The sequence below is a fragment of the Streptomyces barkulensis genome (genome assembly GCF_002843305.1).
In the GTDB taxonomy this organism is placed as follows: Bacteria; Actinomycetota; Actinomycetes; order Streptomycetales; family Streptomycetaceae; genus Streptomyces; species Streptomyces barkulensis.
The window spans coordinates 111,432-164,548 of the sequence record NZ_PGSG01000093.1; the positions used below are offsets into that span (position 1 = coordinate 111,432).

General features: G+C 72.8%; 47 protein-coding genes. 11 read left to right on the forward strand and 36 right to left on the reverse strand.

Going from position 1 to position 53,117, the window contains the following annotated elements; translation table 11 throughout:
• The first annotated feature begins 19 nt into the window (after positions 1-19).
• A complete protein-coding gene (locus tag CUT83_RS19750; RefSeq protein ID WP_101257188.1) occupies positions 20-241 on the forward strand; it encodes a DUF1918 domain-containing protein in 222 nt (73 codons plus the stop codon).
• Positions 242-301: 60 nt separating this feature from the next.
• Here CUT83_RS19750 and CUT83_RS19755 read toward each other — a convergent pair whose 3' ends face one another.
• A complete protein-coding gene (locus CUT83_RS19755) occupies positions 302-1,561 on the reverse strand; it encodes a glycoside hydrolase family 10-like protein (protein ID WP_101257189.1) in 1,260 nt (419 codons plus the stop codon).
• Positions 1,562-1,650: 89 nt separating this feature from the next.
• Here CUT83_RS19755 and CUT83_RS19760 point away from each other — a divergent pair, with 89 nt between their 5' ends.
• Together CUT83_RS19760 and CUT83_RS19765 are read left to right on the forward strand one after the other, a co-directional pair.
• A complete protein-coding gene (locus CUT83_RS19760; RefSeq protein WP_240957900.1) occupies positions 1,651-1,920 on the forward strand; it encodes a cellulose binding domain-containing protein in 270 nt (89 codons plus the stop codon).
• A 170-nt stretch (positions 1,921-2,090) separates the two neighbouring features.
• Positions 2,091-2,948, forward strand: coding sequence for a 3-hydroxybutyryl-CoA dehydrogenase (locus CUT83_RS19765; protein ID WP_101257191.1), 858 nt, complete (start codon positions 2,091-2,093; stop codon positions 2,946-2,948).
• 151 nt (positions 2,949-3,099) lie between these two features.
• Here the strand turns inward: CUT83_RS19765 and pheT are convergent, their stop codons facing one another.
• From pheT to infC, 7 genes are all read right to left on the reverse strand, one after another.
• Entirely contained in the window at positions 3,100-5,637 is a 2,538-nt protein-coding gene (gene pheT, locus CUT83_RS19770; RefSeq protein WP_101257192.1) for a phenylalanine--tRNA ligase subunit beta, read from the reverse strand.
• The gene (gene pheS, locus CUT83_RS19775) at positions 5,637-6,782 is read right to left on the reverse strand and encodes a phenylalanine--tRNA ligase subunit alpha (protein ID WP_101257193.1); all 1,146 of its coding nucleotides are present in this window, start codon (positions 6,780-6,782) and stop codon (positions 5,637-5,639) included. The genes pheT and pheS overlap by 1 nt, the downstream gene beginning before the upstream one ends.
• A 203-nt stretch (positions 6,783-6,985) precedes the next feature.
• Positions 6,986-8,146: a sensor histidine kinase gene (locus CUT83_RS19780; protein WP_420882412.1), complete on the reverse strand. Its 1,161-nt coding sequence runs from the start codon at positions 8,144-8,146 to the stop codon at positions 6,986-6,988.
• A gap of 39 nt (positions 8,147-8,185) precedes the next feature.
• Positions 8,186-9,043, reverse strand: a complete 858-nt coding sequence (locus CUT83_RS19785) for a TrmH family RNA methyltransferase (RefSeq protein ID WP_101257194.1) — start codon at positions 9,041-9,043, stop codon at positions 8,186-8,188.
• Between the two features lie 158 nt (positions 9,044-9,201).
• Complete coding sequence (rplT, locus tag CUT83_RS19790) at positions 9,202-9,585, reverse strand: 50S ribosomal protein L20 (protein WP_093850867.1); 384 nt, start codon at positions 9,583-9,585, stop codon at positions 9,202-9,204.
• Positions 9,586-9,722: 137 nt separating this feature from the next.
• Positions 9,723-9,917: a 50S ribosomal protein L35 gene (gene rpmI / locus CUT83_RS19795; RefSeq protein WP_093850868.1), complete on the reverse strand. Its 195-nt coding sequence runs from the start codon at positions 9,915-9,917 to the stop codon at positions 9,723-9,725.
• Positions 9,918-10,052: 135 nt separating this feature from the next.
• Positions 10,053-10,667 carry a translation initiation factor IF-3 gene (infC, locus tag CUT83_RS19800; RefSeq protein WP_093850869.1) on the reverse strand — a complete coding sequence of 205 codons (615 nt, stop codon included), beginning with the start codon at positions 10,665-10,667 and terminating at the stop codon, positions 10,053-10,055.
• A 422-nt stretch (positions 10,668-11,089) separates the two neighbouring features.
• On the opposite strand from infC, the gene CUT83_RS19805 reads away from it, so the two are divergent.
• Positions 11,090-11,485, forward strand: coding sequence for a DUF1844 domain-containing protein (locus tag CUT83_RS19805; protein WP_173915112.1), 396 nt, complete (start codon positions 11,090-11,092; stop codon positions 11,483-11,485).
• Between the two features lie 100 nt (positions 11,486-11,585).
• Here CUT83_RS19805 and CUT83_RS19810 read toward each other — a convergent pair whose 3' ends face one another.
• Genes CUT83_RS19810 through CUT83_RS19820 form a run of 3 tightly spaced genes read right to left on the reverse strand, consistent with a single transcriptional unit; the run spans position 11,586 to position 14,402 of the window.
• The gene (locus CUT83_RS19810) at positions 11,586-12,326 is read right to left on the reverse strand and encodes an SseB family protein (protein ID WP_101257195.1); all 741 of its coding nucleotides are present in this window, start codon (positions 12,324-12,326) and stop codon (positions 11,586-11,588) included.
• A 22-nt stretch (positions 12,327-12,348) separates the two neighbouring features.
• Positions 12,349-13,608 carry a type VII secretion-associated serine protease mycosin gene (gene mycP / locus CUT83_RS19815; RefSeq protein ID WP_101257196.1) on the reverse strand — a complete coding sequence of 420 codons (1,260 nt, stop codon included), beginning with the start codon at positions 13,606-13,608 and terminating at the stop codon, positions 12,349-12,351.
• A complete protein-coding gene (locus CUT83_RS19820; RefSeq protein WP_101257197.1) occupies positions 13,605-14,402 on the reverse strand; it encodes a hypothetical protein in 798 nt (265 codons plus the stop codon). Before CUT83_RS19820 ends, mycP begins: the two co-directional genes overlap by 4 nt.
• Before the next feature lie 388 nt (positions 14,403-14,790).
• On the opposite strand from CUT83_RS19820, the gene CUT83_RS19825 reads away from it, so the two are divergent.
• Positions 14,791-16,005 (forward strand): amino acid deaminase/aldolase, encoded by a 1,215-nt coding sequence (locus tag CUT83_RS19825; RefSeq protein ID WP_240957899.1) that lies wholly within the window; start codon positions 14,791-14,793, stop codon positions 16,003-16,005.
• Positions 16,006-16,078: 73 nt separating this feature from the next.
• Here the strand turns inward: CUT83_RS19825 and CUT83_RS19830 are convergent, their stop codons facing one another.
• Positions 16,079-17,050, reverse strand: a complete 972-nt coding sequence (locus CUT83_RS19830; RefSeq protein WP_240957906.1) for a DUF2510 domain-containing protein — start codon at positions 17,048-17,050, stop codon at positions 16,079-16,081.
• A 148-nt stretch (positions 17,051-17,198) separates the two neighbouring features.
• Positions 17,199-18,032 (reverse strand): helical backbone metal receptor, encoded by an 834-nt coding sequence (locus tag CUT83_RS19835; protein WP_101257200.1) that lies wholly within the window; start codon positions 18,030-18,032, stop codon positions 17,199-17,201.
• Positions 18,033-18,120: 88 nt separating this feature from the next.
• Between CUT83_RS19835 and CUT83_RS19840 the strand changes: the two genes are divergently transcribed.
• Both CUT83_RS19840 and CUT83_RS19845 read left to right on the forward strand, forming a co-directional pair.
• The gene (locus tag CUT83_RS19840) at positions 18,121-19,056 is read left to right on the forward strand and encodes a 5'-3' exonuclease (protein WP_101257201.1); all 936 of its coding nucleotides are present in this window, start codon (positions 18,121-18,123) and stop codon (positions 19,054-19,056) included.
• A gap of 83 nt (positions 19,057-19,139) precedes the next feature.
• Entirely contained in the window at positions 19,140-20,051 is a 912-nt protein-coding gene (locus tag CUT83_RS19845; protein WP_101257202.1) for a siderophore-interacting protein, read from the forward strand.
• Between the two features lie 43 nt (positions 20,052-20,094).
• Here CUT83_RS19845 and CUT83_RS19850 read toward each other — a convergent pair whose 3' ends face one another.
• The 11 genes from CUT83_RS19850 to CUT83_RS19900 form a co-directional block, all read right to left on the reverse strand.
• Positions 20,095-22,902, reverse strand: a complete 2,808-nt coding sequence (locus tag CUT83_RS19850; protein WP_101257203.1) for a DEAD/DEAH box helicase — start codon at positions 22,900-22,902, stop codon at positions 20,095-20,097.
• Between the two features lie 45 nt (positions 22,903-22,947).
• Positions 22,948-23,874, reverse strand: coding sequence for a diacylglycerol kinase (locus CUT83_RS19855; RefSeq protein WP_101257204.1), 927 nt, complete (start codon positions 23,872-23,874; stop codon positions 22,948-22,950).
• A 17-nt stretch (positions 23,875-23,891) separates the two neighbouring features.
• Positions 23,892-24,800 carry a twin-arginine translocase subunit TatC gene (gene tatC / locus CUT83_RS19860; RefSeq protein ID WP_240957898.1) on the reverse strand — a complete coding sequence of 303 codons (909 nt, stop codon included), beginning with the start codon at positions 24,798-24,800 and terminating at the stop codon, positions 23,892-23,894.
• 136 nt (positions 24,801-24,936) lie between these two features.
• Positions 24,937-25,230: a Sec-independent protein translocase subunit TatA gene (gene tatA, locus CUT83_RS19865; protein ID WP_101257206.1), complete on the reverse strand. Its 294-nt coding sequence runs from the start codon at positions 25,228-25,230 to the stop codon at positions 24,937-24,939.
• Positions 25,231-25,509: 279 nt separating this feature from the next.
• Positions 25,510-25,707, reverse strand: coding sequence for a hypothetical protein (locus CUT83_RS19870; RefSeq protein WP_093850880.1), 198 nt, complete (start codon positions 25,705-25,707; stop codon positions 25,510-25,512).
• Positions 25,708-25,765: 58 nt separating this feature from the next.
• A complete protein-coding gene (locus CUT83_RS19875; protein WP_101257207.1) occupies positions 25,766-26,728 on the reverse strand; it encodes a helix-turn-helix transcriptional regulator in 963 nt (320 codons plus the stop codon).
• Positions 26,729-26,819: 91 nt separating this feature from the next.
• Positions 26,820-27,803 carry a helix-turn-helix transcriptional regulator gene (locus tag CUT83_RS19880; RefSeq protein WP_101257208.1) on the reverse strand — a complete coding sequence of 328 codons (984 nt, stop codon included), beginning with the start codon at positions 27,801-27,803 and terminating at the stop codon, positions 26,820-26,822.
• Positions 27,804-27,917: 114 nt separating this feature from the next.
• The gene (locus CUT83_RS19885; RefSeq protein ID WP_101257209.1) at positions 27,918-28,289 is read right to left on the reverse strand and encodes an FKBP-type peptidyl-prolyl cis-trans isomerase; all 372 of its coding nucleotides are present in this window, start codon (positions 28,287-28,289) and stop codon (positions 27,918-27,920) included.
• Between the two features lie 79 nt (positions 28,290-28,368).
• Positions 28,369-29,379 (reverse strand): FKBP-type peptidyl-prolyl cis-trans isomerase, encoded by a 1,011-nt coding sequence (locus tag CUT83_RS19890; protein ID WP_101257210.1) that lies wholly within the window; start codon positions 29,377-29,379, stop codon positions 28,369-28,371.
• 191 nt (positions 29,380-29,570) lie between these two features.
• A complete protein-coding gene (pafA, locus tag CUT83_RS19895) occupies positions 29,571-30,932 on the reverse strand; it encodes a Pup--protein ligase (protein WP_093850885.1) in 1,362 nt (453 codons plus the stop codon).
• Positions 30,933-30,941: 9 nt separating this feature from the next.
• A complete protein-coding gene (locus CUT83_RS19900) occupies positions 30,942-32,225 on the reverse strand; it encodes an MFS transporter (RefSeq protein WP_101257211.1) in 1,284 nt (427 codons plus the stop codon).
• A gap of 157 nt (positions 32,226-32,382) precedes the next feature.
• On the opposite strand from CUT83_RS19900, the gene CUT83_RS19905 reads away from it, so the two are divergent.
• Positions 32,383-33,528 (forward strand): LacI family DNA-binding transcriptional regulator, encoded by a 1,146-nt coding sequence (locus CUT83_RS19905; RefSeq protein WP_240957897.1) that lies wholly within the window; start codon positions 32,383-32,385, stop codon positions 33,526-33,528.
• Between the two features lie 51 nt (positions 33,529-33,579).
• Here CUT83_RS19905 and prcA read toward each other — a convergent pair whose 3' ends face one another.
• The 5 genes from prcA to arc form a co-directional block, all read right to left on the reverse strand.
• Positions 33,580-34,374, reverse strand: coding sequence for a proteasome subunit alpha (gene prcA / locus CUT83_RS19910; RefSeq protein WP_101257213.1), 795 nt, complete (start codon positions 34,372-34,374; stop codon positions 33,580-33,582).
• Between the two features lie 22 nt (positions 34,375-34,396).
• Positions 34,397-35,242: a proteasome subunit beta gene (gene prcB / locus CUT83_RS19915; RefSeq protein WP_101257214.1), complete on the reverse strand. Its 846-nt coding sequence runs from the start codon at positions 35,240-35,242 to the stop codon at positions 34,397-34,399.
• Positions 35,243-35,367: 125 nt separating this feature from the next.
• Entirely contained in the window at positions 35,368-35,586 is a 219-nt protein-coding gene (locus CUT83_RS19920) for a ubiquitin-like protein Pup (protein ID WP_093850890.1), read from the reverse strand.
• Positions 35,587-35,778: 192 nt separating this feature from the next.
• Positions 35,779-37,290, reverse strand: coding sequence for a depupylase/deamidase Dop (gene dop / locus CUT83_RS19925; RefSeq protein ID WP_101257215.1), 1,512 nt, complete (start codon positions 37,288-37,290; stop codon positions 35,779-35,781).
• Between the two features lie 259 nt (positions 37,291-37,549).
• Positions 37,550-39,316, reverse strand: coding sequence for a proteasome ATPase (arc, locus tag CUT83_RS19930; protein WP_093850892.1), 1,767 nt, complete (start codon positions 39,314-39,316; stop codon positions 37,550-37,552).
• Positions 39,317-39,594: 278 nt separating this feature from the next.
• Between arc and CUT83_RS19935 the strand changes: the two genes are divergently transcribed.
• On the forward strand, positions 39,595-39,909 hold the full coding sequence (locus CUT83_RS19935) for a ferredoxin (protein ID WP_101257216.1): 315 nt from the start codon (positions 39,595-39,597) through the stop codon (positions 39,907-39,909).
• Positions 39,910-39,956: 47 nt separating this feature from the next.
• Here CUT83_RS19935 and CUT83_RS19940 read toward each other — a convergent pair whose 3' ends face one another.
• From CUT83_RS19940 to CUT83_RS19950, 3 genes are all read right to left on the reverse strand, one after another.
• Positions 39,957-40,643 carry a hypothetical protein gene (locus CUT83_RS19940; protein WP_338104159.1) on the reverse strand — a complete coding sequence of 229 codons (687 nt, stop codon included), beginning with the start codon at positions 40,641-40,643 and terminating at the stop codon, positions 39,957-39,959.
• A gap of 231 nt (positions 40,644-40,874) precedes the next feature.
• Positions 40,875-41,774, reverse strand: coding sequence for a tRNA (adenine-N1)-methyltransferase (locus CUT83_RS19945; protein ID WP_101257217.1), 900 nt, complete (start codon positions 41,772-41,774; stop codon positions 40,875-40,877).
• A gap of 121 nt (positions 41,775-41,895) precedes the next feature.
• Complete coding sequence (locus CUT83_RS19950) at positions 41,896-43,125, reverse strand: site-2 protease family protein (protein WP_240957896.1); 1,230 nt, start codon at positions 43,123-43,125, stop codon at positions 41,896-41,898.
• A 135-nt stretch (positions 43,126-43,260) separates the two neighbouring features.
• Here CUT83_RS19950 and CUT83_RS19955 point away from each other — a divergent pair, with 135 nt between their 5' ends.
• Positions 43,261-44,229 carry a RecB family exonuclease gene (locus tag CUT83_RS19955; protein ID WP_240957895.1) on the forward strand — a complete coding sequence of 323 codons (969 nt, stop codon included), beginning with the start codon at positions 43,261-43,263 and terminating at the stop codon, positions 44,227-44,229.
• 95 nt (positions 44,230-44,324) lie between these two features.
• Complete coding sequence (locus CUT83_RS19960; protein WP_101257219.1) at positions 44,325-44,996, forward strand: response regulator; 672 nt, start codon at positions 44,325-44,327, stop codon at positions 44,994-44,996.
• A gap of 82 nt (positions 44,997-45,078) precedes the next feature.
• On the opposite strand, the gene CUT83_RS19965 is transcribed toward CUT83_RS19960, so the two are convergent.
• From CUT83_RS19965 to metH, 4 genes are all read right to left on the reverse strand, one after another.
• A complete protein-coding gene (locus CUT83_RS19965; protein WP_101257220.1) occupies positions 45,079-46,671 on the reverse strand; it encodes an ABC transporter substrate-binding protein in 1,593 nt (530 codons plus the stop codon).
• 94 nt (positions 46,672-46,765) lie between these two features.
• Positions 46,766-48,364: an ABC transporter substrate-binding protein gene (locus CUT83_RS19970; protein WP_101257221.1), complete on the reverse strand. Its 1,599-nt coding sequence runs from the start codon at positions 48,362-48,364 to the stop codon at positions 46,766-46,768.
• A 387-nt stretch (positions 48,365-48,751) separates the two neighbouring features.
• On the reverse strand, positions 48,752-49,555 hold the full coding sequence (locus CUT83_RS19975; protein ID WP_101257222.1) for an HAD family hydrolase: 804 nt from the start codon (positions 49,553-49,555) through the stop codon (positions 48,752-48,754).
• A gap of 100 nt (positions 49,556-49,655) precedes the next feature.
• A partial coding sequence (gene metH / locus CUT83_RS19980) for a methionine synthase (RefSeq protein ID WP_241524813.1) occupies positions 49,656-53,117 on the reverse strand: 3,462 nt, incomplete at its 5' end.

The following is a 53,117-nucleotide window of genomic DNA, read 5'->3' on the forward strand; positions in this document are numbered from 1 at the left end:
TACGGACAGGAGACCGCCGATGCAGGCGAACGCGGGCGACCTGCTGCTGGTCCACGGCAGGTTCGTGGGGCAGCACGAGAGGGTCGCGGAGATCATCGAGGTACTCGGGACGAACGGCGAGCCGCCGTACCGGGTCCGCTTCGAGGACGGGCACGAGACCGTCATGTCACCGGGGCCCGACTCCGTGGTGCGGCACCACGGCGAGCCCCTGCTGGAGCACGGCGAACCCCGGCGCCGCTGACGCCGGGGCCGCGCACCGGACGAAAGGAACAAAAGGAGGCGGGGCCGCCGCGGGGACCGGCTAGCGGGGCGCCCGCACCGGTCGGTCGTAGTGGTCCTCCACCACCCGGCTCATCGCCCCGATCGGGTCCGCGGCGACGTGCTTCGCCGAGAAGTAGACGTTGCCGCGGACCTCGGGGTGACGGCCGCAGAGCGTCAGATGGCGGGAGAGCTCGGCCGGGTCGTGCCAGGCCGGCCCCTGGGCCGGATCGCCCGCCTTGTACAGCGCCTCGCCGATGTGGAGTTCGACGCCGGTGCCCCGCACCACATCGGCCCACCAGGGCACCAGCTTCGCGTAGTCGGCGGCGGCGAAACCGATGTTCCAGTACACCTGCGGCACGATGTGGTCGACCCAGCGCTCGCGCACCCACTTGCGGGTGTCGGCGTACAGGTCGTCGTAGGTCTCCACGCCCGCGCGGGTGTCGGAGCCCTCCGGGTCGGTGCCCGCGTTGCGCCACACGGCGAAGGGGCTGATCCCGAAGCGCACGCGCGGCTTGGTCCGCCTCAGGCGCAGCGCGGTCTCCCGCACCAGCCGGTCGATGTTGTCGCGCCGCCAGTCGGCCCGGTCGGCGAAGGCGCCGCCGTACCGCTCGTAGGCCTCGTCGTCGTCGAAGACCTCCCCCGCCACCGGGTACGGGTAGAAGTAGTCGTCCCAGTGCACACCGTCGATGTCGTAGCGCTCCACCGCGTCGAACATCGCGTCCTGGACGAAGGCGCGCACCTCGGGCAACCCGGGGTTGTAGTAGAGCTTGCCGCCGTAGGCCACCACCCACTCCGGGCGGCGGCGCGCGGGGTGGGAGTCGGCCAGCCGCCCGGGATCGTCGTGGTTGGCCACCCGGTAGGGGTTGAACCAGGCGTGCAGCTCCAGCCCGCGACGGTGCGCCTCGCACACGGCGAAACCCAGCGGGTCCCAGCCGGGGTCCTCGCCCTGGGTGCCGGTGAGGTACTGCGCCCAGGGCTCGTAGGGCGAGGGCCACAGGGCGTCCGCGGTGGGCCGCACCTGGAGGAACACCGTGTTGAGGCGGCGCTCGACCGCCGTGTCCAGATGCGCCAGCAGTTGTCCTCGCTGCTCGGCCGCGGCGAGCCCGGGCCTGGTCGGCCAGTCGATGTTGGCGACGGTGGCCACCCACATCCCGCGCAGCTGCGGGCGCCGCCGGTACCGGCCGTCCCCGCCGCCCGCCTCCGCGGCCGACGCCGTACCCGCCCCCGGGCCGGTCAGCAGCGAGCCGGAGAGCACCCCGACCGCCGCCGCACCGAAGGTTCTCCTGGAGAAAAGCCCCATGCTGCCTCCTCTGACGACGACTCACCCGATCATCCCGGCCGGGTAGCGACATGGCAACTGCGCGTGACGAAACGAGTGCGCGTCCGCTCGTGCCACGCCGCCCTCCCGGCACACCCGACACGGCCGCCGACGGCTGGGAGGCGGTCTGTTCCTTCGGACGGCCAGAGGGCCGGGCCGGCCAGGTGCGGAACGCCTCCCTCACCGAGAGTGGTGCCACGGTGACGGTCTCCTCGGTGGGCTGGAACGCGCGGCTGGAGCCGGGCGCCTCGGCGTCCTTCGGCTTCACCTGTTCCTGGTCGGGCGCCAACGGCCTTCCCGACTCCTTCGAGCTCAACGGGGCGGCCCGCACCACGAGCTGACCGCGCGGGCGGCCGCGCGGACCGCCGTACGGACGGCCGGTCGGCCGGGGCCGCGAAGCCCCGGCCGACCGTTTCCCCGGCGCGACGCGGTAACGTCGGTCGGCGAGGCGCTGCGGCCGGAACCGTACGGGGGCGGCGTCACGGACCAGTGGATCAGCGAAAGGCACGATGTGACCGACATCGAACGCGTCGGAGTGGTTGGCTGCGGCCAGATGGGCTCGGGTATCGCCGAGGTCTGCGCACGGGCCGGCCTGGACGTCATGGTCGCCGAGACCACCGGCGAAGCCCTGGAGATAGGCCGTACCCGGCTGGTGACCTCCCTGGACAAGGCCGCCGCACGAGGCAAGATCAGCGAGGCGGAGCGCGACGCCACCCTGGAGCGCCTCTCCTTCACCACCGACCTCGGCGAGTTCGCCGACCGCGATCTGGTGGTCGAGGCGGTCGTGGAGAACGAGCAGGTCAAGACCGAGATCTTCCAGATCCTCGATCAGGTGGTGACCAGCCCGGACGCGATCCTGGCCTCCAACACCTCCTCCATCCCGCTGGTGAAGCTGGCCGTGGCGACCTCCCGCCCGGACCGGGTGATCGGCATCCACTTCTTCAACCCCGCGCCGGTGCAGCGGCTGGTGGAGCTGATCCCCGCGCTGACCACCTCCGACGACACCATCGCGCGCGCCGAGGCCGCGGTCGTCAAGCTGCTGGGCAAGCACGCCATCCGCGCCCAGGACCGCTCGGGCTTCGTGGTCAACGCGCTGCTGATCCCGTACCTGCTCTCGGCGATCCGGATGTTCGAGACGGGCATCGCCAGCCGCGAGGACATCGACAACGGCATGGAGATGGGCTGCGCGCACCCCATGGGGCCGCTCAAGCTCGCCGACCTCATCGGCCTGGACACCGTCGCCTCGGTCGCGTACTCGATGTACGAGGAGTACAAGGAGCCCCTGTACGCCGCCCCGCCGCTGCTGCAGCGGATGGTCGACGCCGGCCGCCTGGGCCGCAAGACCGGCGCGGGCTTCTACACGTACTGAGATCCGCCGAACCGCACGGCGCCGGCCGGGCCGCGCGGAGGCGGGAACGCCGACGGCGGGGCGCCCCCTTCGGTAGGGGCGCCCCGCCGTCGGCGTTCCGCGTTCCCCGTCGCCGGCACCGGGCGGGCCGGCCGCGGCGGACGGGAGACGGTTACGCGCCGCGCAGCACCGCGCCGGTGCGCGCGACCGCGGCGGCCACCGCGGCCTCGCGGGCGGCCGTGGCCTCCTCGGCCGTCAGCGTGCGGTCGGGCGCGCGGAAGCGCAGGGCGTAGGCCAGGGACTTCTTCCCCTCGCCGAGCTGCTCGCCGGTGAAGACGTCGAACAGCCGCAGCGACTCCAGCAGCTCGCCCGCGCCGTCCCGCAGCGCCGACTCGACCTCGGCCGCCGGGACGGAGGCGTCCACCACCAGGGCGACGTCCTGCGTGGCCACCGGGAAGGTGGACACGTGCGGGGCCTGCGGAGCGCCCGAGGAGGAACGCTCCAGCAGATCGAGGTCGATCTCCATGGCGCAGGTACGGGCGGGCAGCTGCATCGCCTTGATCACGCGCGGGTGCAGCTCGCCGGCGTGCCCGACCAGGGTGCGCTCGCCGCCGGCGCCCGCGTACAGCGCGGCGCAGCGTCCCGGGTGCCAGGGAGCGTGCCGGTCGGCCTCCACCTCCAGCTCCACACCGGCCTCGCGGGCGACACCGCGGGCCGCCTCGACCGCGTCGGCCCAGGTCGCCGGGCGGCCCTTGCCCCACCAGCCGGCCTGCTCGCGCGCCCCGGCCAGTACGACCGCGGCCCGGCGCGGCTGCGCGGGCAGCGCGGCGGTGAGAGAGGCGAGCTCCTCGTCGGTGGGGCGGCGGTCGACCGGCAGCCGGACGGCGGCGGTCTCCTGCCCGGTGGGGCGGAAGACCAGGCCGGTCTCGAAGAGCGCCAGATCGTGCGATCCCCGGCCGTCGTTGCGGCGCAGCGCGGCGAGCAGCCCGGGCAGCAGCGTGGTGCGCAGTGCCGGCTCCTCGTCGGAGAGCGGGTTGACCAGCCGTACGGTGCGGCGGCGGGGGTCGTCCGCCTCCAGGCCCAGCCGGTCGAAGGCGGCGTCCCCGACGAACGGGTAGTTCGGCGCCTCGACGTACCCCGCTCCGGCCAGCGCCCGCCCGACCCGGCGGCGCAGCCGCTGCCGTTCGGTCAGACCGCGGCCCGAGGGCAGGCGCGGCAGGGTGGAGGGCAGTGCCTCGTAGCCCTCCAGCCGCATGACCTCCTCGGCCAGGTCGTTGGGGTCGGTCAGGTCCGGCCGCCACGACGGCACGGTCACGGTCAGCTCGTCGGTGCCGTAGACGTCGCAGCCCACGTCCTGCAGCCGGCGCGCCACGGTCTCGCGGCCGTAGGCCACGCCCGCGACCCGGTCCGGATGGTCGGCGCGCATCCTGACGGTGTGCGGGCCGCTGGGCGAGACGATCTCGGTCACGCCCGCCTCGGCGGTGCCGCCCGCCAGCAGGACCAGCAGGTCCACGGTGCGCTGGGCGGCGGCGGAGGCGGCCTGCGGGTCGACGCCGCGCTCGAAGCGCCTGGACGCCTCGGAGGACAGCTTGTGACGGCGGGCGGTGCGGGCGATGGAGACCGGGTCGAAGTGCGCGGCCTCGATCACCACCTCGGTGGTGCCGGCCGTGTCGCGGGCATCGGCGATCTCGGTGTCGGCTCCGCCCATCACCCCGGCCAGGCCGATCGGACCGCTGTCGTCGGTGATGACCAGGTCCTCGGGGTGCAGCTCGCGCTTGGTGCCGTCGAGGGTGGTGAGCTTCTCCCCCGGCCGGGCCCGGCGCACGCCGATCGCCCCGCTGACGCGGGAGCGGTCGTAGGCGTGCAGGGGCTGGCCGAGTTCGAGCATCACGTAGTTGGTGATGTCCACGGCCAGCGAGATCGGGCGCATGCCGGCCTTCTGCAGCCGCCGCTGGAGCCAGATCGGGGAGCGCGCGTCGGGCCGCACACCGGTGACCGTGCGAGCGGTGAAGCGGTCGCAGCCGCGCCGGTCCTCGACGTTCACCGGGTGGCCGTGCTCGTTGGGCACGGGGACGTCCAGCAGCGCCGGGTCGCGCAGCGGCAGGCCGTAGGCGGTGGCCGCCTCGCGGGCGACGCCGCGCATGGACAGGCAGTAGCCGCGGTCGGGTGTGACGGCGATGTCGAGGACCTCGTCGACCAGTTCCAGCAGCTCGATCGCGTCGGCGCCCACCTCGTGCTCGGGCGGGAGCACGATGATGCCCTCGTGGTCGTCGCTCATGCCCAGCTCGCCGGCCGAGCAGATCATGCCCTCCGACAGCTTGCCGTAGGTCTTGCGGGCGCCGATCCGGAAGTCGCCGGGCAGCACGCCGCCGGGCAGGATCACCACGACCTTGTCGCCGACGGCGAAGTTGGTGGCGCCGCAGACGATGTTCTGCGGCTCGCCGGTGCCTCCCCCGGAGCCTCCGGCCCGGGAGGCACCCCCAGCCTCGCCGACGTCGACCTGGCAGTAGCGGATCGGCTTCTTGAAGCCGGTCAGCTCCTCGATCGCCAGGACCCGGCCGACGACCAGCGGCCCGGTGATGCCGGCGCCGAGCCGCTCGACGGTCTCGACCTCCAGCCCGGCCGCGATCAGCTTCGCCGCGACGTCGCGGCCGGTCTCACCGGCCGGCAGGTCGACGTACTCCCGCAGCCACGAAAGCGGGACCCGCATCAGATCTCCATCCCGAACGGCCGGGTGAACCGGACGTCACCCTCGACCATGTCTCGCATGTCCTCGACGTTGTGGCGGAACATCAGCATCCGCTCGATGCCGAACCCGAAGGCGAAGCCGCTGTAGCGCTCCGGGTCCACACCGCAGGCGGTCAGCACCCGCGGGTTGACCATGCCGCAGCCGCCCAGCTCGATCCAGCCTTCGGAGGAGCAGGTGCGGCAGGGACGGCCGGGGTTGCCGACGGACTCCCCGCGGCAGGCGAAGCACACCATGTCCATCTCGGCGGACGGCTCGGTGAAGGGGAAGTACGACGGGCGCAGCCTGGTGCGCAGGTCCTCGCCGAACAGGGACCTGACCATGTGGTCCAGGGTGCCCTTGAGGTCGGCCATGGTCAGGCCCTCGTCCACGGCGAGCAGCTCGACCTGGTGGAAGACCGGGGTGTGGGTCGCGTCCAGCTCGTCGGTGCGGTAGACCCGGCCGGGGCAGATCACGTACACCGGCGGCTTCCGCTCCAGCAGGGAGCGGATCTGCACCGGCGAGGTGTGGGTGCGCAGCACGACGCCCGACTCCCCCTCGCCGGAGCCGCCGGAGCCGCCTGATTCGCCGGGGCCCTGGACGAAGAAGGTGTCCTGCATGGTGCGGGCCGGGTGGTCCGGGGCGATGTTGAGGGCGTCGAAGTTGAACCACTCGGCCTCGGCCTCGGGTCCCTCGGCGACCTCGTAGCCCATCGCCACGAAGACGTCCTCGATCCGCTCGGACAGCGTGGTCAGCGGATGGCGGGCGCCCGCGGGGACGCGGTCGAAGGGCAGGGTGACGTCCACCGCCTCCTCGACCAGCACGCGCTCGTCGCGCTCGGCCTCCAGTTCCTCCTGGCGCCGCTTGAGGGCCTGGCCCACCGCGCCGCGCGCCTGGCCGACACGCCGGCCGGCCTCGGCCTTGGCGTGCGGCGGCAGGGCGCCGATCTCGCGGTTGGCCAGCGCCAGCGGCGAGCGGTCGCCCGCGTGGGCGGCCTTCACCTCGCGCAGCGCCTCCAGATCACCGGCGGCGGCGATCGCGGCGAGGGCCGCGTCCCGTGCCCGGTCGATCTCTTCCGGTTTCAGTGCCTCGACCTCTACGGGGTCGTACGACTTGTTGGGTGCGGACATCTCTTCCCGTGCTTTTCGGTTGGCCCGTGGTTTCGGTTGGTTGCTTCGCCCCGCTCCGGCGCTTCGGCACCCTTCGTCTCTCGGCTGGTTTCTCGGCTGGTTTCTCGGCGGAGCCGGTTCCCGGGCCGCTCGAAGGTACCGGTTGTCGAGTCTACGGGGCGAGGAAGATCGCTACTGACCCGGAGGAGCCCGCGGGCGCCCGCTCAGGCCATGAAGGCCGGGACGCCCGCGGGCAGGGTGAATCGGAACTCGGCGCCGCCCGCGGACGAGCGGCCGACCGTGATCATCCCGCCGTGGGCCTCGACGATGCCCTTGACGATGTACAGGCCCAGGCCGGTGCCGCCGCGCTTGCTGCCGCGCCAGAAGCGGGTGAAGACGCGGCTCATCGACTCCTCGGGGATGCCGGGGCCCTCGTCGCTCACCGTGACCGCCGTTCCTTCGTCGCCCGTCTTCGTCCGTGCCGGTGCCACCTCTATGGTGACCGTTCCCTCGCCGTGGCGCACGGCGTTTTCCAGCAGGTTGCCGAGCACCTGGTCGATCTTGTCGGGGTCCGCCCACAGCGGCGGGAGCGGAGTGACGATCCTGCGGGCGAAGCGCTCCTCGGGGCGGCCCGCGGCGATGTGGGCGTGGACGTGCCGCTCCACGGCGGCGGCCATGTCGACGGGCTGGCGGTGGATCTCCAGCCGCCCGGAGTCGATGCGCGAGATGTCCAGCAGTTCGGTGATGAGCCGGGTGACGCGGTCGGCGTCGGCGTCCACCGTCTCCAGCATCAGCCGCTTCTGGTCGTCGGTGAACCTCTCCCACTTGGCCAGCAGCGTCGCGGTGAAGCCCTTCACCGAGGTCAGGGGCGAGCGCAGTTCGTGGGCGACGGTGGCGATCAGCTCGGCGTCGCTGCGCTCGGTGCGCCGCCGGGCCTCGGTGCCGCGCAGGGTGACCACCAGGCGCTGCACGGGGCCGGCGGGACGGGCCCGGACGTACCGGGCGGAGACCAGGACCTCCCGGCCTCCGGGGAGTAAGAGGTTGCGTTCGGGCTGGCCGGTGCGGATGGCCAGGCCCCCGTAGGGGTCGGTGACCTTCCACCAGCGCCGCCCCTTCAGGTCCTCCAGGGGCAGGACCTGCTCGACGGGGCGGCCCAGCGCGTCCTCGCGCGGCAGCGCGGTGATGCGGGCGGCGGCGGCGTTGAAGCAGACGACCCGGCCGCGGGCGTCGGCGACGACCAGCCCGTCGGGCAGGTCGTCGGGGAGCACCCCCGCGCCGTCGGGCCGCGGCGGCTCCCGCCGCGCGGGAAGGCCGCGGGGTGTACGGGGCGCGCCGGGCGCCTCGGGCGGCACACCGTCCTGCCCGCCGGACGTCCTCACGTCCACTCCCGTTCACCCCCTTCGGTCCCCGGGGCCGCCACCCTACTAGCCCGGAGTCACGCTGCGGCACCCTCCGGGTGCGCGCTGCGCACGGGCCGAGGCGTAGAGGCACACCGCGGCGGCGGTCGCGAGGTTCAGGCTCTCCGCGCGTCCGTGGATGGGGACGCGCACCACCTCGTCGGCCAGCGCGCGGGTCTCCTCGGGCAGCCCCCATGCCTCGTTGCCGAAGACCCAGGCGGTGGGGCCGCCCATGCGGCCCTCGTCCAGTTCGGTGTCCAGGTCGTGCTCGCCCGCGCCGTCGGCGGCCAGCACCCGCACACCCGCCTCGCGCAGCCCGGCCACGGCCCGCTCGACGGGAACCCCGACCGCGACGGGGAGGTGGAAGAGGCTGCCGACCGAGGCCCGCACCGACTTGGGGTTGTACAGATCCACCGAGGCGTCGGTGAGCACCACCGCGTCGGCGCCGGCCGCGTCCGCGCAGCGCAGCACCGTCCCGGCGTTCCCGGGGTCGCGCACATTGGCGAGGACGGCCACCAGCTTCGGGCGGGCGGCCAGCACCCGGTCGAAGGGCAGGTCGAGGAAGCGGCAGACTCCGACCAGTCCCTGCGGGGTGACGGTCTGCGACAGCTCCGCGATCACCTCGTCGGTGGCGGTGCGGATGCGGGCCCCGGCGGCGCGGGCGGCGGCGACGACGCCGGCGTGCCGCTCGGCGGCCTCGGGGGTGGTGAACAGCTCGGTGAGCGTGGGCTCGCCGCCGCTGCGGTGGCCGACCGCCTCGCGCACGGCCTGGGGTCCCTCGGCGAGGAAGCGGCGCTCCTTGCCGCGGGTGTTGCGGCGGGCCAGCCGCCGGGCGGCGGTGACGCGCGGGGAGCGCGGGGAGGTCAGTTCCGGGGCGGCGGCCATGGCGCGGCGTTCTCGCTTCTCGGGTTTCTCGGGGCTTCTCGGGGCTTCTCGGCGGGCGGAGGGACTGGACGGCCGACCGGCCGGGCGGGCCGGCCGGGGCAAACGACCGGACCCGCGGGCTCGATGGCCCGCGGGTCCGGTGGCGTCCCGTGCCGTCGTCAGGCGGCCTTGGGTGCGTTGACGTCGCTCGGCAGCGCCTTCTTGGCCACCTCGACCAGCGCGGCGAACGCGTTCGGGTCGTTGACCGCGAGGTCGGCCAGGATCTTGCGGTCCACCTCGATCTCGGCGGCCTTCAGCCCCTGGATGAAGCGGTTGTAGGTCATGCCGTTGGCGCGGGCGCCGGCGTTGATCCGCTGGATCCACAGCTGCCGGAAGTCGCCCTTGCGGCGCTTGCGGTCGTTGTAGTTGTAGACCAGGGAGTGGGTGACCTGCTCCTTCGCCTTGCGGTAGAGGCGGGAGCGCTGGCCGCGGTAACCGCTGGCCTGCTCGAGGATCGCCCGGCGCTTCTTGTGGGCGTTGACCGCCCGCTTGACGCGTGCCACGTGAATTACTCCTTGTCGCGGGGCCGGTGTGGTGGTCCGGCTGCCGTGCTACGGCGCCGTCGGCCCGAAGGTTCGATGGGGTCCCGGTGTCCGGTGTCCTGCGCCCGGCCGGTCGGGGGGGCCGGCGGGCGGCGGGCTCACTTGCCGAGAAGCTTCTTGATCTTCTTGGCGTCGGCCGGAGCCATCTCGGTCTTGCCGGCAAGGCGGCGCGTCAGCGTGGACGGCTTGTGCTCGAGAAGGTGGCGGCGGCCGGCGCGCTGGCGCATCACCTTGCCGGAGCCGGTGATCTTGAAGCGCTTGCTCGCACCACTGTGCGTCTTGTTCTTCGGCATGTCGCCGTTCTCTCCTCGTCGGTGGCGCCGCCGGAGCCGGCCGTGGGCCGGCGTGCGGCAGCGTCAGCTGTTCGGTTGCTGTCCGGGCCCGGGAAGGGCCCGTGCGATCCGGCGGCCGGCTCCGCGGCCGCCGGATCATGCCTCGGCGCGCTCCTCGGCAGGGGCTTCGTTCCCCTGCTGCTGGCGCTCCGCCTTGCGGGCGGCCTGCGCCTCACGGGCTTCGGCCATCGCCTCGGTCTTCTTCTTGTGCGGACCGAGGACCATGATCATGTTCCGGCCGTCCTGCTTGGGGTTCGACTCGACGAAGCCCAGGTCCTGGACGTCGTCCGCGAGGCGCTGGAGCAGCCGGTAGCCCAGCTCGGGACGGGACTGCTCACGACCGCGGAACATGATCGTGATCTTGACCTTGTCCCCCTGCTTGAGGAACCGGACGACGTGACCCTTCTTGGTGTCGTAGTCGTGCGGATCGATCTTCGGCCGGAGCTTCATCTCCTTGATGACCGTGTGCGCCTGGTTCTTGCGCGCCTCACGGGCCTTCATGGCCGACTCGTACTTGAACTTTCCGTAGTCCATGAGCTTGCACACCGGCGGACGGGCGTTCGCCGCGACCTCGACCAGGTCGAGGTCGTACTCCTGGGCAAGCTCCAGGGCCTTGGCAAGCGGCACGATGCCGACCTGCTCGCCACTGGGACCGACGAGTCGCACCTCGGGGACGCGAATCCGGTCGTTGATGCGGGGCTCGGCGCTGATGGGGCCTCCTCGGTTGCGCCACGCGGATGCCTGGCGGACAGCCGCGCACGGTTGCGTTCGGTACGACCACCGAACCGGAACGCGAAAACGCCCCGGACGGGACGCAGGCGGGGCTCCTCATTGACCGGGAGCACCGCCGCGATACACCGCGGGGCGCAGCCTGACCTGTGACCCGCCGACCCGGAGGTCGATCGGGTGGGAGCTTCGGAGCCTCCACTTGCGGGCCGGAGCGCGCTCTGCGCGGATCGCTCGGGTGCATCATCTGGATGATCCACCCGGGTGGTCACAGCGGGAGCATGGTCCGGCCGGTCGATTTCCCAGCATAGCAGGGTCGCGGGGAACTTCCTCCCCGCCCGCCGCACGCGCGCGCGACGGGCGGAGCCTAGGCTGGAGCGCACCCGACCAGCAGGAAGCGGAGAACGATGAGCGACGACAGCGGCACCCCCACCCCCTCCCCCGGCGCGGCCGGAGGGGCCGGAGGGGCAGCCGACTTCGAGACGATGACCCGCGACATCGCGGACGTGCCCGCGGTCGAGGTGATCACCACGGTCGCGGTCCATCTGATGAGTTCGGCCGCGGTCAACCTCGGCCTGGCCGAGGGCGGCGAGGACCACAAGGACCTGGACGAGGCCCGCAAGCTGATCCAGGCGCTGGCCGGGCTGGTGACCGCCGCCGCCACCGAGATCGGTTCCTACCACGCCGCTCCGCTGCGCGACGGGCTGAAGTCGCTCCAGCTCGCCTTCCGCGAGGCGTCGGCGGTGCCGGACGAGCCGGGTCAGGGGCCGGGCGAGAAGTTCACCGGCCCGGTCATCGGCTGAGGGCCGCAGGCCCCGGGCTCCCGGCGGCCGTCCCGTCCGCCCCGTCCGTCCTGTCCGTCACGAACGGTCCCGTCCGGCACGGACGTTCGGCCGCGGCCGCTCAGTCGCGGTCGTACAGCGGGCGCCCCGGCAGGGCTCCCTCCGGCGGCAGCAGGGCCAGATTCAGACCGCGCACCAGGCGCGCGCGGAGCGTCTCGTCCGCCGCGAGCGCGGCGGCCACCCGCCCGGCGGTCTCGCGCGGCGGCGCGGCCGGGTCCAGGCGCAGGGCCAGCACGCCGTCGGTGCCGCGGCCGGGCCCCAGCCGGGCGGCGCTCACCGCGGGTTCGGCGGCCAGCACCGTGCGCAGTGCCTCGGTGACGGCCGGGTCCTCCAGCGGATCGGCGGTCTCCGCGCGGCCCTCGGCGAGGGCCAGCAGCGCGGGGCCGGTGAGCTGGTAGGTCACCGGCCCGGCGAGATCCAGCACGAGGGTGTCGGCGCCCTCCTGGGCGAGGGCCTGGAGGGCTTGGCGCAGGGGGACGGCGACCGGACGGGCCTGAGGGCGCCAGCGGGCCAGACTGTCGGTGGAGGTGAAGGCCGGCAGGGCCTTCCGCCCGCCCGGCGCGTTGAGCGTGGGCACCGCCATGTCGCTGGTCTTCTCCCGGCGCAGACCGTCCTCGCCGGTCTCCACCTCGCCGAGGACCGCGACCACGGGCACCAGCAGCCGGGCCCTGGCCAGGGCGGCCAGCACCTCCGGCTCGGCGGTGCGGTCCTGTGCCCAGGCGGCCAGCGCCCGGGCGAGTGCGGGGTCGGCCGAGCCGTCGTCGCCGGAGAAGCCGGGATCGGGGATGTTCTTGAGCGCCACGTCTCGAGGGTATCCGCCCGGATCAGACGGTCCGCCCCCCGGCCCGCTCCCCGCTCCGCTTCGCCGGCCGGCCGCCCCGGTACAGCAGTACGGCGCAGAGCACCAGCAGCAGGCCGGCGACCGCGGCGGCGGGCGCCAGCCTGCCGCCGTACCCGCGCTCGGCGGCCGGACCGGCGCCGAAGTACTCCTTCGGATAGGCCTCGGCCACCGGCTGCTGCCGCCGCGGCTCGATCTTCGCGCCCAGCTCGATGGCGGCGGCCGGGTCGACGATTCCGCTGCCCAGGTCGTCGCTGCGCCCGCCGGGCGGGGTGTTCCGGGCGGTCTGCGCGATCAGCTCCTTGATCTGCGCCGGACTGAGATCGGGGTGGGCGGCCCGCACCAGTGCCACGCAGCCGGAGACGAAGGCGGCCGCGGCACTGGTCCCCCATCCCTCGTAGTACTTGCGGTCGGGATAGGTGATGATCACGTCGTCGCCGGGGGCGCTGACGGTCGCGTACCAGCGGCGCGTGGAGAAGGGGGCGCGCCGGCCCGTGCGGTCCACCGCGGTCACGGCGATCACGCCGGGGTAGGCGGCCGGATAGGAGGCCCGGTCGCCCCTCTCCCCTCCGTTGCCGGCGGAGGCGACCACCACCGAGCCCTTGCCCAGCGCGTAGCGGACGGCGGCGTCCTCGGACGGGTCGGGGTGAGCGGAGGCGCTGTCGTCGCCCAGGGAGAGGTTGATGACGTCGGCGCCCTGGTCGGCGGCCCAGCGGATGCCCTCGGCCAGCGCCTCGCCGCGCTCCTCGCGGGCCTTCTTCCGCTGCGGGTCGCCGTCCTCCAGCAGGACGCGCACGGGCAGGATCCGCGCCTCGGGGGCGACTCCGAGGACTCCTTGCGAGTCGCCGGGGCCATGGCCGCGTCCGGCGATGATCCCGGCCATCGCGGTGCCGTGGCGGGCCCAGTGCTCGTCGCCCCGGCGGGCCCCGAAGCCGATGAGGTCCCTGCCCTTCAGCACCCGGCCGCGCAGGTCGGGGTGGCCGGCGTCGACCCCCGTGTCGAGCACGGCGACGGTGATGCCCTGCCCCCTGGTGGTGCTCCAGGCGTCGCGCGCGCCCACCGCGTCCAGGCCCCACTGCCGGTCGCGCACCTCGTCGGCGTGCGCGGCGGGCGCGGTCAGCAGGAGGCAGGCGCAGAGCACCACGAACGCCGACAGCGCGGAGAGCGGCCCGGCGGCACGGCGGAAAAGGCGGGAACTGCGGGCGTGCGGGGGGTTCGCGGTGGCGGGGAGGCCCGTCGTGTTCATCGGTCCTGTCCGGTTCCCTGGGCGACGATGCGGCGCAGGCCGCGCTCGATGCGGTCGGCGATACCGCGGGCGTCGTGGCCGAGGCCCGCCTGGGCGGGTGCGGTGGTCTGGTCCTCCAGGACCGCCTCGGAGGCCGGCTGCGGGTCGCCGACGGTGCGGCCGTCGGCGAAGCCGGAGACGGTGTAGACCACCACGGGGGCGTCGATGAGCGGCCGGACCGTCCAGCTCGCGCGCTGGGAGTCGCCGAAGCGGGCCGCGGCGGTGCCGCGCGCCGCGTACGGACGGGGCATCAGATCGGCGCGCAGTTCCAGGTTCTCCTCGTCGAACCGCTCGCGCAGTGCGCGCATGCCCTTCTCGTCGGACTCGGTGAACAGCAGCCCGACCGTGGTGACGCCGCTGCCGGTCTCGTCCGTGTACGTGGCGCGCAGCAGCCGCTCGCAGCCGGCCGGCGCGAGGATCCCGGCCAGCGGAGGGTCGAAGGCGTCGCGGCAGCCGGCGTCGGGGGCGACCGCCACCCGGGTCCAGCGCCGGTCGGCGCGGCCCGGTCCGGCGCCTCTGCCGCGCAGGGTGCGGGGGAAGAGCGTGTCGACGGGTATCTCGCGCCACAGCGAGCGCGTCTCGGCGTAGTCGGCCGCGGGGTGTTCGCCGGAGTCGCCGGTGAGCCAGACCCCGGCGGCGGCCCCGCCCAGCAGCCCGAAGCCCAGGACGAGGCAGACGGCCGCCGCGGCGGTGCGGCCCGGCCCGCGCACGCGCCGCCCCGGCCCCGGGGCGGCGACCGGTGCGTCCGGGTACACCAGGGGGCCGGTGAACCGCGGTGGCGGCGGCCCCGTCGCTATCGGGGGCGCGGCGGCCGCGACCCGAGGAGCTCTCGGCGGCACGGCGGGCCGCGGTGGTACGACGGGTGGGAGCGGAGCCCGGACCGGGTCGGCCTCAGTGCTCACCGGCACCCCCTCGTGTTCTGTGCCGCCCCGTCGAATCCCTTTCGGGGCAGGCCGGTCGGTATCGGGACATCACACCGCTGACCAGCGGCCGACGGTGATGTGCGCGTCACTCTACGGGGATCCGGCACGGTGGCGGCAACCCGAGTCCCGGCCTCCGCGCGGGGTTCCGGTCCCGTGTGCGGGGCCGAGCCGCCGCCACCGGGTCTGTCGCGGGCACGGTGGACTCTGGCAAGCTGCCGGGGTGTTCGACGCGACCGCTGATCCCGCAGCCGACCGGGCCCGCTACGACCGGGCCACCGCCCATCTCGACGCACCGCTCGCCGTCGTCGATCTGGCGGCGTTCGACGCCAACGCCGCCGGTCTGGTACGCCGCGCCGGCGGCAAGCCCGTCCGCGTGGCCAGCAAGTCCGTACGCTGCCGCGCCCTGCTGGAGCGCGTGCTGGCGCGGGACGGGTTCGCCGGGGTCATGAGCTTCACGCTCGCCGAGTCGCTGTGGCTGGCCCGCTGCGGGTTCGACGACGTCCTGCTCGCCTATCCGTCGGCGGACCGGGCCGGTTACGCCGAGCTGGCCTCCGACCCGAAGCTGGCCGCGGCCGTGACGGTGATGGTCGACGACCCCGCGCAGCTCGCCCTGATCGACGCGGCCCGCGGCGGCGGACGCGAGGAGATACGGGTCTGCCTGGAACTGGACGCCTCGCTGTGGCTGCTGGGGGGCCGGGTGCGGATCGGCGCGCGGCGCTCGCCGCTGCACTCCCCCGCCCAACTGGCCGAGCTGGCCCGGTCGGTGGCGCGCCGGCCCGGCTTCCGGCTGGTGGGCCTGATGGCGTACGAGGGGCACATCGCGGGCGTGGGCGACGCCCCGCCCGGCCGCCCGCTGCGCGCACGGGCGGTACGGCTGATGCAGTCGGCCGCGCGGCGCGAGCTGGTCCGGCGGCGCGCGGCGGCGGTACGCGCGGTGCGGGCGGTGGCGCCGGACCTGGAGTTCGTCAACGGCGGCGGGACCGGGAGCGTGCAGCACACCGCCGCCGAGGAGGCGGTCACCGAGATCGCCGCGGGTTCGGGGCTGCTGATGCCCCGCCTGTTCGACCACTACACCTCGTTCTCCGGCCGTCCCGCGGCGCTGTTCGCGCAGCCGGTGGTGCGGCGCCCCGGAGTGGGCGTGGTGACGGTGCTCGGCGGCGGCTATCCGGCCTCCGGCGCGGCGGGCCGGGACCGGCTGCCGGTGCCGTATCTGCCGGCCGGGCTGCGCTACGACCCGGCGGAGGGGCCGGGCGAGGTGCAGACGCCGCTGCTGGGGCCGCCCGCCGACGACCTGCTGATCGGCGACAAGGTGTGGTTCCGGCACGCCAAGGCCGGGGAACTGTGCGAGCGCTTCGCGGCACTGCACCTGATCGAGGACGACCGGGTGGCGGCGACGGTGCCGACCTACCGCGGCGAGGGCCGCACCTTCCTCTGAGCCTCCCCGGCCCCCGGGCTTCCCGGCCCCCGGCCTGCCCCCGTGCGGGGCGGGCCGGGGGCCGGGGCGGGTCTCAGACCTCCATGCCGGGGCCGCCGGCGGCGCGGACGCCGGCCACGATCCGGTCCATCTCGCCGGGGTCCGGGGCGTCGGCGTGGATGTCGAAGCCCAGCCGCATCACCAGCATCCGGCCGCTGCCGTCGGGCGCGGGGAAGACGACGGACTCCACGTACGCGTCGGGTTCCAGCTCGTTGGCGATCCGCCAGCGCACCCGGTGGCCCTTCTGCCCCGCCACGGTGACCTCGCCAAAGGAGACCACCTCGTGCTCCTCGATTCCGCCGTAGCCCCTGGTGTCGTAGGACTCCTCGGCGTGACGGGCGATGTCCGCCTCGGCCATCGCCCGCGGGCCCGCACCGGCGGGGTCGCCGGAGGCCCGCAGGGAGACCCCGGCGCGGACGCAGGTGAGGGAGGCGTCCCCGGGACAGGGGTAGGAGCCGGAGGACAGCCAGATCCCGCTGTCGGTCTCCGACTCGTTCCAGCCCTCGGGGACGGGGACGCTGACGCCGTTGACCCGGTCGACCGCGGTGCCGGGGGTTCCGTCGTCCTCCTCGCCCCCGGGGTCTCTGTCCGGCTCGTCCTCCTCCGGCCCGCCGGAGGGCGCTCCGCTCGGCTTCCCGTCCTCGCCGGCGGTGGCGCCCGGCCGCGCCCGCCGGTCGTCGGAGCCGCCGGAGCCGCCGGAGCCGCCGGAGCCGCCGAGCAGGAGCAGTCCCCCCGCCAGGAGCGCGCTCACCACGACCGCGGCGGCTACGACGGCGGCCACCAGCGGCCCGCGCGACGGCCCCGCCTCCGGTTCCCGTGGGAGGGCGGCCGGCTGTCCGTACGGGGTGTGCGTGTCCTGGGCGCCGTACACGTTGTGGACCTCGGGTGCGCCGGAGCCTGCGGTCCGGGTGTGTCCGGTCCAGGCCGAACCGTCCCACCAGCGCTCCGGCGCCGGGCCGGGGCCCGTGTGCCCGGGGTCCGCGTACCAGCCGGGCGGTGTCATCATGCTCACGGCGAGCACAGTAGCGGCAACCGGCGCCCGGGAGGACCGGTGCGCCCCCATCGGCCGCGACGGTGCGGGGTACGCCCCGGCATGCCGCGGTCCGCCGGGAGTCCGGCGCCGGCGGGCCGGGAGCCGCGGCGGCGCGCGCCGGTCAGGACGGCGGATCGGCCGGGCGGTCGGTCGGCGGGCCGGACGGTGCGGCGGCCAGCGCCGCGCCGAGCACGGCCGGCGCCTCGGTCAGCGAGGGCCCGTACCAGGTCAGATGCCGTCCGCTGACGAGGGCCGCGGGCAGGTTGGGGAACGCCTCGGGGCCGTCGTCGGCGGTGAAGCGGTACGGCTCGTCGGGCAGCACCACGAGATCGGCCCGGCCCGGCTCGTTCAGCTCCCCGATCCCGGTGCGCGGATAGCGCTCGGCGTGGCCGGCGTAGGCGTTGCGCACCCCGAGGCGGGCCAGGAGGTCGCCCGCGAAGGTGTCCCGCCCCAGCACCATCCACGGCCGCCGCCAGACCGGCACCACGGCGGTGGCCTCGACCGCGGGCCGCAGCGCGCCCCAGGCGTCCTCGGCCTCGTCCAGCCAGGCGGGCCGGGGCAGTCCGCATCCGGTGGTGAGCACCCGGTCCAGTTCGGCGAACGCCTGCGGGAGCGTGCGGATCTCGGTGACCAGTACCTCGATGCCCGCGCCGCGCAGCGCGGCGAGGTCGGCGGGGCGGTTCTCCTCCTCGTTGGCGACGACCAGGTCGGGGCGGAGGGCCGCGATCCGCTCCAGGTCGGGATTCTTGGTGCCCCGCACCCGCGCCACGTCCAGGCCGGGCGGATGGCTGCACCAGTCGGTGGCCCCGACCAGCAGTTCCGGGCCGGTGGCGGCGACCGCCTCGGTCAGCGACGGCACCAGCGAGACGACGCGGCGGACGGTGCCACGGCTTTGGGGCCGGGTCCGGCTCCGGGCCCGGGGCGAGGGGGGCTGGTGTCGTCGTGCGGTCGCCATGCGGTCAGCCTAGGCCCGGCCCCGCCGCGGGGAGGGCCCGGCTGTCGGACCGGTGCGGCATGATCGGTGCGTGACCACGCGACGCCTGATGCTCCTCGATACCGCATCCCTCTACTACCGCGCCTACTTCGGGGTTCCCGAGTCGGTCAGGGCGCCCGACGGCACCCCGGTCAACGCGGTGCGCGGGCTGCTGGACTTCATCGCCCGCCTGGTGCGCGACCATCGCCCCGGCGATCTGGTCGCCTGTATGGACAACGACTGGCGGCCGCACTGGCGGGTCGAGCTGATCCCGTCCTACAAGGCGCACCGGGTGGCGGAGGAGTCCGGCCGGGGCCCGGACGTGGTGGGTGCCTCCCCGGCGAAGCCGGAGGAAGAGACGCCCGACACCCTCTCCCCCCAGATCCCGGTGATCGAGGAGGTGCTGGACGCGGTCGGCATCGCCCGGGTCGGCGCGGACGGCTACGAGGCCGACGACGTCATCGGCACCCTCGTCCGCCGGGCCGGCGGCCCGGTGGACGTCGTCACCGGCGACCGCGACCTGTTCCAGCTCGTCGACGACGCGCGCGGGGTGCGGGTGCTCTACCCCGTCAAGGGCATGGGCGACCCCGTGGTCGTCGACGAGGCGGCCCTGCGGGAGAAGTACGGGGTGGCGAGCGGGGCGGCGTACGCGGACCTGGCCCTGCTGCGCGGCGACCCGAGCGACGGGCTGCCGGGCGTGGCCGGCGTCGGTGAGAAGACCGCGGCCCGGCTGCTTCAGTCGTACGGCGATCTGGCCGGGATCCTGGCCGCCGTCGGCGATCCCGCCTCCGGGCTGACCCCGGCGCAGCGGCGGAAGCTGGAGGCGGCGCGGGAGTATCTGGCCGTGGCGCCGAAGGTGGTGCGGGTGGCCGGGGACGTGGCGCTGCCGGAGTTCGACCCGGCGCTTCCGTCCGAGCCGCTGCACGCCCAGGAGCTGGAGGAGCTGGCCGGGCGGTGGGGGCTGGGCGGCTCGCTGCGGCGGCTGCTGGACGCCCTGGCGGGCTGAGGTCCCTCATGGCCCGGACGGCCGTGACGGCCCGGCGCACATCTCGTAAGGTTAGGTATACCTAACCCCATGAGGAGAGTGCCGTGGCAGACCGACCGACCCGTCGCACACCCCGCCTGAACCGGGCCCGGGTGGTGCGCACCCGGCGCCTGTCGCCCGGCATGGTCCGTGTGGTGCTCGGCGGCGAGTCCCTGGCCGGCTTCCCGGCCGGCGCGTACACCGACCACTACGTCAAGCTGCTGTTCCCGGCCAAGGGCGTGCGCTACCCCGAGCCCTTCGACCTCGCCGACATCCGCGCCCGTCTGCCGCGCGACCAGTGGCCCGTCACCCGCACCTACACCGTGCGCGCCTGGGACGCGCAGGCGCGCGAGCTGACCGTGGACTTCGTCGTCCACGGCGACGAGGGGCTGGCCGGGCCCTGGGCGGCGCGCGCCGAGCCGGGCGAGGAGGTCCTCTTCCTCGGCCCCGGCGGCGGCTACCGTCCCTCCCCCGAGGCCGACTGGCACCTGCTGGTGGCCGACGAGAGCGCGCTGCCCGCCGTCGCGGCGTCGCTGGAGTCGGTCCCCGGCGGGGCTCCGGTACACGCCTTCGTCGAGGTCGCGGGCCCGGAGGAGGAGCAGGACCTCGCCCTGCCGCCGAACGCCGGACTGCGCTGGCTGCACCGCGGCACCGGGCGGGTCGGCGCCCGTCTGGTCGAGGCGGTGCGCGCGCTGGACTTCCCGCCCGGCGACGTGCAGGCGTTCGTCCACGGCGAGGCGGGCTGGGTGAGGGAGTTGCGCCGCCATCTGCGCACCGAGCGGGGTGTGCCGCGCGAGCGGCTGTCGGTCTCCGGCTACTGGCGCCTGGGCCATGACGAGGACGGCTGGCAGGAGTCGAAGCGGGAGTGGAACGCGCGGGTGGAGGCGGAGCAGGAGGAAGCACCCGGCGCCCCCGCTTCCCCCGCCGGAGCGGCCGGGGCGGGGGCCCGGGCGGAGGAGGGCGCGCGCACACGCTGACCGCACGGGGAGCCGTGCCCCGGCCCCGGCGCGTACACCTCCGTCAGCCGACGGAGGTGTACGCCACCACGCCGCGCACCACCTTCTCGGACGCCCTGCGGGCGTTGCGCGCCACCGTGCCGCCCTCGGGCGCCGCCGCGGCGATCTGGCCGAGTACGTCGACCAGTTGCTTGCACCAGCGCACGAAGTCGCCGGCGGGCATCTCGGCCTCCCTCAGCACCGAGTCCAGGCTGTCGCCCTCCGCCCAGCGGTAGGCGGCCCAGGCGAAGCCGAGGTCGGGCTCGCGCTGGCCCACGCCCTCGGACTGGTTGATCCGGTGTTCCTCCTCCAGCGCGTCCAGCCGGCCCCAGATGCGGACCATCTCGCCCATCGCGTCCTTGGCCTTCCCCCCGGGCAGCACCGGCTGGAGGGCGTCGTCGGCCGAGCGCGCCTCGTACACCAGGGCCGAGGCGCAGGCGGCCAGTTCGGTCGGGGACAGCCCCTCCCAGACGCCCTCGCGCAGGCACTCGCTCGCCAGCAGGTCCAGCTCGCCGTAGAGCCGGGCCAGCCGCCTGCCGTCCTCGGTCACCTCGTCGCCGCGCAGATAGCCCAGGTCGGACAGGAGCGCGTAGACGCGGTCGAAGGTGCGGGCGATGGTGTTGGTGCGGCCCTCGATGCGGCGCTCCAGCTGCCGGGTGTCGCGCTTGAGGCGGTGGTAGCGCTCGGCCCAGCGCGCGTGCGCCTCGCGCTCGTCACAGCCGTGGCAGGGGTGGGCGCGGAGGGCCTTGCGCAGCCGTGCGATCTCGGCGTCGTCGGCGGCCTCCGAGCGCTGCCTGCGGCGGGTGCGCCCCGGCTCGTGGTGGCCGGCCCTGGTACGCAGCGCGGAGGCCAGGTCCCTGCGGGACTGCGGGCTGCGCGGGTTGAACGACTTGGGGATCCGCATCCGCTCCAGCGGCTCGACGGGCACGGGGAAGTCCATCGAGGCCAGCCGCTTGACCTGCCGGGCGGCGGTCAGCACCAGCGGGCGGGGGCCGTCGTGGTGGTCCCAGCCGCGGTGGCCGTGGCTGCGCCCGGCCGGAACGCCCGGGTCCAGTACGAGCGCCAGGCCGGCGAACTTGCCGGTGGGCACGTGGATCACATCGCCCGGCCGCAGCTTCTCCAGCGAGTCGGCCGCCGCCGCGCGCCGCTGGAGGGCGCCCTGCCGGGCCAGTTCGGTCTCACGGTCCTTCAGCTCGCGCCGCAGCCGCGCGTACTCCTCGAAGTCCCCCAGATGGCAGGTCATCGCCTCGCGGTAGCCCTCCAGGCCCTCCTCGTTGCGCTGCACCTTCCGGGAGATGCCGACGACCGCGCGATCGGCCTGGAACTGCGCGAAGGATGTCTCCAGCAGTTCGCGCGAGCGGTGCCGCCCGAACTGCGAGACCAGGTTGACCGCCATGTTGTACGACGGGCGGAAGGAGGAGCGCAGCGGATAGGTGCGGGTGCCGGCGAGCCCGGCCAGCGCGCCCGGGTCCATGCCGCGCTGCCACAGCACCACCGCGTGGCCCTCGATATCGATGCCGCGCCGTCCCGCGCGTCCGGTGAGCTGGGTGTACTCGCCGGGGGTGATGTCGACGTGCTGCTCGCCGTTCCACTTGACCAGCTTCTCCAGCACCACCGACCGGGCGGGCATGTTGATGCCCAGGGCGAGGGTCTCGGTGGCGAAGACGGCCTTGACCAGGCCGCGGACGAACAGCTCCTCCACGACCTCCTTGAAGGTCGGCAGCATGCCCGCGTGGTGCGCGGCGATGCCCCGCTCCAGGCCCTCCAGCCACTCGAAGTAGCCCAGCACGTGCAGGTCCTCGTCGGGGATGGATGCGGTGCGCTCCTCCACCAGCTCGCGCACCCGCGCCCGTTCCCCGGCATCGTTCAGCCGCAGCCCGGCGTACAGGCACTGCTGTACGGCCGCCTCGCAGCCGGCACGGCTGAAGATGAAGGTGATCGCCGGAAGCAGCCCCTGGGAGTCGAGCCGGTCGATCACCTCGGGGCGGCCGGGCGTCCAGACCCGGTTGCGCTGGCGCCGCTCGCGCTCCCGGTCGGCCTCCCGCACCGGTTTGCCGCGGCGCCTCTCGCGGGCGGAGGGCAGGCGGCTGTTCTCCATCTGGGCCATGCGGAGCAGGTCCGGGTTGACCTCGCGGCGGCCGTTCTTCTCCTCGAACAGGTCGTACATCCGCCGCCCGGCCAGCACGTGCTGCCACAGCGGCACGGGCCGGTGTTCGGAGACGATCACCTCGGTGTCGCCGCGGACGGTGTCCAGCCAGTCGCCGAACTCCTCGGCGTTGGAGACGGTGGCCGACAGCGACACCAGCGTCACCGAGTCGGGGAGGTGGATGATGACCTCCTCCCAGACCGCGCCGCGGAACCGGTCGGAGAGGTAGTGCACCTCGTCCATCACCACGTAGCCCAGGCCCGCCAGCGCCTGCGAGCCGGCGTAGAGCATGTTCCGCAGGACCTCGGTGGTCATCACGATCACCGGCGCGCCGGAGTTGATGCTGTTGTCGCCCGTCAGCAGGCCGACGTTCCGCGCGCCGTGGCGTTTGACCAGGTCGTTGTACTTCTGGTTGGACAGCGCCTTGATGGGCGTGGTGTAGAAGCACTTGCGGCCCCGGGTGAGGGCCAGGTGGACGGCGAACTCGCCCACGATCGTCTTGCCGGATCCGGTGGGCGCGGCGACCAGCACGCCCTTACCGGCCTCCAGTGCCCTGCACGCCTCGATCTGGAACGGATCCAGCTCGAAGTCGTACATCTCGCGGAAGGGAGCCAGAGCGGTGGCCTGCTCGGCGGCGCGGACCCGGGCGGCGGCGTAACGCTCTGCTGGGGACATGTCCTCGGTCATCGTACTTACGAGCCTACCGGCCGCCACCGACACAGCACCCGGTCTTTACGGCCCGGCGGGCCCCGCGGGCTCCGGGACGAGTACCCGCACCGCCGCGGGGACCGCCTCGACCGTGAGCGGCAGAGGTCCCAGCGGCTCGCCGTCGGCGTAGCCGGTCACCTTCTCCCCGGGCGTGGCGGCCTCCAGGGTCACCTTCGCCGCCCGGTGCACGGTGACCGCGGGGTGGGCGAGGTGGGTGCCGCGGTAGACGCGCGGGAAGACCCGCAGCAGGGTGGTGCGGTCGCACTCCCCCACCACCGTGACGTCCAGCAGGCCGTCGTCGAGGCGGGCGTCCGCGCAGATTCTCATGCCTCCGCCGTAGGAGGGGCCGTTGCCGACCGCGACCAGTGTCGCGTCGGTCTCCAGCGGCGGGCCGTCGTCGAGTGCGATGCGGTACGGGACCGTCCGCAGCCCGGCCAGTTCGGCGAGTATCGCCGCGTCGTAGCGCAGACGTCCGGCGGGCCACCGCATGCGGTTGGCCCGGTCGTTGACGCGGGAGTCGAAGCCGGAGGCCAGCACGCTGCCGTACCAGCGTCCGCCGACCCGGCCGAGGTCGATGCTCCGGCTCCGCCCCTCCCCGAGCGCCCGCGCGATCACCCGTCCCGCCCCGGCCGGGTCGCGCACGGGCAGGCCCAGGGAACGGGCGATGTCGTTGCCGGTGCCGACGGCGACCACGCCCAGCGGGGTGTCGGTGCCGGCCACCGCCTGGAGGGCGAGGGAGGTCATCCCGTCCCCGCCGACGGCGATCAGCGCGCCGGTGCCGCCGCGCACGGCCCGGCGTGCCCGGGTGAGCGCGTCGTCGGCGTCCGTGCCGACGACCGTGCGCACCGGGAAGCCCGCCGCGCGCAGGGCGCGTGCGGCGGGCTGGGCGGCTCCCGCACCGCGGCCACCGCCCGCGGTGGGGTTGACGAACAGGGTGATCTCACCGGTCACGCGCGGACCATACCGGCTCAGGTGGCGTCGTCGTAACCGTTGCGCCTGGTCGGACCGTCTTCGGGCGAGCCCTCGGGCAGGGCGGAGGGGCCGTCGACGGACTCGATCGCGCCGACCTTCTCCGGGGCGTGGTCGAGCGGGGACGCCTCGTCGTCGCTCAGCCCGGCATAGGGGTCCTTGCGGCTGCGGCGGCGGTCGTTGAACAGGGCGATGCCGACGGCTCCGAAGTACAGCAGAACGATCGGCGCTGCCAGGGCGCCCATGGTCAGCGGGTCGCCGCTGGGGGTGGCGACGGCCGCGAAGAGGGTGATGGAGATGACCATGACCCGCCACCAGCCCAGCAGCCTGCGGCCGGTGACGATGCCGCCGAAGTTCAGCATCACCAGCACCAGGGGCAGCTCGAAGGCCAGCCCGAAGACGATCACCATCCGCGTGATGATGTCGAGGAGTTCGTCCAGGGGTACGAGGTTGCCGGTGCCCTCGGGGGTGAACTCGATCAGGGTGGCGGCCATCGTCGGCAGGACGATGTAGGCGAGGTAGGCGCCGCCGAGGAAGAGCGGCACGCCGGCCGCGACGAAGGAGCGGGCGTACTTCTTCTCGTGGCTGTGCAGACCGGGTGCGAGGAAGGCCCACAGCTGGTAGAGCCAGACCGGGCAGGCCAGCACCATGCCGGTGGTGAGCCCCACCTTGAGCATGAGGGTGAAGGGCGCGATCACACCGCTGATGGTGATCTCGGCACAGGCCTCGCCCTTCTCCGCGGCCCGGCCGAAGCCCGCGGTGCAGCCGACGGCGTCGCGGAGCGGCTCGGTGAGGAAGTCGGCGATCTGCTTGTAGTACACCAGCCCGACGACGGTGACGGCCAGGATGGCCAGCACCGACTTCATCAGGCGGTTGCGCAGCTCCCGCAGGTGCTCCGCGAGCGGCATGCGCCCCTCGGGATCCCTCTGCGGCTTCCCCTGTCTGCGGGCGGACTTGAGCAACCCACGTCCTCGGTGTCAGTGGCGGTGTGCCGGGTGTCTTGGCTCGGACGGCACCGGGCCCGTCGCCGGGCCTGGGTCCGGGTCAGTTCTTGGTGGTCTGCTGGCCGGGCTCGTTCACCGGACGGGAGCTGGTGACGTCGCCGGGCGCGGCCTGGATCGTCCTGGGCGCGGTCTGCTGCGCCGAGGCGTCCTGCTGGGCGGAGGTGTCCTGCTGGGCGGCCTCGTTCTCCTTCTTCATGGCCTTGGCCTCGCTCTTGAGGATGCGGGCCGACTTGCCGAGGGACCGGGCCATGTCGGGGAGCTTCTTGGCGCCGAACAGCAGCAGGACGACGAGGAGGATCAGTACGATCTCCATGGGCCTGAGGTTGCCGATCATGTGCCACTACCTTCTCGCCGGGGCGGCGGTGTCCGTGCCTGCCCTACTGATTCGGACGGGCTTCCTCGTACTGGTGCGCTGGCAGCGATCGTAACCCCGGGGGGTGAACGCGGGGCAATGCCTCCGCGTCATCCCGGTGCCGGTCACGGACACCACGTCCACACCGTCTTGAAGGGTACCGCCCCGGCGTCCGGACATGGAGGGGGCGACGCCCGGCGGTGCCCCGGGGGCACACCGTCGGGCAGTCGGCATGCGGTCGGCACACCGCCGGCGCCCCGTTCAGCGCTCGATCCGCGCCCGTGCGGCCAGGGGGGTCGCGGCCCGCTCCAGGTCCTCGGCCGCCCGGGCGAGATGCTCGCAGCCGTCGCCGACCGCCCGGGCGAAGCGCCGTACCTCCAGCCCCACCCGGACGGCGAGGACGCCGAGCACGGCGATTCCGCAGAAGGCGAGCGTGAGGAAGAACATGGGCCAGAGCATGGGGCGAGCGTAGTGGACGGTCCCGTCCGGTCCGGGCAGGCCCGGGTCTGCCCGGACCTCAGTCGCCGTACGCCGCCAGCGCGGCCCGCGCCGCGTCCCGGGCGCTGTCGGCCAGCTCGCCCGGGGAGACGATCCGGCCGTCGCGGCCCAGCCGCAGGGCCAGGCGGCGCAGGGAGGCCGGGTCGGGGGCGCGCAGGGTGATGCGCAGACCGCCCTCGGGCAGCTCCTCGGCGCTGTCGTGCGGGTAGTACTCGGCCACCCAGCGCCCGCCCGGACCCACCTCGATCACCACCTGCGGGTCCTCGGCGGAGGGCTGGACCAGCCCCTCCGACAGGTCGCGCAGCTCCACCGGCGGCGGGTCGGAGGGCTCGTCCAGCAACCTGATCTCGGCCACCCGGTCCAGCCGGAAGGTGCGGTGCGCCTCGGACAGGCGGCACCAGGCCTCGACGTAGGTGTGGCCGACGGCGAACAGCCGGATCGGGTCGATCTCCCGCTCGGTCAGCGTGTCGCGCGTCGGCGAGTAGTAGCGGATCCACAGCCTGCGGCGCTCGGCGATGGCCCGGTCGACGTCCGCGAAGACCCCGCCCTCGGACTCGAAGCTGACCGACAGCCGGGAACTGGCCCCGGCGCTCTCGCCCGCCGCCGCCTCGATCTTGGCGGTGGCGCGCTGGAGGGCCTCGCGATCGCTCTCGCGCAGCCCCGGCAGGGTGGCGACGGCCCGCGCGGCCACCAGCAGCGCGGTGGCCTCGTCGGCGGCCAGCCGCAGCGGCTCGCCGGTGCTGGAGCCCACCGCGTCGGCGTTGTGCCACCAGATGCGCTCGCCGTCGGTGTCGATGTCCAGCAGGTCCCCGCCGCGGAAGCTGGTGCCGCACATCGGCAGGACGTGGAGGTCGGAGATCAGCTCGTCGGTGGTGATGCCGAAGGCGCGGGCGACGTCCTCGACGCGGGCGCCGGGCCGCTCGCGCAGATACGTCACCAGGGACAGCATCCGGCGGGTCTGGTCGATGGCGTTGGTGGCCATGTCGGTGGTGCCTCTTCCCCTGAGTTCCCTCAAGCCCTTGACGGCCCCGTGCCGGGCCGGTCGGTCCTGTACGGCCCCCTGCCGGGGCCGGTCATCCCTTGGCCACGGCGCGCAGCCGGTCCACCACGTCGGTCCGCAGTTCGGCGGGCTCCAGCACGACCACGTCCGGCCCGAACTCCACCAGCCAGGCGTCCAGCCCGTGGCCGTAGGGGATCTCCAGCTCGTCCCAGCCGTCCCCGGCCTCGCGCGTCTGGAGGGCCCTGGCCCGCAGCGGGTAGCCGGCGCCCTGCCGCAGCCGGATGCGGGCGGTGGCGGTGGCGATCTCCCCGGCCCACCGCTCGACGGTCTCGCGGACGGTGACGTGGTCGGGCACCTCGGCGGTGTAGGCCCCGGCGCGGGAGCGGACCGGTCCGGTGATGCGGGAGAGCCGGAAGACCCGCTCCGCGCCCCGGTCGCGGTCGTGGCCGGCCAGGTACCAGTGGCCGCGCCAGCACTCCAGCGTCCACGGCTCCACATGCCGGGTCCCGGGGCTGGCGGCGTTGGACTTGCGGTAGGCGAAGGTGACCGGGCGCCGGTCGCGGCAGGCGAGCATCAGCGGCTCGAAGGCGGCCTCGCGCACGGGGATGCGCGGCTCCAGGGCGCTGTGGCCGCCGTACGGGTCCTCCGCACCGCTGTCGGCCAGCGGCATCCCGGCGGCGCGCAGCTTCTGCAGGGCGCCACTGGCGGCCCCGGCCAGCCGGGCCTGCTGCCAGACCTTGGCGGCCAGGGTGAGGGCGGCGGCCTCCTCGGCGTCCAGGGCGACGGGCGGGAGGCGGTTGCTGTCGCGGCGGGCCTGGTAGGCGATCTCGCCCTCCAGGTTCTCCACCGTCTCGATCACCAGGCCGAGCTCGCGCAGATCGTCCTTGTCGCGCTCGAACATCCGGTTGAAGGCGTCTTCTCCGCCCCTGCCCGAACCTCCGCCGACCTCCAGGTACGCCTCGATCGAGGCCCGCAGCTCGCGCTTGGTCAGCGGACGCCGCGTCCCCAGCAGGCACAGCGCCAGATTCATCAGCCGCTCGGCCTTGGCAATGGCCATCGACGCCCTCTCTCGTACTTGTCCCGATCGTCGACCGTACCGCTCCGGGCGTGCCCGGTACAAAGCCCGGGCCCCCGCCGTACGGCGGGGGCCCGGGCGGGTGCTTCGGCGGCCTCAGACGGAGACCAGGTCGCAGACGAAGATGAGCGTCTCGCCCGGCTTGATCCGGCCGCCGGCGCCGCGGTCGCCGTACGCCATGTGCGGCGGGATGATCAGCTGGCGGCGCCCGCCGACCTTCATGCCCTGCACGCCCTGGTCCCAGCCGGAGATGACCTGGCCGACGCCGAGCTGGAAGCTCAGCGGGGTGCCGCGGTTCCAGCTGGCGTCGAACTCCTCGCCGGTGGAGAAGGCGACGCCCACGTAGTGCACGGAGACGGTGTCGCCGGCCTTGGCGACCGGTCCGTCGCCCTCCCAGATGTCCTTGATCTCCAGGTCGGCCGGGGGCTCGCCGCCCGGGAAGTCGATCTCGGGCTTGTCGATGCTCACGAAGTTGCTCCTACGAACGTTTCCATCGGTCAACCGGGACAGTCTCGCAGACCCGGCGGGCCGCCGCCGAGGAAGATCGTCAGACCTTGCCGACGATGTCCACGACGAACACCAGCGTGTTCTCGGCCAGCTCCGACTGCGGGTTGCTCGCGTAGGCGAGGTCCGGCGGGATGACCAGCAGGACGCGGTCCCCGACCTTCTTGCCGACCAGGGCGTCGTCCCAGCCCTTGACGACCTTGCCGGTGCCGATCTGGAAGGCGGTGGCGCCGCCGTGGTCCCAGGAGGAGTCGAACTTCTCGCCGTCCTCCCACTTGACCCCGGTGTACTGGGCGATCAGGCCGTCGCCGGCCTTCACCTCGGGCCCGTCGCCCTCGATCAGCACCTGCTCCCTCAGCTTCTCGGGAGCCTTCTCGCCCTTGGGAACGGTGATGGTGGCGGCCTTCTGCTCGTTGGCCTTCACCTCGGGCATGCCCTCGTCGGTGGCCGCCTGCTCACCCTCTGCCTCGGCCTTGGCGTCGGTCCTGGCGGAGGCGACGGCGTCGACCACCCAGACCATGCTGTCGGCTCCGTCGATCCCCAGCTGCGGGTTGATCGAGTCGCCCATGATCGCCTCGGCGGTGCCCTCGATCAGGACGCGGCTGCCGGCCCGCTCGCCGATCAGGGACTGGGCGACCGGCTCGGGAAGCCCCTGTGCCTCACCGAGACGGAGGACCTCCTGGCGGTGGGCGTCGCCCTCGGAGGCACCTTCCGGCCGCTGCTTCCAGGTGTTGATCAGCTCCTGGCCGTTGCTGGTCATCAGGATGTCGATGCGGACGAAGTCGCCCTCGGCGAGCTTGTCGCCCTTGCCCTCGGTGACCGTCCGCACGGCGGCCTCGTCGGGAGCCTCGGCGTCCTCGGCGACGGTGAGCTTGGGCTCCTCGCCGATCTTGCCGGATACCTTCGTGGCGGCTTCGGAGGAGCCCTCGGACCCGTCGGAGCCGCACGCCGCGGTGAACAGCATGGCGGGCACGACCAGGGCCGCGGCGACGCGGCGGCCGACCTTCGCCAGGGAGCGGGGGTGTGGGGGGCGTCCCCCTCGAGATTGCAGCATCAGTCCAACTCGTGGTGTAGGAGGTGTCCGGGCGTTCCGGGCGTGCCGGCCACTCTACGGGCCGCCCGGCCCACCTCCCACAACTCACGGAAGGGCCGATTTCGTTCCCGGACCGGGTGCGGATCCGGGCCCGGGTCCGCGCCCGGGGCCGTGACGGTGTGCCACGGCCCCGGGCGCGCCGCCGTCCGGGCTCACATGCCGGAGATGAGCTTCTCCACGCGCTCGTCCACCGAACGGAACGGGTCCTTGCACAGCACCGTGCGCTGGGCCTGGTCGTTCAGCTTCAGGTGCACCCAGTCCACCGTGAAGTCGCGGCGCTGCTCCTGGGCCCGGCGGATGAAGTCGCCGCGCAGCCGGGCACGGGTGGTCTGCGGCGGCACGGACTTGCCCTCGAAGATCTTCACGTCGTTGCAGATCCGGGCGGCCTGCCCCTTCCGCTCCAGCAGGTAGTACAGCCCCCGGCGGCGGTGGATGTCGTGGTACGCGAGGTCTATCTGGGCGATCCGGGGGTGGGACATGGTGATGTTGTTCTTGGCCCGGTACCGCTCGATGAGCTGGTACTTCATCACCCAGTCGATCTCGGTGTTGACCTTGTCGAGCTCCTGGGTGCGCACCGCCTCCAGGGTACGGCCCCACAGCTCCAGCACCTGGTCCACCACGCCCGTGCGGATGCCCCGGCGCTCGCAGAAGTCGGCGGCCTTCTCGTAGTACTCCTGCTGCACCTCCAGCGCGGACGCCTCGCGCCCGTTGGCCAGCCGGACCTTGCGCCGGCCGGTGATGTCGTGGCTGACCTCGCGGATCGCCCGGATCGGGTTCTCCAGGGTGAGGTCGCGCATGACCGTGCCGGCCTCGATCATGCGCAGCACCAGGTCGGTGGCGCCGACCTTGAGCAGCATGGTCGTCTCGGACATGTTGGAGTCGCCGACGATGACGTGGAGGCGGCGGTAGCGCTCGGCGTCGGCGTGCGGCTCGTCGCGGGTGTTGATGATCGGCCGGGAGCGGGTGGTGGCGGAGCTGACGCCCTCCCAGATGTGCTCGGCGCGCTGGCTGACGCAGTAGACCGCGCCGCGCGGGGTCTGGAGCACCTTGCCCGCGCCGCAGACGAGCTGCCTGGTCACCAGGAACGGAATGAGGACGTCCGCCAGACGCGAGAACTCCCCGTGCCGGGCCACGAGGTAGTTCTCGTGGCAGCCGTAGGAGTTGCCGGCCGAGTCGGTGTTGTTCTTGAACAGGTAGACGTCGCCCGCGATGCCCTCCTCGTGGAGGCGTCGCTCGGCGTCGACGAGGAGTCCTTCGAGGATGCGCTCGCCCGCCTTGTCGTGGGTGACCAGCTCGGTCACGTTGTCGCACTCCGGAGTGGCGTACTCCGGATGCGATCCCACGTCCAGGTAGAGGCGGGCGCCGTTGCGGAGGAAGACGTTGCTGCTGCGGCCCCATGACACGACACGGCGGAAGAGGTACCGCGCCACTTCGTCAGGAGACAGGCGCCGCTGTCCCCGAAACGTACACGTGACGCCGTACTCGTTCTCCAGCCCGAAGATTCGGCGGTCCATGAATGAACTTTACGCCTGATGCCCGGTTTTGAAACCGGCTCCGGCGCCCCCGTTCCGATCACTTTCCATCCGGGCGACGGCACCGGAGGACGGGGCGGGAGACGGGTGCGGGGTCGGGGCGGGAGCCGCCAGAACACGCCGGGTGGCCAGCAGGACCAGCAGCGCGGCCAGGCCGCCCGCACCGGCGACGAGGAAGCCCGCCGGCGCCCCGCCCCGTTCGATGACCGGGCCCACCACGGCCGTCCCCGCCGCGGCTCCGACGCCGAAGGACGTCACCAGCCAGGAGAACGCCTCCGTGACCGTGCCGACCGGCGCGTGCCGGTCCACCACCACGAAGGCGCAGGCCAGCGCGGGGGCCAGGAAGAGGCCCGCGACCCCGGCCAGGAGGGTCATCGCCACGGGGCCGGGCGCCAGCGCCAGCGGCAGATAGCCGGCCGCCAGGGCGGCCACCAGGACACGCAGCCGGGTCTCGGGGGCTCCCGCCCAGGTGCGGGCTCCGTAGGCCAGGCCGCCGACCAGGGCGCCGGCGCCCAGCGCCGAGAGCAGATAGCTGGAGATCAGCTCGTCGCCGTGGCCGTCGGCGTAGGCGACCGCGGCCACCGCGATCGTCCCCAGGGCGAGGCCGACGAAGAAGAACGAGCCGAGCAGGGCGAGCAGGCCGCCGGAGCGCAGAGCCCCCAGCCAGTGCGCCTCGCGCGGTTCGGAGCGCCAGCGGCGGGAGGGCGGCGAGAGCACCACCGACAGGGCGCCGAGCACTCCCAGGGCGTTGATCACCAGCAGGGCCGCGGCCTCGCTCCAGAGGGCCACCAGCACCGTGACGGCCAGCGGCCCCAGGGTGAACATCACCTCCTGGGCCACCGCGTCCAGCGCGTAGGCGGCGTGCACCCGGTCGGGGTGCTTCAGGACGGACGGCCACAGGGCGCGCAGGCCGCCTTCCAGGGGCGGGGTGAACAGGCCCGCGACGGCCGTCGCGGTGTAGGCGACGGGCAGGGGTTCGACGCCTGCGAGGGCGAGGGCGGCCATGCCGAGGCCGGAGAGCAGCGCGGCGGGCAGCATCACCGGTGGCTGGCCCCACAGGTCCACCGCGCGGCCCAGCAGCGGCTGGCCGACGGCGTTGGACAGCCCGTAGACGGCCGACAGCACGCCCGCCAGGGTGTAGCTGCCGCCTTCCGCGCGGACGAACAGCACGATCGCCAGGGCGGCGGTGGCGTTCGGCAGTCGGCCGAGCAGGGTGCCGGTGAGCAGCCGCGCGGCGTGTCTGACGCGCAGCAGTTCGGCGTAGCCCGTCGCCATGGGTCACGGCTCCTCTTCCCCGGAGTCCTCCGGCGGCCTGTGGAAGTGTTACGTATAACCTGCTCCGTCATACGTACCATGAACCAGCTCCCGGGTCCATGCGGACCGGGCGCCGCCCGTACCACCCGTACCGTCCGTCCACTCCGGGAGCCGGCCAGTGACCACCGACCGACCCCGGCCCACGAGCCGGGATGTGGCGCGCGCCGCCGGGGTCTCGCAGGCGGCCGTCTCCCTGGTGCTGGGCGGCAAGTGGCGCGGCCGGGTCTCGCCGGGCAAGGCGACGGCGGTGCGGGAGGCGGCACGGGAACTGGGCTACCGGCCGAATCTGGCCGCGCGCAGTCTGCGGCTGGGGCGCACCCGCACCGCGCTGCTGGTGGTCCCGGCGCTCACCAACGAGTTCTTCGCCCGGCTCCACGCGGGCGCCGCGCGGGTGGCCGCCGAGCACGGCTTCGGGGTGGTGCTCTACCCCTCTCCGGAGGGCGTCGGGCCCGCCCGGGACCCCTTCGACTCCGCCGGCGCCGCCCTGGACGGCGTGATCGCCTCCTCGATGGCCTCCGAGGCGCTGGCCGCCCTGCGCTCCGGCGGCGAGCTGCCGCTGGTGATGCTCGACAGCGAGCCGGAGAACACCCAGGCGGCGGCCACCGTCAACCTCGACATCGCCGACGGCATGCGGCAGACGGTGGGGCACCTGCTGGAGCTGGGCCACCGCCGGGTGGCCCACATCGCCGCGGCGGTGGACTCCTGGACCTTCGAGGTGCGGGCCGCGGCACTGGCCGAGGCTCTGGAGGCGGCCGGCTGCCCGCCACCGGCGACCTGGACGGCCGGCCTGGACGTGGCCGCCGGGACGCGTGCCGCCGCACAGGCGCTGGCGGCGGCCCCCCGGCCGACCGCGCTGGTGTGCGACGACGATGTGCTCGCCGCGGGCGCGTGCAAGGCGGTACGGCGGCTGGGGCTGCGGGTGCCGCAGGACGTCTCGGTGACCGGCTTCGACGATCTGACGCTCGCCCGGGCGGTCGAGCCGGAGCTGACGACGGTGCGGCTGCCCGCCGAAGAGGCGGGGGCGGCCGGGATGCGGGCTCTGCTGGCCGTGCTGGACGGCCGGACGGAAGGCGCCGTGCTGGACGGCCGGACGGAAGGCGCCGTGCCGGACGGCCGGACGGAAGGCGCCGTGCCGGACGGCCGGACGCGGGAGACCGGCGGCTCCGGCTCCCCCGCCCGGGTGACCACCCTGCCGGTGCGGCTGACCGTGCGGGGCTCCACCGCCCCTCCCCCGGGTACGCCCGTGGGCCCCGGCGGGCGCTGAGCGCCGCCGGGGCCCACGGGACGGCCGACAGAGCGGGAGGGGGCGCGCAGGCTACTCCTCGGAGGCGGAGGACTCCCCCGAGGAGGCCCCGCCCGGCGAGTCGCCGGACGAGTCGTCCGACGACTCGCCGGGGGACGCGGACGTACCGCCCTCCTCCAGCAGCCGGGAGAGCTGCCCGCCGAGCACGCGCTTGAACTTGCGCTGCTGGGGCCTGGTGCGGTCCAGGACGGCGACCTCCAGCTGGTCGGCCGTGAGGGTGCGCTCGCCGCCGTTGCTGTCCCGGCTCAGGGACTCCACCGCCAGCTTGAGGACCTCGGCCAGGGTCATCCCGTCCCGGTGACGCTGTTCGAGGTAGCTTCCGATCTGGTCGGAGTTGCCGCCGACCGCCACCGAGCCGTGCTCGTCGACGATGGAGCCGTCGTGCGGCAGCCGGTAGATCTGGTCGTCCTCGGGGCCCTCCCCGACCTCGGCGACGATCAGCTCCACCTCGTACGGCTTCTCCGCCGCGCTGGAGAAGATGGTGCCCAGGGTCTGGGCGTAGACGTTGGCCAGGCCCCGCGCGGTGACGTCCGTGCGGGCGTAGGTGTAGCCGCGCAGGTCGGCGTAGCGGACGCCGCCGATGCGCAGGTTCTCGAACTCGTTGTACTTGCCCACCGCCGCGAAGGCGATCCGGTCGTAGATCTCGCTGACCTTGTGCAGTGCCCGAGAGGGGTTCTCGGCGACGAACACGATGCCGTCGGCGTACTGCAACACGACCACGCTGCGGCCGCGCGCGATGCCCTTGCGGGCGTACTCGGCGCGGTCCGCCATGGCCTGCTGGGGTGAGACATAGAACGGCGTCGACACCGGCTATCGGTCCCTTCCTGATCTAGAGCACAGGGGCCTGGGGCCCGTTGGGCGACTGGAGCCGGCCGTCGTGCACCGAGCGGGCGATCTCGGCGACCTCCTCCTCGGTGATCCTGCGGAAGCCGTCCTCGGTGATCACCGTGACGACGGGGTAGATCCGGCGCACCAGGTCGGGGCCGCCGGTGGCGGAGTCGTCGTCGGCGGCGTCGTAGAGGGCCTGGACGACGACCGTGGCCGCCTGCCGCTCGCCGAGGTCGTCGCGGTACAGCTTCTTGAGCGAACCGCGGGCGAAGACCGAGCCGGAGCCGACCGCCGCGAAGCCCTGCTCCTCGGAGCGCCCGCCGGTCACGTCGTAGGAGAAGATGCGGCCCCTGCCCAGGCCCACGTCGTACCCGGCGAACAGCGGGATCACCGCCAGGCCCTGCATGGCCATGCCGAGGTTGCCGCGGATCATCGTGGACAGGCGGTTGGCCTTGCCCTCCAGGGACAGCTGGGTGCCCTCGACCTTCTCGAAGTGCTCCAGCTCCAGCTGGAAGAGCCTGACCATCTCCACGGCGAGCCCGGCGGTCCCGGCGATGCCGACGGCGCTGTACTCGTCGGCCGGGAAGACCTTCTCGATGTCGCGCTGGGCGATCATGTTGCCCATCGTCGCGCGCCGGTCGCCGGCCAGCACCACGCCGCCGGGGAAGGTGACCGCGACGATCGTCGTGCCGTGCGGCGCCTCGACGGCGCCCTTCACGGGCGGGAGCGGACGGTTGCCGGGGAGCTGCTCGGGCGCGTGCTCGGACAGGAAGTCCATGAACGAGGACGAGCCCGGCGTCAGGAAGGCAGCAGGCAGACGCCCTGTGCTACGGGTGTTGGCTTCCACACGTTTCCTTCCACCAGATCGTGAGACCGGATCTTGAGAATTCTGCACGGACCTTACCCGTGGCGGCGGATGTCATCCGTCCCGCACCCCCGCCGTCGCGGGGGTGCGGGACGGATGTGCACGCCTTACTCCCCGCCCTTCTGCACGAAGGAGCGCACGAAGTCCTCGGCGTTCTCCTCGAGCACGTCGTCGATCTCGTCCAGCACGGAGTCCACCTCGTCCGACAGCGCCTCCTGGCGCTCCTTGAGGTCCTCCGAGACCTGCGCGTCCTGCGCCTGCTCGTCGGTCTCCTCGGTGGAGCGTGCCGCCTTCTGCTGACCGCCGCCGGTGTCCTTGGTCGCCATATACCTCACCCCGCTCGGTTGGACGGTACAAGATCAGACCCTACAAGCCGGGCCTGACATCGGCCCTTCTCCTGCCAGTGGCTCTTTCCCGCTTCCCGCCGTATCGCTGTCACTCCGCCGTCGCGGACGTCCGGAAGCCATCTCCATGATTCCCGCCTCCGGAGACGTTCAGCCGTCCCTTCTCCTCCCGGTTCACTTCCCGGAAAGCGCCCTGACCAGCTCCTCCGCCGTACCGCAGCGGTCGAGCAGCTCGCTGACGTGGGCGCGCGTGCCGCGCAGCGGCTCCAGGGTGGGTACCCGCTGGAGGGAGTCCCGACCCGGCAGATCGAAGATCACCGAGTCCCAGGAGGCCGCGGCCACCGCGTCGGCGTACCGCTCCAGACACTGGCCGCGGAAGTAGGCGCGGGTGTCCTCCGGGGGCTGGGAGCGGGCCCGCTCCACCTCCGCCTCGTCCAGCAGCCGCTTCATCCGGCCGCGGGCCGCCAGGCGGTTGTACAGCCCCTTGTCGGGGCGCACGTCGGCGTACTGCAGGTCCACCAGGTGCAGCCGGGCCGCGTCCCAGTCCAGGCCGTCGCGGCGCCGGTAGCCCTCCATCAGCTCCCGCTTGGCGACCCAGTCCAGCTCGCCCGCCAGACTCATCGGATCGCTCTCCAGGCGCCCCAGAACGTCCTCCCAGCGGGCCAGCACGTCCCTGGTCTGCTCGTCCGCGTCCTGCCCCCAGCGCTCCTCCACGTACTTGCGGGCCAGCTCGTAGTACTCCATCTGGAGCTGTACGGCGGTGAGCGTCCGTCCGCTGCGCAGCGTGATCGGCCGGCGCAGCGACGGGTCGTGGCTGACCTGGTGGAGGGTGCGCACGGGCTGGTCGACGGCCAGGTCGACGGCGATGAAGCCGTCCTCGATCATGGACAGCACCAGGGAGGTGGTGCCGAGTTTGAGGTAGGTGGAGATCTCCGACAGGTTGGCGTCGCCGACGATCACATGCAGCCGGCGGTACTTCTCGGCGTCGGCGTGCGGCTCGTCGCGGGTGTTGATGATCGGCCGTTTGAGGGTGGTCTCCAGGCCGACCTCCACCTCGAAGTAGTCGGCCCGCTGGCTGATCTGGAAGCCGTGCTCGGAGCCGTCCTGTCCGATCCCGACGCGTCCGGCCCCGGTGACGACCTGGCGGGAGACGAAGAAGGGCGTCAGATGGCGCACGATCTCCGGGAAGGGGGTCTCCCGCTTCATCAGGTAGTTCTCGTGGCAGCCGTAGGAGGCGCCCTTGTTGTCGGTGTTGTTCTTGTACAGGTGGATCGGCTGGGTGCCGGGCACCTCGGCGGCGCGCCGGGCGGCCTCCGCCATGATCCGCTCACCGGCCTTGTCCCACAGCACGGCGTCCCTCGGGTTGGTGACCTCCGGGGCGCTGTACTCGGGGTGCGCGTGGTCCACGTACAGCCGCGCGCCGTTGGTGAGGATCACGTTGGCCAGGCCGATGTCCTCGTCCGTGAGCTGGCTGGAGTCGGCGGCCTCGCGCGCGAGGTCGAAACCCCGGGCGTCCCGCAGCGGGTTCTCCTCCTCGAAGTCCCAGCGGGCGCGGCGCGCCCGGTGCATCGCCGCCGCGTAGGCGTTGACGACCTGGGACGAGGTGAGCATGGCATTGGCGTTCGGGTGACCGGGGACGGAGATCCCGTACTCCGTCTCGATGCCCATCACTCGCCGTACGGTCATGCGGCCCTCCTTGCCCGGCGGCGGCCCGCCTTTGGGCCACCGCTCAAGTCCCGCTGCGCATCCGGCCCGCTCGCGGCCCCTGGCCCCGCGCTCCGCATGGCGGCGGTACGGACGAGCCTAGGGCGCTCGGGCCCCGGTTGGGAGATCGCTGCGGACTTCCCGTGTTTCCTCGGTGGAGATCGGTCCGAAAAGATCCGGCTGCGGACGCCCGCCCCGCCTGTCGACGGGGACACGGGCATCCGCAGCCGGACGGTGTCTTCTACAGGTACTGACCGGTGTTGGCCACCGTGTCGATGGAGCGTCCGGTGTCCGCGCCCTGCTTTCCGGTGACGAGGGTGCGGATGAAGACGATCCGCTCGCCCTTCTTGCCGGAGATACGGGCCCAGTCGTCGGGGTTGGTGGTGTTGGGCAGGTCCTCGTTCTCCTTGAACTCGTCCACGCACGCGGCCAGCAGGTGGGAGACCCGCAGGCCCTTCTGGTTGTGGTCGAGGAAGGCCTTGATCGCCATCTTCTTGGCCCGGTCGACGATGTTCTGGATCATCGCGCCGGAGTTGAAGTCCTTGAAGTACAGGACCTCCTTGTCACCGTTGGCGTAGGTGACCTCCAGGAAGCGGTTCTCCTCGGACTCGGCGTACATCTGCTCGACGACCGACTGGATCATCCCGGCGACGGTGGCCTCGGGGTCCTTGTTGTGCTCCGCGAGGTCGTCCGCGTGCAGCGGGAGGTTCGGGGTCAGGTACTTCGAGAAGATGTCCTTGGCGGCCTCGGCGTCCGGACGCTCGATCTTGATCTTCACATCGAGGCGTCCCGGGCGCAGGATCGCCGGGTCGATCATGTCCTCACGGTTGGAGGCGCCGATGACGATGACGTTCTCCAGCCCCTCCACACCGTCGATCTCCGACAGCAGCTGCGGGACGATGGTGTTCTCCACGTCCGAGCTGACGCCGGAGCCGCGGGTGCGGAACAGGGAGTCCATCTCGTCGAAGAAGACGATGACGGGCGTGCCCTCGCTCGCCTTCTCCCGGGCCCGCTGGAAGACCAGGCGGATGTGCCGCTCGGTCTCGCCGACGTACTTGTTCAGCAGCTCGGGGCCCTTGATGTTGAGGAAGTAGCTCTTCCCCTGGGGCTGCCCGGTCACCTCGGCGACCTTCTTGGCAAGGGAGTTGGCCACGGCCTTGGCGATCAGGGTCTTGCCGCAGCCGGGGGGGCCGTAGAGCAGCACGCCCTTGGGCGGGCGGAGTTCGTGCTCCTTGAACAGGTCCGGATAGAGGTAGGGGAGCTCCACCGCGTCGCGGATCAGCTCGATCTGCCCGCCCAGGCCACCGATCTTGTTGTAGTCGATGTCCGGGACCTCTTCGAGGACGAGCTCCTCCACCTCGCTCTTGGGCACGACCTCGTAGACGTACCCCGAGCGCGGCTCCAGCAGCAGCGCGTCACCGGCCCGGAGCGTGGCCTTCATAAGGGGCTCGGCGAGCCTGACCACGCGCTCCTCGTCGGTGTGCCCGATCACCAGGGCGCGCTCGCCGTCCTCCAGGACCTCCTTGAGGGTGACGATGTCCCCGGCGCGTTCGAACTCCATGGCCTCGACCACATTGAGCGCCTCGTTCAGCATGACCTCCTGGCCACGCCTGAGCTCACCGAGATCGAGACTGGGGCTGACGTTCACCCGGAGCTTGCGTCCGCCGGTGAAGATGTCGGCCGTACCGTCCTCGTTCGCCTGCAGAAAAACCCCGAAGCCGGCCGGTGGCTGGGCCAGCCGGTCGACCTCCTCCTTGAGGGCCACGATCTGGTCACGGGCCTCACGGAGGGTGCCTGCGAGCCGCTCGTTCTGTGCGGACACACCGGCCAGGTTCGTCTGCAGCTCGACGATCCGCTCCTCGAGAATCCGAGTGTGGCGCGGAGAGTCGGCGAGCTTGCGGCGCAGGACGGCGATCTCCTGCTCGAGATGGGCAACCTGGCCTGCCGGGTCGTCGGAACCCCGTTCGGGCCGGATGCCGCGGTTGATGTCGTCGTCGTGGGCTGCCACGGTCCTCACCTCCTCCAAGGGGAGCTGGACGCTTCCTGACCCTACCTGGACCCGTGGGGGTTGAAACCCCTAGATCACAAACACGGTCGGGGTGTGTCTGATCTTCACCCTTGCGCACTCCCTTACCCCGGGTGAATACCCACCCAACCTCTCCGGAAAGCGGCCGGTTGTATCGTCTGAAGCGTCAACCCCCGTCACGGGTGGCTCTATTCCGCCAAGATCACACCGACAATCCGTCACACGGTCCGGTCACGAGCGCAGGAACGGCAGGCAGCAACATGGGCTCGCACAACGAGCAGACCGCAGAACTGGAAGTCTGGATCGACCAGGAACTCTGCACCGGCGACGGGATCTGCGCGCAGTACGCGCCCGAGGTCTTCGAGCTGGACATCGACGGGCTCGCCTACGTGAAGGGCCCAGCACCGGCGGGCGAGGAGGCGGAGCTGCGCACCGAGCCGGGCGCCACCGCCCCCGTCCCCCTCCCGCTGCTGGGCGACGTGGTGGACTCGGCCAAGGAGTGTCCGGGCGAGTGCATCCACGTGCGCCGGGCGGCCGACGGTGTCGAGGTGTACGGTCCCGACGCCGGGCGGTAGTACGGCGGCGCTCCGGTCTCCGGCGGCGCCGGACCTCGCGTGACCGCTCAGACACTCCGGGCGGTCGGCGCCGCCTCCAGCACGAACTTCCCGCCCCGCCACTCCCATTCGACGTCCCGCGCCTGGTCGGGACAGCAGCGGGGCACGTCCGGCGACGAGTAGCCCAGCAGCCTGGCGGACACCGTGCGGTCGCGGACGGTCAGGTCCTGCACCGTCATCCCCTCCCCCGGGTCCACCAGGGTCTCGGCGATCCGGGGCCCGCCTCCCTCGCTCGCGGGGTGTGCCAGGACGTACACCCCGCTGGGCGGGGTGCCGATCCCCGCGGCGCAGCGGACCACCGCGACGGTCTCGGCGCGGCCGTCGCCGTCGAAGTCCACGGCCGCCCTGTCGATCACCTCGGCCTCCACGGGGCCGCATTCCAGCGGGTAGCGGGCCGCGTCCGCGTCCGGTCCGGGAGCCACCGCGGTGGTCTCCCCCGGCTGGGTGGCGTCGGCGCCGGCGGGCTCCAGCAGCGCGACCGAGCCCAGCAGCGCGCCCAGCGCCGCGGCGGTGGCGAACCAGTGCGGTGCGCGGGCCCGGGTGTGGGCGGGGGCGGCAGGGGAAGGCGCGGGGGAGGACGGTGCCCGCTCCGCCCCGCGGGTCCCGGCCGGACCGGGCTGGGGCGGGACGGCGGGAGCGGCGGCTGGACGGGGCGAGGCGGAGGGCGCGGGAGCGGAGTCTGCCGGAAGCTGCACGCGGGACGGCTCCTGTGAGGTGCGGGCGGCCGGGGGTGCCCAGCATCGTGCCATACGTCACACCGCGGCGGAACGGCCGGGTGCGCTTCGCCGCCGCTCCGTCCCCGCCCGGCCCGCACCGGCGACGCATACGCCGCAGGCCGCTGCCCGGCCCCCGAGGGGGCCGGGCAGCGGCCTGCGGCGTATGCGGGTCGCGCCGGACGTGAGCGCGAGTGGCGGAAAAGGGCTGCCTCAGCCGCGGCCCGAGCCGCTGCCCGGGCCGCTGTAGTCCTCCCCGTACGCGCCCTTGGCCGGGCGGCGGCGGCGCATCGGGGGCTCCACCCCGTCGGCGAGCCGGCGGGCGGTGAGCAGGAAGCCGGTGTGCCCGATCATGCGGTGGTCGGGACGGACGGCCAGGCCCTCCACGTGCCAGGTGCGCACCATGGTCTCCCAGGCGGCCGGCTCGTTGAAGGTGCCGTGCTCGCGGATGGACTCCACGGTGCGGGCGAGCTGGGTGGTGGTGGCGACGTAGGCGCACAGGATGCCGCCGGGGACGAGGGCCTTGGAGACGGCCTCCAGGCACTCCCAGGGGGCGAGCATGTCCAGGATGACCCGGTCGACCTCGGTGTCGGACAGGTTGTCCTGGAGGTCTCCGACGGTCAGCCGCCAGGCCGGGTGCGGGCCGCCGAAGTACCGCTCGACGTTCCCCTGCGCGATCTCGGCGAAGTCGGCGCGGCGCTCGTAGGAGTGCAGCATGCCATGGTCGCCCACGGCCCGCAGCAGGAAGGCGCTCAGCGAGCCGGAGCCGACGCCCGCCTCGACGACGCGCGCGCCGGGGAAGATGTCGGCCATCGCGAGGATCTGCCCCGCGTCCTTGGGGTAGACGACGGCAGCGCCGCGCGGCATGGACAGGACGTAGTCGGGGAGCAGGGGACGCAGCGCGAGATAGGCGACGTTTCCCGTGGTACGGACGACCGTGCCCTCGGGAGCACCGATCAGCTCGTCGTGGGGGAAGGCTCCCTTGTGGGTGTGGAAGCTCTTCCCCGCCTCGAGCGTGAAGGTGTAGTGGCGTCCCTTGGGATCGGTGAGCTGGACCTGGTCCCCGACCTGGAAGGGCCCGCGACGGCGGGCGGCACCGGTCGGTTCGGACATGGGGGCAAGGGTAGTCCAGGCACGCCCTCCGGCCGTAATCGAGGCCCGCCCCTCCCGCACGCCCCCGCCCGGGGACGGGGGCGTGCGGGAGGGCGGGGACGGGTTCGCGAGGTCTCGTGGGTCAGGAGGCGGGCTTGGCCATGGCCGCCACGAACGCCCGCTCCACGTCCCCGGCCGACAGCACCCCGTAGATCTCGCCGCTGCCCTCCACCACCAGGTACTCGCTGGCGGGGGTGGCGCGCAGGTGCTCCAGCAGCTCCTCCCCGGCCAGCTCGGCCCACACCCGCATGCCCTCGGTGAGGTCCTGGGCCAGGGTGCTCACCGCCACCCAGGGGCGCCGGTGCTCGGGCACCCCGGCGATGGCCGCCTCGCGGACGACGGCGACCGCCTCCCCCTGGCCGTCCACGACCACCAGGGCCCTGGCCCCGGCCTCGTTGGCGCGGCGCAACCCCTCCGACAGGGGGGTGTCGGCGGAGACGGGGACGGCGCGGCGGGTCAGGGCCCGGGCGCTCAGCTCGGGCAGACGCTCGCGCAGCCTGGCCATGCGCAGGCTGTTGCCGGCGCCGGTCCAGATGATCGCGGCGAGGATCGCGGCGAGCAGGGCGTCGGTGATGGAGTCCACCCCACCGAAGCCCTCCTCGGCGCCGTAGCCACCCGCGTAGCTGAGCAGCGGCATCCCGACCAGGACGGCGACGGCGAGCGCACGGCCGGTCCAGGCGGCGGCGACGGTGCCGGTCATCGGCTTGCCGCTGATCTTCCACACCACCGCGCGCAGCATCCGGCCGCCGTCCAGGGGCAGGCCCGGCAGCAGGTTGAAGATCGCGACGATGAGGTTGGAGACCATCAGCCCGGCCAGCAGCACCGCGGGCACGGTGCCGGGTTCGACGGCGAACAGCCCCAGATAGAACACACCCGACAGCACCAGGGAGAGCAGCGGGCCGACGAAGGCCAGGACGAACTCCCGGCCCGGGGTCTCGCTCTCCTTCTCGATCTCCGACACCCCGCCGAAGAACTGGAGCTGGATGCGGCGCACCGGGAGTTTGAAGCGCAGCGCGGCGACGGTGTGGGCCAGCTCGTGGACCAGCACCGAGGCGTAGAAGGCGACCGCGAAGAACAGGGACACCAGATAGCGGGCGCCGCCCAGTTCCGGGAGCACGCGCTCCAGCTGGCCTCCGAAGACCCAGGTGATCAGCGCGGCGACGACGAACCAGCTCGGCGCCACGTACACGGGCACGCCGAAGGGGCGGCCCATGAGAATGCCGCCGCCGCTCTCCCGCGGGCGCTTCGGCCTGCCGTCCGCCGATTCGCCGGGGCCGGGCTCCGGCCGCCCGCCGTTGTCCGTGTCCGCCACGGGTTCCCCTCGTAGAAGATGCCCTCGCACCCGGTGGTCGGTCCCCGCGGCCGTGCGGTACGGGGGAGGGTGCGAAGGGGTACGCCATCGATGGTAAGCGGCGGTGTGTCGGTGGCGGGCCGTAGGGTCGGGTCCATGGTCTCCCATCCGGCGTCCGGCAAGGCGCCCTCACCCGCCTCGCCGCCCAACTCCCTGTCACCGTCGCGGGCCGCCGACTTCATGCAGTGCCCGCTGCTGTACCGCTTCCGGGTGATCGACAGGCTGCCCGAGAAACCGACGCCTGCGGCCACCCGGGGCACGGTGGTGCACGCGGTGCTGGAGCGGCTGTTCGACGCCCCGGCCGCCGAGCGCAGCGTGCGCCGGGCTCGCTCGCTGGTGGTGCGTGAGTGGGAGCGGCTGCTGGCGAAGCGGCCGGAGCTGGCGGAGCTGTTCACGGAGGACGGCCGGGCGGCCCCGGGCGAGGGCCCGGGCGAGGGCCCGGCCGACGGCGCCGAGCTGGCGCGGTGGCTGGCCGGGGCGGAGGAGCTGGTCGAACGGTGGTTCTCCCTGGAGGACCCCACCAGGCTGGAGCCGGCCGAGCGCGAGCTGTTCGTGGAGGCCCGCCTGGAGTCCGGGCTGCGGCTGCGCGGCATCATCGACCGGGTGGACGTGGCGCCCACCGGCGAGGTCCGCATCGTCGACTACAAGACCGGCAAGGCGCCCCGGCCTCAGTACACGGCCGAGGCGCTGTTCCAGATGAAGTTCTACGCCCTGGTGCTGTGGCGGCTGCGCGGCACGATCCCGCGCCGGCTGCAGCTGGTCTACCTGGGCAGCGCGGACGTGCTCACCTACGACCCGGACGAGAACGACCTGCGCGGCGTGGAGCGCAAGCTGCTGGCCCTGTGGGAGGCGATCCGGCAGGCGACCGAGACCGGCGACTGGCGGCCCAGGCCGGGCCCGCTGTGCGGCTGGTGCGCCCACCAGGCGCTGTGCCCGGAGTTCGGGGGCACTCCCCCGCCGTATCCGCTGATGATCCAGCCTCGGCTGCCGCTGGAGCCGGACGGCGGGAGCGGCGGCACGGGCAGCGGCACGGGCGGCGGCGGGAAGGACGGCGGGGACTCCTGACGGAGGCGGCTCCCGGAGTACCCTCCCGGCGGCCGAGGGCACGGCCGGCTGAGTGAGAATGGGCCTGCCAAGCCCCGTTCCCGTTAGGAGTTCCCGTGGCAATCCGCGTCCTGCTGGTCGACGACCAGCCGCTGCTGCGCACCGGCTTCCGGATGATCCTGGAGGCCGAGGGGGACATCGCCGTGGTGGGCGAGGCCGGGGACGGCCTGCAGGCGCTGGAACAAGTGCGGGCGCTCCAGCCCGACGTGGTTCTGATGGACATCCGGATGCCTCGGATGGACGGCGTGGAGGCGACCCGGCAGATCACCGGCCCGGAGCGGGACGGCCCCGCCAAGGTGCTGGTGCTCACCACGTTCGACCTGGACGAGTACGTGGTGGAGGCGCTGCGCGCGGGCGCGTCCGGCTTCCTGCTCAAGGACGCGCCGGCCGCCGAGCTGGTGCAGGCGATCCGGGTGGTGGCGGCCGGCGAGGCGATGCTCGCCCCCAGCATCACCCGGCGCCTGCTGGACAAGTACGCCGGAAAGCTGCCCTCGGGCGAGGAGGAGGTGCCCGACGCGCTGGGTACGCTCACCGACCGCGAGGTCGAGGTGCTCAAACTGGTGGCGCGCGGCCTGTCGAACGCCGAGATCGCCGCGGACCTCTTCGTCAGCGAGACGACGGTGAAGACCCATGTCGGCCATGTGCTGACCAAGCTGAGCCTGCGCGACCGGGTGCAGGCGGCGGTGTACGCCTACGAGAGCGGGCTGGTCCGCCCCGGCGACCGGTAGGGCGCTCGCCGGGGCCGGTGTCGCCGGGACGCCGCGGAACCGGCGCCGGTTCCGCGGCGCCGGTTCCGGGGAGGGAACGGGATCAGCCCGCGGTGCCCTTGCCGATCTCCCAGAAGCGGAAGACGGTGGAGGCGTCCAGCGTCCACTCCAGCCCGGAGATGTCCTCGTGCGCCACGGCGTACTGCTTGCCCTGCCAGACGGGCAGGATCGGCAGGTCCCGGGCGACGATGTCCTGGATCTCGCCGAAGTCCCCGACGGTGGCGGCGCGGTCGCTCACCGCGGCCGTGCTCGGCAGCAGCTCGGAGGTGATCCGTCCGGCGTCGTAGCCATTGCCCAGCACGTTGTCCTCACCGAAGAAGGGCGCGGTGAAGTTGTCGGCGTCGGGGTAGTCGGGCACCCAGCCCTTGACGTACACCCCGTACTCGCCGGCCTCGATGCCCTTCTCGTACTCCTCCAGCTCCACGCTCTCGACCTTGGCGTCGAACAGACCGCTGGCGTTGAGCTGCTGGGCGATCTCCTCGAACTCCCGGACGGTGGCGGGGCCGTAGCGTACGGGAGTGGCCCACAGGGTCAGCTCCACCTTCTCCGTGATGCCCTCGTCGCGCAGGGCCGCCTTGGCCTTGGCCGGCTGCGGGCGGCTGCCGTAGGTGTCGAAGAAGGCCGTGTTGTGGCCGGTGATCCCGGCGGGCACGATCGAGTACAGCGGCTCGGCGGTGCGCCGGTAGACGTCGCGGATCAGCGTGGAGCGGTCCAGCAGGTACGCGACGGCCTTGCGCACCCCCGGCTTGCCGGTGACCGGGTGCTCCATGTTGAAGACCAGGTGGTGCACCTCGGCGCTGCTGCCCTCGACGACCTCCACCCCGTTCTCGGCGCTCGCCGCCGCGTCCAGGTCCGCGATGTCGTCCATGGCCAGACCGCGGTAGGCCAGATCCACCTCACCGCTGCTCAGAGCCTTCTTCAGCGCCGCCTGGTCGCCGTGGAAGAGTTTCATGGTCATCCCGGAGTTCCGCACCTCGGCGGGCCCGACGTAGTCCGGGTTGACGGAGAAGGCGGCCTCCTTGTCGCCGTAGGAGTCCAGCCGGTACACGCCCGAGCCGACGGCCTTGCCGTCGGTGCGCAGTTCGTCGGCCGGGTAGGCGCGGTGGTCGACGATCGAGCCGGCGCCGGAGGCGATCTTCTGCGGGAAGGTGGCGTCGGGCGAGGCGAGGCGGAAGACGACCGTCTTGGCGTCCGGGGTCTCGATCTCCTCGATGCCCGACAGCATCACGGCGGGGCCGTCGGGGTCGTCGATGCGCAGGGTCCGCTCGAAGGAGAACTTCACGTCCTTCGAGGTGAGCGCGTTGCCGTTGGTGAACTTCAGCCCGTCCTTCAGGACGCACCGGAAGACCTGGCTGCCGTCGTCGGTGAACTCGCAGCTCCGCGCGGCCTCCGGCTGGGGCTCCGTCCCGTTCCTGGGGAAGCTGAGCAGCGACTGGAAGACGTTGTTGAAGACCAGCCAGGACCCCGGGTCGTATCCGGAGGCGGGGTCGACGGCCATGACCTCGTCGGTCATGCCCATCACGATCCGTTCTCCCTCCCCGGCGCTCGTCCCCCGCTCGTCACCGCAGCCGGCGAGCAGTGCGGCGACCAGGGTCGTACCTACCGCAAGCGCCCGGAAGCGGGCCCTTTTCCTCACGTTCGCATCCTCAATCAGTGGTGTGCCGTTCTCCGAACCCCCGTTCGCACAGCCCCGCGCCGCCCCCGGAACCGGGGGCGGCGCGGGGGAAAGCTCAGTCCTGGACGCTTCTGCCCAGCTCCCACAGCTGGAGCACGGAGGAGGAGTTGAGCGCCCACTCCACCCCGGTGACACCGTCGCGGGCGGCGACGTACTGCTTGCCCTGCCACAGCGGCAGCACGGGCACCTCCTTGGCGACGATGTCCTGGACCCGGACGAAGTCGTCGACCGCCTCGTCGCGCTGCTCCTCGACCCGCGTGCGCGGGATGAGCTGCTCACGGATCTCGTTGTTCTCGTAGGGGGAGTTCAGGAAGTTGTCCTCGGCGAAGAAGGGCGCCACGAAGTTGTCCGGGTCGGGGAAGTCCGGGAACCAGCCCATGCCGTAGACCGCGTACTCCTGCTCGGTCGAGGCGGGCCGGTAGGTCTTCCACGGCACGCCCTTGACCGTCGCCCTGAACAGCCCGGAGTCGTTGAGCTGCCCGGCCAGCGCCTTGAACTCCTCGGCCGTGGCGGGTCCGTAGTGGTCGGTGGTGTAGGTCAGCTCCACCTCGACCGGGATGTCGACGTCGGCGCGTTCGAGGGTGGCGCGGGCCTCCTTGACGTCGGGCCCGCCGTAGACGTTGAAGAAGGAGTTGTGGTGGCCGGTCAGTCCGCTGGGGACGATGGAGTACAGGGGCTCGGCGGTCCGTGCGTACACATCGCGCACCAGCTCGCCGCGGTCCACGGTCTGGGCGATGGCCTGGCGCACGGCCCGGCGGCCGACGACCGGGTCGTCGGTGGCGAAGACGAGGTAGCGGATCTCCTGGCCGGACATCTCGACGACGTCGATGCCGTCGCCCTTGTCGCTCCCCAGCCGGTCGATCTGCTCGGGCGACAGACTCCGGTTCATCACGTCGATGCCGCCGTCGCGCATGGCCTTCTCCATGGCCTTGGAGTCGTCGAAGAAGCGCACCTCGACGCGGCCGTTCCGCAGCTCCAGATCGCCCTTGTAGGACTTGTTGCGGGCGAGAACCACCCGGCCGCCCTCGGCATCGAAGGACTCCAGGACGTAGGGGCCGGAACCGGTGACCGAGTACTCCTTGTGGAGCTTGTCGGCCGGATAGACCTCGCTGTCCAGGATCGCCGCCGCGGGGGTGGCGAGCTTGTGGGGGAAGGTGGCGTCGGGCTTCTTGAGGTGGAAGACCACCTCGTCCCCGGAGGGCGCCTCGATCCGGTCGAGGTTGCTCAGCAGTGACGCGGGGCCGCCGGGGTCGGCGATGCCGACCATGCGGTTGACGGAGAACACCACGTCCTCGGCGGTCAGCTCGTGGCCGTTGGAGAACGTGAGTCCCTCGCGGAGGGTGCAGCGGTACTGCGTGCTGCGCTGGTCGGCGAATCCGCACTCCTGTGCGGCCTCCGGCTCCGGCTGGGTGCCCGCGCGAGGCAGGCGCAGCAGGGTCTGGAAGGTGTTGCGGAAGATGTTCCACGTGCCGACGTCGTAGACCGCCGCGGGGTCGAGCGGAGCGGGCGCCTTCGCGGTGGCCTCGATCCGGTCGGTGGTACCGACAACGATCGTTCCACCGTTTTCGCCGCCGGCGCTGTCGTTGCCGCATGCAACGACCAGTGGTGCCAGCAGGCCCGCGAGGGCGGGCAGCAGCAGCGTCTTGCGGTTCATCGGTGACGGTCTCCTCATCCAGCCGGGTTGTCGCCGAATTCTCCGGCCGGGAGACAGACATTAGTAGCCGTGGAGTCCGTCACTTCCCCCGGCCACCGACGTGGAATTATCACGCTCCGATAACTCCGTCGCACGATCCGATAACCGGACGCCGGAGCGATCGGCGCAAGTGGGCATCAAAGGAGACAAACCGGCGTACAGAAAAGGGGCAGGTCGCCCTCGCCGCCGCTCCCGTCCCCGCCCCGCGGCCCGGAGCCACGTGATGAACATCACGCATTCAACCACCAGGTGAAAAGCGGGAATTCGGCCACCGCATTCGTCACCGATAATGAACGGTCCGCTGCTCACGGTTTTCGATGCATTCATCGTGCAGCGAACGGCGTACGCTCAGTACGCGGAAGCGATCAGGGAGTGCAGAAAAGGCAGATCCACTTCCTCCAGGGACGGCACGACCGTGCGCCGGTGCGCGGGCTCGATCCGCGTCACCGACGGCACCGCCACCACATGACAGCCCGCGGCCTCCGCCGAGGCCACACCGGTCGCGGTGTCCTCCACCACCACACAGCGCCCCGGATGCGCCCCCAGCCGCGAGGCGGCCGTCAGATACGGGTCCGGGTGCGGCTTGGTCCTCTCCACCTCGTCGCCCGCCAGGGTCAGCGCGAAGTGGTCCGGCCCCAGCGAGACCAGCATCCGGTCGATCACCCGCCGGTGCGAGGCCGACACCAGGGCGGCGGGCACGTCGTGCGCGGCCAGCTCCGTCAGCAGCCGCCGGGCACCGGGCATCAGGGACACCCCGCGCTCGACCCGCTCGATGAACCTGGAGTTGAGCAGCACCGTCAGGTCCCCCAGGGAGATGTCCGCCCCGGTGGCCTGAATCAGATAGGTCGCGCTCCGGGACATCGGCCCGCCGACCACCACCTCACGGTGCTCGTCGGCCAGCTCGTACCCCAGCTCGGCGAACACCTCGACCTCGGTCTCCCACCAGAAGCCCTCGGTGTCCACCAGCGTGCCGTCCATGTCCAGCAGGACGGCCTGAAGACCGGCCGCGGTGACCCCGGACACGGCGGACGCGGACCCGGCCGCCGCCGGTCTCCCCCCTCCGCCGGGGACCCTCACGGGCGCGGAGACGGAAGCCGGAGCGCTGCCGCCGAAGGCGGGCGGGACCTCGGCGCGGGAAAGGGGACGAGTCATCCGTGTGCCTCCTACGGGGACGCGAAGGCCGGTCGCCCGCACCTGACGGATGCGGACGACCGGCCTGTACCGGACAGATCAGTCTACGTCGGCCCGCGAACTATCGCGCGTTGAAGTATTTGGCCTCGGGGTGGTGGACGACGATGGCGTCGGTGGACTGTTCGGGATGGAGCTGGAACTCCTCGGACAGCTTCACCCCGATCCGCTCGGGCCGGAGCAGCTCGGCGATCTTGGCGCGGTCGGCCAGCTCCGGACACGCCCCGTACCCCAGCGAGAACCGCGCCCCGCGGTATTTGAGGGCGAACATGTCCTCGATCGCGTCGGGGTCGTCGCCGGCGAAACCGAGCTCGGCACGGACCCGGGCGTGCCAGTACTCGGCCAGCGCCTCGGCCAGCTGCACCGACAGGCCGTGCAGCTCCAGATAGTCGCGGTAGGCGTTGGCGGCGAACAGCTCGGCGGTGGCCTGGCCGATGCGGGAGCCGACGGTGACCACCTGCAGGCCCACCACGTCCGTCTGACCGGACTCCTTGGGGCGGAAGAAGTCCGCCAGGCACAGCCGGCGCCCGCGGCGCTGGCGGGGGAAGGTGAACCGGCACCGCTCGGCACCGTCCTCACCGAGGACCACCAGGTCGTCGCCCTCGGCGTGGCAGGGGAAGTAGCCGTAGACCACCGCGGCCTCCAGCAGGCTGTCGGTGTGCAGCCGCTCCAGCCAGCCCCGCAGCCGCGGCCGGCCCTCGGCCTCGACCAGCTCCCGGTAGGAGGGCCCGTCCCCGGTGCGCGGCGCCTTCAGCCCCCACTGCCCCTTGAACAACGCGTCCTCGTCCAGCCAGGACGCGTACTCCTTGAGCGGAATGCCCTTGACCACCCGCGTGCCGTAGAAGGGCGGGGTGGGCACCGGATGGTCGGTGGCCACGTCCGAGCGCACCGGCCCGCCCGGCTCCGGCTCGGCCACCTGGGCGGCCGCCGCCTTGACCCGCCGCTGCCGCAGCTCGGGCAGCTTCGCCCCCGGCACACCACGCTTGACACCCATCAGCGCGTCCATCAGCCGCAGCCCCTCGAAGGCGTCCCGGGCGTAGCGGACCTCCCCGTCGTAGAGGGCGTGCAGGTCCTGCTCGACGTAGGCGCGGGTCAGCGCGGCCCCGCCCAGGATCACCGGATACTTCCCGGCCAGGGAACGGGCGTTGAGCTCCTGCAGATTCTCCTTCATGATCACGGTGGACTTCACCAGCAGCCCGGACATGCCGATCACATCCGCGGCGTGCTCCTCGGCCGCCTCCACGATCGCCGACACCGGCTGCTTGATCCCGAGGTTGACCACCGTGTAGCCGTTGTTGGACAAGATGATGTCCACCAGGTTCTTGCCGATGTCGTGCACGTCTCCGCGCACCGTGGCCAACACGATGGTGCCCTTGCCCGCCGCGCCCTCGACCCGCTCCATGTGCGGCTCCAGATGGGCCACGGCCGTCTTCATCACCTCCGCCGACTGCAGCACGAACGGCAGCTGCATCTGCCCGGAGCCGAACAGCTCCCCGACCACCTTCATGCCCGCCAGCAGGGTGTCGTTGACGATGTCCAGCGCCGGACGCTCGGTGAGGGCCTCATCCAGATCGGCCTCCAGACCGCCCCGCTCCCCGTCGATGATCCGCCGCTTGAGCCGCTCCTCCAGCGGCAGCGCCGCCAGCTCCTCGGCCCGGGAGGCCTGCACACTCCTGGTGTCCACGCCCTCGAACAGTTCCAGGAACCGCTGCAGCGGGTCATAGCCCTCCGCCCGCCGGTCATAGATCAGATCCAGCGCCACCCGCACCTGCTCGGCGGGAATCCGCGCGATGGGCAGGATCTTGGCCGCGTGCACGATCGCCGAGTCCAGCCCGGCCTTGACGCACTCGTCCAGGAACACGGAGTTGAGCACCATCCGCGCGGCCGGATTCAGACCGAAGGAGATGTTCGACAGCCCCAGCGTGGTCTGCACCCGCGGATGCCGCCGCTTGAGCTCACCGATCGCCTCGATCGTGGCCACCCCGTCCCGGCGGGACTCCTCGGTACCGGTACAGATGGTGAACGTCAGGCAGTCGATGAGGATGTCCTCCTCCCGGATACCCCACCTGCCCGTCAGATCCGCGATCAGCCGCTCGGCCACGGCCACCTTCTGCCCGGCCGTACGCGCCTGCCCCTCCTCATCGATGGTCAACGCGATCAGCGCCGCCCCGTGCTCGGCCGCCAGCGCCGTGATCCGCGCGAACCGGGAGCCGGGCCCGTCACCGTCCTCGTAGTTCACACTGTTGATCACCGCCCGGCCGCCCAGCTTCTCCAGCCCCGCCGCGATCACGGCCGGCTCGGTGGAGTCCAGCACCACCGGCAGCGTGGAGGCCGTCGCCAGCCGCCCGGCCAGCTCGGCCATGTCCGCCACCCCGTCACGGCCCACATAGTCCACACACAGATCCAGCAGGTGCGCGCCCTCGCGGATCTGCTCCCGCGCGATCTCCACGCAGTCCTCCCACCGCCCTTCCAGCATGGCGGTGCGGAACTTCTTCGACCCGTTGGCGTTGGTGCGCTCCCCGATCGCCAGATACGAGGTGTCCTGCCTAAACGGCACCGCCTGGTACAGCGACGCCGCCCCCGGCTCCGGCCGCACCTCCCGCCCCGCCGGCACCACTCCCCGCACCCGCTCGACCACCTGCCGCAGATGCTCCGGCGTCGTCCCGCAGCACCCACCCACCAGCGACAGCCCGTACTCGGCCACGAACGACTCCTGCGCATCCGCCAGCTCACCCGGCGTGAGCGGATAGCGCGCACCGTCGGCGGTCAGCTCCGGCAGCCCCGCGTTCGGCATACAGGACAGCGGGATGCGGGAGTGCCGCGCGAGGTAGCGCAGATGCTCGCTCATCTCCGCCGGACCGGTGGCACAGTTGAGCCCGATCATGTCGATGCCCAGCGGCTCCAGCGCCGTCAGAGCCGCACCGATCTCACTGCCCAGCAGCATCGTGCCGGTCGTCTCCACCGTCACCGAGCAGATCACCGGCACCGACCACCCGGCCGCATCCAGCGCCCGCCGCGCCCCCAGCACCGCCGCCTTGGTCTGCAGCAGGTCCTGGGTCGTCTCCACCAGCAGCGCGTCCGCACCCCCCGCCAGCAAACCCTCGGCATTGGCCTGATAGGCGTCCCGCAGCGTGCGGTACTCGACATGGCCCAGGGTGGGCAGCTTGGTACCCGGCCCCATCGCCCCCAGCACCCACCGCTGCCGCCCCGTGTCCCGCGTGAAGGCGTCGGCCACCTCCCGCGCCACCCGCGCCCCGGCCTCGGACAACTCCTCCACCCGGCCGGCGATGTCGTACTCCGCCAGCGCCGCGAAGTTGGCACCGAAGGTGTTGGTCTCCACACAGTCCACCCCCACCGCCAGATACGCCTCGTGCACCGAGGCCACGATGTCGGGGCGGGTGACGTTGAGAACCTCGTTACAGCCCTCCAACTGCTGGAAGTCCTCCAGCGACGGATCGGCCGCCTGCAGCATCGTGCCCATCGCCCCGTCCGCCACCACCACCCGCGAGGACAACGCCTCACGCAG

Bases quoted from the DNA above. Each gene is read 5' to 3' on its own strand.
- CUT83_RS19750 (WP_101257188.1), top strand. From the start codon at position 20: ATGCAGGCGAACGCGGGCGACCTGCTGCTGGTCCACGGCAGGTTCGTG.
- CUT83_RS19755 (WP_101257189.1), bottom strand. From the start codon at position 1,561: ATGGGGCTTTTCTCCAGGAGAACCTTCGGTGCGGCGGCGGTCGGGGTG.
- pheT (WP_101257192.1), bottom strand. From the start codon at position 5,637: ATGCGGGTCCCGCTTTCGTGGCTGCGGGAGTACGTCGACCTGCCGGCC.
- pheS (WP_101257193.1), bottom strand. From the start codon at position 6,782: ATGTCCGCACCCAACAAGTCGTACGACCCCGTAGAGGTCGAGGCACTG.
- CUT83_RS19785 (WP_101257194.1), bottom strand. From the start codon at position 9,043: ATGGCCGCCGCCCCGGAACTGACCTCCCCGCGCTCCCCGCGCGTCACC.
- rpmI (WP_093850868.1), bottom strand. From the start codon at position 9,917: ATGCCGAAGAACAAGACGCACAGTGGTGCGAGCAAGCGCTTCAAGATC.
- CUT83_RS19805 (WP_173915112.1), top strand. From the start codon at position 11,090: ATGAGCGACGACAGCGGCACCCCCACCCCCTCCCCCGGCGCGGCCGGA.
- mycP (WP_101257196.1), bottom strand. From the start codon at position 13,608: ATGAACACGACGGGCCTCCCCGCCACCGCGAACCCCCCGCACGCCCGC.
- CUT83_RS19830 (WP_240957906.1), bottom strand. From the start codon at position 17,050: ATGATGACACCGCCCGGCTGGTACGCGGACCCCGGGCACACGGGCCCC.
- CUT83_RS19835 (WP_101257200.1), bottom strand. From the start codon at position 18,032: ATGGCGACCGCACGACGACACCAGCCCCCCTCGCCCCGGGCCCGGAGC.
- CUT83_RS19840 (WP_101257201.1), top strand. From the start codon at position 18,121: ATGCTCCTCGATACCGCATCCCTCTACTACCGCGCCTACTTCGGGGTT.
- CUT83_RS19850 (WP_101257203.1), bottom strand. From the start codon at position 22,902: ATGACCGAGGACATGTCCCCAGCAGAGCGTTACGCCGCCGCCCGGGTC.
- tatC (WP_240957898.1), bottom strand. From the start codon at position 24,800: ATGCCGCTCGCGGAGCACCTGCGGGAGCTGCGCAACCGCCTGATGAAG.
- tatA (WP_101257206.1), bottom strand. From the start codon at position 25,230: ATGATCGGCAACCTCAGGCCCATGGAGATCGTACTGATCCTCCTCGTC.
- CUT83_RS19870 (WP_093850880.1), bottom strand. From the start codon at position 25,707: ATGCTCTGGCCCATGTTCTTCCTCACGCTCGCCTTCTGCGGAATCGCC.
- CUT83_RS19875 (WP_101257207.1), bottom strand. From the start codon at position 26,728: ATGGCCACCAACGCCATCGACCAGACCCGCCGGATGCTGTCCCTGGTG.
- CUT83_RS19880 (WP_101257208.1), bottom strand. From the start codon at position 27,803: ATGGCCATTGCCAAGGCCGAGCGGCTGATGAATCTGGCGCTGTGCCTG.
- CUT83_RS19890 (WP_101257210.1), bottom strand. From the start codon at position 29,379: ATGCTGCAATCTCGAGGGGGACGCCCCCCACACCCCCGCTCCCTGGCG.
- pafA (WP_093850885.1), bottom strand. From the start codon at position 30,932: ATGGACCGCCGAATCTTCGGGCTGGAGAACGAGTACGGCGTCACGTGT.
- CUT83_RS19900 (WP_101257211.1), bottom strand. From the start codon at position 32,225: ATGGCGACGGGCTACGCCGAACTGCTGCGCGTCAGACACGCCGCGCGG.
- CUT83_RS19920 (WP_093850890.1), bottom strand. From the start codon at position 35,586: ATGGCGACCAAGGACACCGGCGGCGGTCAGCAGAAGGCGGCACGCTCC.
- dop (WP_101257215.1), bottom strand. From the start codon at position 37,290: ATGACCGTACGGCGAGTGATGGGCATCGAGACGGAGTACGGGATCTCC.
- CUT83_RS19935 (WP_101257216.1), top strand. From the start codon at position 39,595: ATGGGCTCGCACAACGAGCAGACCGCAGAACTGGAAGTCTGGATCGAC.
- CUT83_RS19945 (WP_101257217.1), bottom strand. From the start codon at position 41,774: ATGTCCGAACCGACCGGTGCCGCCCGCCGTCGCGGGCCCTTCCAGGTC.
- CUT83_RS19955 (WP_240957895.1), top strand. From the start codon at position 43,261: ATGGTCTCCCATCCGGCGTCCGGCAAGGCGCCCTCACCCGCCTCGCCG.
- CUT83_RS19970 (WP_101257221.1), bottom strand. From the start codon at position 48,364: ATGAACCGCAAGACGCTGCTGCTGCCCGCCCTCGCGGGCCTGCTGGCA.
- CUT83_RS19975 (WP_101257222.1), bottom strand. From the start codon at position 49,555: ATGACTCGTCCCCTTTCCCGCGCCGAGGTCCCGCCCGCCTTCGGCGGC.